Genomic DNA, 57,671 nt, shown 5'->3' with positions numbered 1-57,671 from the left:
GTTTAGAAAATAAAAAACCCCCGAAAGCTGAGCTCTGCGGGGGTTATTGTTCAGACACAACAATACCGTCCCGCTAGGGCATCCACCACCACCAAATTGTGTTTACTGTGATATTGTTGTTCATATAAGCCTCTAAAAAGTATAAAAAAACCCGCGACATTGCGCGGGTTGATAAATCGTAGATATAACGAAACACACCCGCTTAGTTCGAGTGCCACCACCAAATGTTTTTTTGAATTTGTTTGTTCATTTGTGAATATTTCGTTGTTTAATCTAAATTAGCTACAGTAAACCCTATTCTTGCTACAAGTGTCAAGGGCAAATATCAGAAAATAACCTAAGGTCGTATCAGTTAACTTGTGATATAATCAAAACGTTGATAATTCATAGAGATAGTTAATACATTTTGATTAAATATGACCTCCACAGCCATACTACTTTTTCCGATGGCCGCTTAGCTGTTGATGAATTGCTTGAGCGAGCAACGGAAAAAGGCGTTGATATTCTTGCAATTACCGATCATGACACGATAGATGCGATCCAGCCTGCCCGTGACTACATTAACCAAAATAATCTGACTTTAGAACTTATTAATGGCGTTGAAATTTCCACAAAATGGGAAAGCTTTGAGATCCATATCGTTGGATTAAATTTTGACCCTGAGCATGAAGCATTAACAAAGCTGCTGCACGAACAGCAGCAAAAGCGAGAAGCCAGAGCGAAAGAAATCGGCGATCGCTTAGCCAAAAAGGGCTATGAGCATGTCTACGAAGATGCCCTTGCACTTGCCCAAACTGCGCAGATCACCAGAGCGCATTTTGCTCAAGTGCTGGTTGAGCGGGGCGTGGCCAAAAACGTGCAAAGCGTTTTCAATAAATTTTTAGCACGTGGCAAGACTGGGTATGTGCCAAGTCAGTGGTGCGATATACAAACGGCCGTTGCTGCTATTCATGCAGCGGGTGGAGTAAGTGTGTTGGCGCATCCTGCCAGATATAAGATGTCGAATAAGTGGTTGAGAAAGTTAATTGCTGAATTTAAATCGGTTGGGGGAGCTGCAATGGAAGTTGCACAGCCGCAGCAAGCGCCTACTGAGCGCCAATTTTTGGGGCGACTAAGTCAAGAGTTTGAATTGTTAGCAAGCCAAGGGTCAGATTTCCACTTCCCAATGCCTTGGGTCGACCTTGGTCGTAACTTGTATTTACCTAAAGATTGTCAAGGAGTTTGGCGTCATTGGGGAGGCAAAGAGGAATAAGCTTATGAGTCAATTTTTTCATATTCACCCAGATAACCCGCAAACGCGTTTAATTCGCCAAGCGGCTGATATTATTGAGCAAGGTGGCGTGGTGGTGTTTCCAACCGACTCCGGCTATGCCATTGGTTGCAACCTCGGTAATAAGCAAGCTAAGGAGCGGATAGAGCGGATCCGCGGCATTGAAAAACACCATAACTTCACTCTTTTATGCCGCGATCTGTCGGAGCTTTCGACCTATGCCCGTGTCGATAATCAAATGTTTAGGATGATTAAGAATAATACGCCCGGTCCGTACACGTTTATTTTTAAAGGGACGAAAGAAGTTCCTCGTCGTTTGCTCAATGAGAAGAAAAAAACCATCGGGATCCGTGTGACTGATAACCCAATTACTTGCGCGTTGTTGGAAGCACTAGGTGAACCTTTGATGTCATGCTCTTTGATTTTGCCAGGAGAGCAGTTTACTGAGTCTGACCCCGATGATATCCGCATGCGTCTTGAGAAGCACGTAGACTTGATCATCCATGGTGGCTATTTAATTGAACAAGCAACCACTGTTATTGATATGTCTGAAGACACCATTGAAATTTTGCGTCGTGGCTGTGGTGATACGTCGCCTTTTGAATAACGCATGTTGAGATGACAGAAGCACTCCAACAGAAATTACCGCTAGCTTTTTTACACGGTGAAGCGGTAATTGAAAAGCCGGAAGATCTTTATATTCCTCCCGAAGCCCTAGAAGTTATCTTAGAGACCTTTGAAGGTCCGTTGGACTTACTGCTTTATCTTATTAAAAGACATAAATTAGATATTCTAGAATTACCGATTTTTAGTATTACTCAGCAGTATGTTCAGTACGTTGAAATGATGAAGGACATGCAGCTTGAACTTGCGGGTGAATACTTAGTGATGGCAGCTTTGCTGGCACAAATAAAATCAAGAATGCTACTACCAAAACACGAAGAGTTAGAGGAAGAGGAAGACCCCAGAGCAGAGCTGGTGAGACGCTTGCAGGAATACGAGCAATTTAAGCAAGCCGCTGAGAATTTAGATGAGATCCCTCGTGTTGAGCGTGATATCTTTGTCGCTCATGCGCTGGTAGACAGTAGTACCGACAATGAGCCAGAATTCCCAGACATTGAACTGAGGGAATTACTTTTGGCGCTGTCGGAAGTGATGGCTAGAGCCAAGACCTTTGAGCACCATCATATATCCGCAGAAGCACTTTCGACTCGAGAGCGTATGAGCTTTATATTGCAATTGCTACGAGAACAGGATAAGCCGGTAGAATTTGCGCGATTCTTTACCTTGGACGAAGGGCGCAGTGGTGTGGTGGTTACTTTTATTGCCATGCTCGAACTCATTAAGGAGCAATTGGTTGACTATATTCAGTCAGCAACCGCAGCGTCGATTTACCTGCATTTAAAAGGCTAGGGGATGGCTGCAGCCTCTGCTATACTCCGCATTTTTATCTTCAAGCATAAAATATGAAAAGACGCGTTAGCGATGAACAACTGGTTGAATTAGTTGAAGCAGCGATTTTCGTTTCAGATAAGCCGTTATCTAAAAAGCGCTTAAAAGAAACCGTGCTGGAAGATATCAGCGTGTCATCACCGCGTATTGATCAGGCACTGGAAACACTGGTAAATCATTATCAAACTCGCGGTGTAAGGCTGGTTGAGGTTGGTACCGGATACCGTTTTCAAGCTTGCCCGAGCTTGAGCCCTTGGTTAAGTAAACTGTGGCAGGAAAAAGCACCAAAATACTCACGTGCTACACTTGAGACTTTGGCATTGATTGCTTACCGACAACCAATCACTCGAGGCGAAATAGAGCAAGTTCGCGGGGTTACCGTGAGTTCTAATATTATCAAAAGCTTGATAGATCGCGAGTGGATAAAAGTGGTGGGTTACAAAGAGGTACCGGGTAAGCCTGCATTGTATGCAACGACAAAACAATTTTTAGATTACTTCTCATTATCTGGTCTTGGGGAATTACCTCGATTACCTGAACAACATAATGAGAAAATAGAACAGTTATTAAACGATCCTTCTGTGAGAGAACCATCTGAATGAGTGAAAAACTACAAAAAGTATTGGCAAGAGCTGGCGTTGGCTCAAGACGCGAAATGGAAAAGTATATTGAGTCTAACCGCGTAAGTGTAGATGGAAAAGTTGCCAAGCTAGGAGACCGAGTGGAAGAGACTTCGGTGATCCGTGTAGATGGACATATTGTTAAAATAGAGCAGCAAGAAGAGCGTATCTGTCGCGTACTTATGTATCATAAGTCTGAAGGTGAGCTGTGTACTCGTCGCGACCCTCAAGGTCGTCGCACTGTATTCGATAGGCTACCAAAGTTAGATGGTGACCGTTGGATAGCTATTGGGCGATTAGATATCAATACATCAGGCCTGTTGCTCTTTACCAATGATGGTGAGCTAGCTAATCGCTTGATGCATCCAAAATACGAAGTCGAACGTGAATATTCTGCTCGCGTATTTGGTGAAGTAACAAACCAAACGTTGCGTACATTAACCAAAGGCGTTGAGCTAGAAGACGGCCCTGCAAAATTCCTTAAGATTAAGCCTCTTGGTGGTGAAGGTCTGAATAAGTGGTTCAATGTAACGCTGACAGAAGGGCGCAATCGTGAAGTTAGGCGTCTTTGGCAGTCGCAAGATGTTGAAGTGTCGCGTTTGATCCGTATCCGTTATGGTAAATTGGAGCTTAACAAGCGTTTGCCACAAGGTGGATGGGAAGAATTAAAATTAGAAGATGTTAACTACTTACGTAAATCGGTAAGCATGAGAGCCGAGCAGCAAACTAAGTTGTCGGTCATGCCAGAAAAACGTAAAGACAAGCGCGCGAAAATTAATAAGATCCGCAAAGCAGTGAAAAAGCACAATCAAAGGGTTAAAACCCCAAGAAGAAAGTAATTTAAGCTTTTTATACCAATTAGCTTATGTAAGTGAGCTATTTTGAGGCGAGAAAATCTTGTCGATAACAAGGCAAAAATTTTGCTATTTAGTTGTTCTAAATGAGAAGTTTTTAACGTAGTTAGCGTCAGGTTTGCTCCTTCAAATTGATCAAGTATTAAGACTAATTGGTATTAAACACCAGCCTAGTGAGCTGGTGTTTTTGTATTTGATAAGGAGATGCAAATGAAAGAGATGTTTGCTGGTAGTTGTCTGTGTGGTCAGGTTAAATATCTTGTAGAGGGCAACGTGCAGGGCTTTTATCTATGTCATTGTGAATATTGTCAAAAAGACACAGGCTCTGCACATGCTGCGAATTTATTTTTTCAAAATGCAATGCTAACTTGGCTCGCGGGCGAAAAGTTGATAACGCGCTTTACTTTACCGAATACTAAGCACGTTAAAGCCTTTTGCGCTTGTTGTGGTTCTGCATTACCAAACCAGCAGCCTGTTGGTTTAGTGGTACCTGCCGGTAGCTTAGATGATGCACCGAGCCTTACGCCAACCGCACACCTATTTATCGCGAGCAAAGCAAAGTGGGATGAAAAATTAGAGCAAGTGCTGGCGTTTGAAACCTTGCCGAGAGATTAAATAATAAAGAAGGCTGCAATTGTGGATCTGCAGCCTTTAAAGTACTAGTTAGTAGGTTTGGGCATCTAAAGATTGGCCATTAACTCCGATTGAGTCATCAGACATCAAGTACAAGTATGTTGGCATTAATTCTTCAGGTGTTTTTAGTTTATCTTTATCTTCACCTGGGAATGCTGATGCACGCATACTTGTTTTTGTCGCACCAGGATTAATGCAGTTAATACGAATATTGGTTTTACCCACTTCTTCGGCCCAAGTTTGCATCATACCTTCGGTTGCGAATTTAGAAATTGCATATGCTCCCCAAAACTCGCGACCTTTGCGTCCTACACCCGATGAAGTAAAGACTATAGAAGCGTGAGGCGCTTTTCTCATTACTGGGAATAGCGATTTAGTGATCACCGCTTGGGCTGTTACGTTTACCTTCATTATGTTTTCAAAGGTTGAAACGCAAAAGTGTTCCATTGGACCTAAAGAGCCTAAAATAGACGCATTATTTAGCAAGCCATCAAGCTTCCCAAATTGCTGCTCGATGGTGGCAGCCAAGTCTCGGAAGTGTTGTTTGGTTGCACCACGTAAATCTAAAGGTACAATTGCAGGCTGTGGGTAACCGGCGTTAACAATTTCATCATAAACGGCTTCTAGTTTACTGGTGGTTTTGCCTAATAAAATAACCGTTGCACCATATTTGGCGTAATTAATTGCCGCAACACGGCCGATGCCGTCGCCAGCACCTGTTACTAGTATCGTTTTATTCGCAAGTGCGTTTTCAGGAGCTTGATAAGTCTGCATTCTGGACTCCAATTAAGATGTTTGGGCTATTTTATCACAATGCAGTAGCAAGTTAGCGAATTTATTGTAAATATGGCTGGCGAAATAACAAAGTTTGAGTTAAGTTTAACTGGTTGAGGCGAGAAAATCTTGTCGATAACAAGGCAAAAATTTTGCTATTTAGTTGTTCTAAATGAGAAGTTTTTAACGTAGTTAGCGTCAGGTTTGCTCCTTCAAATTGATCAAGTATTAAGACTAATTGGTATTAAACACCAGCCTAGTGAGCTGGTGTTTTTGTATTTGATAAGGAGATGCAAATGAAAGAGATGTTTGCTGGTAGTTGTCTGTGTGGTCAGGTTAAATATCTTGTAGAGGGCAACGTGCAGGGCTTTTATCTATGTCATTGTGAATATTGTCAAAAAGACACAGGCTCTGCACATGCTGCGAATTTATTTTTTCAAAATGCAATGCTAACTTGGCTCGCGGGCGAAAAGTTGATAACGCGCTTTACTTTACCGAATACTAAGCACGTTAAAGCCTTTTGCGCTTGTTGTGGTTCTGCATTACCAAACCAGCAGCCTGTTGGTTTAGTGGTACCTGCCGGTAGCTTAGATGATGCACCGAGCCTTACGCCAACCGCACACCTATTTATCGCGAGCAAAGCAAAGTGGGATGAAAAATTAGAGCAAGTGCTGGCGTTTGAAACCTTGCCGAGAGATTAAATAATAAAGAAGGCTGCAATTGTGGATCTGCAGCCTTTAAAGTACTAGTTAGTAGGTTTGGGCATCTAAAGATTGGCCATTAACTCCGATTGAGTCATCAGACATCAAGTACAAGTATGTTGGCATTAATTCTTCAGGTGTTTTTAGTTTATCTTTATCTTCACCTGGGAATGCTGATGCACGCATACTTGTTTTTGTCGCACCAGGATTAATGCAGTTAATACGAATATTGGTTTTACCCACTTCTTCGGCCCAAGTTTGCATCATACCTTCGGTTGCGAATTTAGAAATTGCATATGCTCCCCAAAACTCGCGACCTTTGCGTCCTACACCCGATGAAGTAAAGACTATAGAAGCGTGAGGCGCTTTTCTCATTACTGGGAATAGCGATTTAGTGATCACCGCTTGGGCTGTTACGTTTACCTTCATTATGTTTTCAAAGGTTGAAACGCAAAAGTGTTCCATTGGACCTAAAGAGCCTAAAATAGACGCATTATTTAGCAAGCCATCAAGCTTCCCAAATTGCTGCTCGATGGTGGCAGCCAAGTCTCGGAAGTGTTGTTTGGTTGCACCACGTAAATCTAAAGGTACAATTGCAGGCTGTGGGTAACCGGCGTTAACAATTTCATCATAAACGGCTTCTAGTTTACTGGTGGTTTTGCCTAATAAAATAACCGTTGCACCATATTTGGCGTAATTAATTGCCGCAACACGGCCGATGCCGTCGCCAGCACCTGTTACTAGTATCGTTTTATTCGCAAGTGCGTTTTCAGGAGCTTGATAAGTCTGCATTCTGGACTCCAATTAAGATGTTTGGGCTATTTTATCACAATGCAGTAGCAAGTTAGCGAATTTATTGTAAATATGGCTGGCGAAATAACAAAGTTTGAGTTAAGTTTAACTGGTCTAATGTCTTATTAAAAATGCTATTACATAGATTTAACGAGAATTATCACAATAATAATAAGATTATGTCGGAGCCTATAAAATGAAAAAAATGCTACTCTCACTCGCAGTATCAGCAGCACTCGCTGGCTGTGGAGGCGGTGAAACGTTAGAAGATGTAAAAAATGATACTACACCCGTTTCTCCAACGATTTCTGTTAAATTTGATCCATCCGGTGGTGTGATCTCAGTTCCAAACGATATCCTTTTATCCGGCACTCAAGACGGTACCTTAAATCTACCTGACGAAATGTTAGGAGTGAAAGATGGTGAAGGTAACCCTCTGGTAACGCGTGCAAGCTATGCAAACCCTAGTATTGTGATTGGCGCCTTAGATGGTTGGTCGACACAAATGCCTTACGTTATCGACATGACGACACCGAATGGTTTGACACTTGATGCGCAAAGCGTCATAACTCCGGGCTCTGTACGAATTTTTGAAGTTGCAATGGGTGGACCATTACAAACCGACGAAGATTGTGCTCAGGTGCCTTCAGGTATCGCTTGTAAGCCAATTGCTGAATTACAATTTGGCCCTGATGGTGATTTCGTTACCATGGCTAATAGCACAGGTAACGGTTTAGTTATTATCCCAGTTAAACCATTCAAACCTGAAACTACGTATATTACTGTTTTGACCAAAGGTCTTAAGGACTCAAAAGGTCAAAGTGTAGATGCTTCTTCGACTTACACGTTGTTGCGCCAAGACGCGCCATTGGTAACTGATGCTCAGAAATCGCTACAGGCTGTGATTCGTAGCTATGAAGGGGCGGTAACTGCAGTGGGTTCGGTGAGTAAAGAAGAGATTATATATACTGCAGCAATGACGACACAGTCGACTGGTCACGCATTGGCGGCGACTAAGCAATTGTTAGCCGCTAAATTACAAGGTGGTGCTAATCCTGTTGTCGCTGTACCTGCACAACCGGTGATCACCGTTGCAGATGCCCTTGTAGGAAAAGTGCCTGATGCTATTTTACCAGCTTTTAGAAGCGTGCGTTTATTGCAAGGTCAAATACAACTACCTCAATACTTATCACAACCAAAAAATAAAGATATCTCTGCGCTAGCTGATACCTATTGGCAAGCACGTTGCGACAGCGCGGTGGCTGTCGCTGGATATGCAGCGCAAGCTGGTGGTTTACCAGAGCCTACAGAACCAAATGATATCGCTTGTAATACACTTTCGGGTGGAAAGTTGAGAGATTTAGGCTTAGACGGTACTAAGTTCTTAACTAAGTACAATCCAATCCCTAAAGAGCAGTGGCTTGCTAATGTTCCTGTGCAAATCACAATGCCTGCGGATGAGTCTCAGCGCCCAGAGGGCGGCTGGCCTGTTGTTATCTTGCAACATGGTATCACGAGTAAAAAAGAAGACATGCTTGGCTTGACGTTGTCATTAACACAAGCTGGATTTGCCACAGTTGCGATTGATCACCCAATGCACGGTGCTCGCGGTTTAGATATCGATGGTGACGGCACAGATGATTTCAATGCCTCGACAGGCAGCGTGTTGTCCTACATGAACCTAACATCGTTGTTGGTTGCGCGTGATAACTTAAAGCAATCAGCAGCAGATTTAATGGGTTTACGTTTAGGCTTAAACTTCATCAATCTAGCATCTGGCGGTCAAGTTAACTTTAATACCCAGCAAGTTAGTTACTTAGGTCACTCACTGGGTTCGGTTGTAGGCCCAAGCTTCCTTGCTCAAACCAATGCGCCATTAAATCCAGCAATTGATGGTTTCTTTAAAGTTGAGTCAGCAGCACTTGCAAGTGGTGGCTCGGGCATTGCTAATTTCTTGATTGAGTCAAAATCATTTGGCCCGTTTGTTCAAGGCTCCGTGTTAAGCTCTGCAGGTAACCTAGCGTCGCAAGCGTTTAATGCCTATCTGCAAGAAGGCGCAATTACTGACTGTGGTACGTTTGCTGCGGATCAAAGCAAATATGTTTCTTGTGCATATGGAACGTTTAGAGCGAATTTAGAAGCGGCTGGAGACACCGCGACATTAGCACTGATTGATGGTACGGTGACGCAGTTTGGTTTTGCAGCACAGACCGCATTAGGTAGTGCCGATCCACTTAACTATGCAGCTTCCGTGAAAGCGCTACAAACGCCAGTATATATGAGCGTTGTTACGGGTGGTGTTGATGGCAATACAGCTGACTTGGTTATTCCTCCAACAACAGAACGTAGCTTCTTGTCAGGTAGCTTACCACTTGCTGGTTTCATGGGCTTAATGCCTGCAAGTGAAACGCAAATGAGTCAAGACGGAACACCTGGAAGTTATGTAGTGAAGTTCTCTCAGGGTCACCATAGTTCAATCTTGACGACAGGTTTTGATGAAAAAGCCGGTGGCACAGCAGCGGGACACGCAGCGGCGTCAATTGAAATGCAAACACAAGTTGCAAGCTTCTTGAAGTCAAAGGGTTTGGTTTTACAAGTATCTAACCCGGATGTTGTTGCAAACTAAGACATTTTTCGAGACTATAAAAGGCCGCAGCTAGCGGCCTTTTTTGTGTCCATTTTATATTGAAAAAATGGGCCCCTTTATGAGCTCAATGAGGAGAACGACTTGGCATTTTTGTTTGAATATGGGTTATTTCTAGCCAAGACAGTAACCATTATCTTTGGTATTGCAGTAGTCATTATTTTGATGGTGGGAGCAAGCTCAAAACCAAAATCGAAAAAGGGTGAAATTGAAGTTACCGATTTAAGCGATAGTCTGGCGCAATCTAAACAACAGTTTTTACAGCAAACGCTTGATAAAAAGGCGCTAAAATCCCTAAATAAGTCGCAATCAAAAGCGCAAAAAAATCAAGATAAAGAAGCAGTGAAAAACGTTTTTTATCTGGAATTTAATGGAAGTATGGACGCGCACGAAGTCACGGGTTTAAGAGAAGAGATCAACGCTATTTTAACGATTGCAGATAAAGAAAAGGATCAGGTTGTTGTGTCTGTAGAAAGTGGTGGTGGGGTTGTTCACGGTTATGGACTTGGTGCATCGCAACTTACGCGCATCAAGCAAGCGGGTATTCCTCTAACCGTCTGTGTGGACAAGGTTGCTGCAAGTGGCGGATATATGATGGCTTGTGTTGCAGATAAAATTATTGCAGCGCCATTTGCAATTATTGGTTCAATCGGCGTAATTGCGCAGATCCCCAACTTTAATCGTTTATTGAAAAAGAATAACGTTGATTTTGAAATGGTAACCGCGGGTGAGTATAAGCGTACACTCACGCTGTTTGGTGAAAATACGGATAAAGGCAGAGAAAAGTTTAAAGAGGAGATCGAAGAAACGCATGGTCTGTTCAAACACTTTGTTTCTGATAACCGTGTCGAACTCGATATTGAGAAAGTAGCCACTGGAGAACATTGGTTTGGTACACAAGCGCTAGAACTTAAACTAGTTGATGAAATATCTACTAGTGACGATTTACTCATGTCATTAAATGAAAGTCACCAACTCTATAAGGTGGCTTATAAGGCTAAAAAAGGCGTTGCTGAGAAGTTTGGACTCCAGTTGGGGCTTGCCATTGAACGTTTCTCCGTTAAAGCGTTAACAAAACTAAATCAATCTAAATATTAGTGATTGTTGTTCAGTTTATGTCAATAAGCTTTATTTCAAACTATTAACAATACTTTATAGACGGCGTTGTGTTCACAAAACGCATGACGCCGCGCTCTAATAGAGAGGTTGTTATGATTAAAGTTATTGTACTTTCTCTACTTACCTTGAGTCTGACTTTAGGTTTAAATCAGGCGAATGCTAAACCGGAGAAGTTACCGCCGGGCCTTGAGAAAAAGTTGAAGCAGGGCAAGCCACTTCCGCCAGGTTGGCAAAAAAAACTCCAAGTTGGAGAACGCTTAGATCCAGATATCTACGACCATGGTAAAGTCATTTATCGTGACAGAGATCGGGATTTGGTAACGATAAGCGTTGAAGGTAGAGTCATCAGGGTACTCGAAAATACCCTTGAAATTGTCGAAATTCTTAAAGGGATGAGATAAAAAGCATCAACTCTGTGCGGTGCAATTTCCCGTACAGAGTCCAAGTTTAGCAATTTAAGTGTTTGTTCCTCGCCAAAGCGTGTGTTAGTTGTAGCACTTAACTTAGCGCCTAATGATCTAGGTATTAAATAACGTCGTCATTCCTTGAGAGTTGTTGTTAGTCCATCTCGGTAAGCGGTAATTTCAAATTCCGTAAAGCGCTGTTTAAATTTATCTGATACAAATATGTTGTCGACTGCATATCGAGGTAACAGTTCTCGTGTTTCTCTTATAGGTTTGCTAAAAATGCTTAGCAGTGATAGCTGCCATTTCTTTAATATTGAATACTTGCCTTGAATGCCGAGTATTTCGCTCGCTAAGTTAACGATTTGCTTGTAAGTGAGTCGATTGTCATCACATGGTAGATGCCATGTCTGGCCATACGCATCAGAGGTATTGCCCAGTAACGCCATTGCTCTGCTAGCATCTGGCGTGTATATCAAGGTACGTAACGTATTATCGCTGATAAATACTTTCGCAGCATCTCCTGCTCTCAGCTTATCAAGAACCGTTGTATTGGTGATACTTTGCGTTTTACCCGGTCCATAAAACTCAGGCGCGCGGCAAATCATCGCATTGACTTGGCTTGTACTCATCGCATCGAGCAGCATATTCGCTATTAGTCCTCTAACTTTGCCTTTTTCGCCATATGGCAAAAAAGGTGTTTCTTCTGTGAGACGTTCATTGCTTTGCGGATACATATAAGTGTTATCAAAATACACTAATTTGGCATTATGTTTTGCACACGCATCGATGACATTTCGCATCATAATGGGAAATTGCTCAACCCACATGTTTGTGTCAATCGGCAGTCCTGTGGTTAAGTAAACAATTTCAGAGCCTGCTACTGCTTTTTGCGTTTGACTGCCGTCAAGTAGATTAGCGCTGAGTAATTCGTCCGTGTTGTTTATCTTTTTTGGTGTGCGGCTGACAAGACGAATGTTATCGGTAAAGTCTTTCTTTAAAGCTCGGGCGAGCTCACTACCAATTTGGCCGTTTGCTCCAAGTATTGTTTGCATAAAAAATTACCTTAATTTGTATCCGTTTTATGCAAGCATAAGGTTAAAGTAAACTTGAAGGTCAATACTTAATTTCTGTTATCTGCTATTGTTTGGGATAAGCACAGACTTTTTCATTTAAGGTAGCAGACTGAGTACAGTAGGAACTTGAGTTTATGAAAATTGGTGAATTATCAAAAAGAACAGGCTTGGCGACGTCGAAAATTCGATTCTATGAGGATATTGGCCTACTCAAATTAGTTAAGCGCGCTGCCAATGGTTATAGGACGTATCCCCCTGAAGCTGAAACTGTATTGCATTTAATTTCAAATGGTCAAAAGGCAGGCTTTAGTTTAGATGAGTTGAGTAAGTTACTTCCGAGTGATCTAAGTGACTGGAAACATGATCATTTACTTAATGCTTTACGTCAAAAACTTGTTGATATTGAACTGATGGAGAAAAAGCTTGCAGACAACAAACGACAATTAAACTCCATCCTTAATGATATAGAAGCCAAACCGGGTGACATGGCGTGTGCCGACAATGCCAAGCGAGTGATATCACAAATGGGGATGGGTAAAGGGAGGAGGTAGATGCAAAAAAATGCAGTAAACTTGCCAAAGCGGAGGTTGTTTTTTGAGCGAATTATTGATGACACTCACTATTATTTGCCCACTATTATTTGTACCTATGCTGGCAAATGGAGTAGAAAGAAGGACAGCCATTTCTAATGCTGCGTGTATAACAAAGCACGTTTAGTATTAGCAAATACCCAACCGGTGAGCTTCACATACCGAGATTACGCAGATGATAACTGCGATAAAGTGATGACACTGAGTAATGACGAATTCATACGGCGTCATTTGCAGCGTGTATTAATTACCGAAAGGATTTATGCGTATTCGACATTACGGTTTTTTAGCCAATGCATGTCGCAAGTGAAAGTTAGCTCTGATAAGGTCGCAGGCGTCATGCACATGCTGAACAAAGAGGACAAACACAGAAACCGTGACACTGATACCGCATTGGCCTTGTCAGCATTGTAAGGCAGGTATCTTGCGGCTAATTGACGTATTCAAGTTAGATGTAATAACGACCAAAGTAGAGCGAACGAGTTAGCAGCTCGATAGTTGCTTAAAATCAATTAGTTAACCTGCTTAATTGCTCAGGCTAGCGGCCTCTGTACGCTAAAAAATATAATTGCTTATTAAGGAAAATTTAGGTGTAATGAATACATAATAAGCGCTGAGCAATGCAGGGAAAGCTTACATAACACTAGCTAAACTGATTACACTAGCTAGGAAAGTGAGAGCCTCTAAAAAGCAAGCTATAGCATAAACAACACCAACTCTGACACATCGAGCGGGTAGCTGCTCAGTCCAACAAGCGATTATGCAACACAAACTGCGTGTCGCATAAATACTAAAATGTTAAACCTCATCGAGAGAATGGAGTCTAAATGAAATCAATTATATTGTTATGTTCAATTTTTATTAGTTTTGGTGCGCTGGCTACAGAGCTAGAAATGAAGCCAACAAAATCAGGATTATATGATGTTGGTGGATTTAAGCTTTATCTTGAGTGTTACGAAAATGACAAGCCACAATTAATACTTGAGCAGGGTTTTGGGCGTTCTGGTTCAGATGGTGTTTGGTTAGAAAACATAAAACGATTAAAAAACGATTTTAGTATTTGTTTATATGACAGAGCTGGATTGGGTAAAAGTGAAAAAGGTGTAATTCCTTTCACTGTTAATGATATAGCAAGTAGGCTCAGAAATTTGCTTCAAAATGCTAATATCAAAGCACCGTATTATTTTGCTGGTAGTTCATATGCTTCTTATATAGTCGCAGCATACAACAACCTTTATCCACAAGAAGTCATGGGAGCTGTACTTATTGATCCACCACCACTTGGATATTTTTATACAATGGGTACTAGATGGCCTAAAAACTTTAAAACAGATAATGAAAATTTAGAGCGTTTTTATAAATTTGAGCAAAGTGTTCATGATCCAATGTTTGAAAGAGTGCCTGAAAATGTAGACCATATGAAAAGCTATAAAATATTAGCTAACGCCTCAAATTACGGAAACAAACCAGTAATAGTTGTACGCTCAAAGCAAACAGGTAAACGATACGATCCGCCTTTTGTTCCCGATGAAATAGCAAATACCATGGATTCCTTATACGCTGGAGCAGAAGGCTACTTCAAAAATCTATCCACTAATAGCCGCGTTATCTATTCGGAATCAGAAAAACACCACCTGCATATCGCAGACCGCGATCTGGTAGTAAAAAGCATCAAAGAACTTGTTGGCAAATGAGGCTTAACAAGTTGCTAAAGTTCGTTCGTAAACTCACTGGGACAATTAACAGTTGGCTTGGCGCTTCGCGCAAGTTTAGCCAACAGTCAATTTCCCCTTAGCAAAGCGTTGGTATGACTCCCACTGTCAAGTTAAACGCACTGATCCCGCCTAACTTTTTAAGACATAACTATTTCAACTCGAATTAGAGCGAGTTAATACATAGGATGAAGCAAGTAATGTCGTCGGTTATTTTGCTGATATTCGTTGGTTATTACTATTTCTAGTAACAGAGCAGACCTTACTTAGTTCGTCGTGGCACCTGTCTTCAGTCTATGTTCGTGGTTCAATGCAGCGTTAGCCGCATTGCCATCCTAACGCCGTCGGTGGTTGTGCCACACCCGATGCTTGATCCCATGCATCAACTCTAATTCGTTTCTCATGCGGGTACTCTTGCCAATCTCAGTTTTGTATTCACAGGCGTAAGCACCACTTCTTTAGAGTAAATCATTGATAGTAAATCATTGATGACACCCACCGTTATTTGTATCTAAGCTGGTAAAGTGAGATTAAAACGTGCGGAAACACTTAAAGAATATGGACAAAAAAGCGTTCTTAGATAGGGTGACCTTTGGCTGAAATCATTGATGACACCCACCGTTATTTGTATCTAAGCTGGTAAAGTGAGATTAAAATGTGCGGAAACACTTAAAGAATATGGACAAAAAAGCGTTCTTAGATAGGGACAGAATCATTGATGACACCCACCGTTATTTGTATCTAAGCTGGTAAAGTGAGATTAAAATGTGCGGAAACACTTAAAGAATATGGACAAAAAAGCGTTCTTAGATAGGGACAGAATCATTGATGACACCCACCGTTATTTGTATCTAAGCTGGTAAAGTGAGATTAAAATGTGCGGAAACACTTAAAGAATATGGACAAAAAAGCGTTCTTAGATAGGGACAGAATCATTGATGACACCCACCGTTATTTGTATCTAAGCTGGTAAAGTGAGATTAAAATGTGCGGAAACACTTAAAGAATATGGACAAAAAAGCGTTCTTAGATAGGGACAGAATCATTGATGACACCCACCGTTATTTGTATCTAAGCTGGTAAAGTGAGATTAAAATGTGCGGAAACACTTAAAGAATATGGACAAAAAAGCGTTCTTAGATAGGGACAGAATCATTGATGACACCCACCGTTATTTGTATCTAAGCTGGTAAAGTGAGATTAAAATGTGCGGAAACACTTAAAGAATATGGACAAAAAAGCGTTCTTAGATAGGGACAGAATCATTGATGACACCCACCGTTATTTGTATCTAAGCTGGTAAAGTGAGATTAAAATGTGCGGAAACACTTAAAGAATATGGACAAAAAAGCGTTCTTAGATAGGGACAGAATCATTGATGACACCCACCGTTATTTGTATCTAAGCTGGTAAAGTGAGATTAAAATGTGCGGAAACACTTAAAGAATATGGACAAAAAAGCGTTCTTAGATAGGGACAGAATCATTGATGACACCCACCGTTATTTGTATCTAAGCTGGTAAAGTGAGATTAAAATGTGCGGAAACACTTAAAGAATATGGACAAAAAAGCGTTCTTAGATAGGGACAGAATCATTGATGACACCCACCGTTATTTGTATCTAAGCTGGTAAAGTGAGATTAAAATGTGCGGAAACACTTAAAGAATATGGACAAAAAAGCGTTCTTAGATAGGGACAGAATCATTGATGACACCCACCGTTATTTGTATCTAAGCTGGTAAAGTGAGATTAAAATGTGCGGAAACACTTAAAGAATATGGACAAAAAAGCGTTCTTAGATAGGGTGACCTTTGGCTGATAAGCGTATCGCTACACTAAAACTGGGTTATCGCGCACGACAAAGCGCTGTAAATACGGAAGTAAGAAATTCTAAAATTGAGAATGTGAGTTTTGCTAAGCCAACAAGCGCTCGCAGTTTGTCAGATTCGTCCGTCGTCGTTTTTGCAGTGTTTCACAGTAGGCGGTTATTGTTCGTTCTCGACCAACTGCACCGTGGAATACCCGAGAAAACTGCGTAGTGAGTTTTATCCAGTTCTCAGGCTCTATATTGAGTCGAGTAAGAATGGGTTGAGACTCAAAGATATAGCCTCGTTTGTCGGCGCGGATACATTGGCCTGTGAGTTCAACTAATTCAATATAGGATTTGAGTTCAAAAGGCAGTCCTTTTGGCATATGTTTTCGTGGGCTGCCAGCAAAGCGCAGTAGGCTTTTTGGTTGCTTGCCCAGCTTAGCATGGTCAATGCGTTTTTTGATGCTTGTGTGGTCTGATGTTTCAGGCGTTGCGGTAATTTGGGCTCTAATGGGGTTTAGATCTACGTAAGCGAGGCAGGCAGCCAGTGCAGCTTCATCCAGTAGTGCTTGGGATTTGAATCGTCCTTCCCAAAACCGACCTGTGCAATTATCTTCTTTATTTGCTCGGCGGGCGATATCTTCGTTAAGTACCCGCATAAACCAGCTAATATCGGCTAGTCTTTCTCTGTACTTGGTGACATGCTCATCGAGTATCAATTGCTCAGATTCATTGAGCGGTTCTCCCTCAACGAGCTTATGGGTTATCCAGTTGCCTTTAAACAGCTTGTGCCATCGTATCACAATCGCTTCATCCGACAGGCGCTTAGCCTTTTTATCATCAACATATAAAACAATGTGGGTGTGATTACTCATTACGGCATAAGCACAGACATCAATACAAAACACGGAACCTAACATCAGGAGCTTTTCTTCAACCCAATCACGGCGGTGCTCGTATGATTTTCCAGTAAATTTATCTTCACCGCACAGAAACGCACGCCTTACGCAACGGGAGATACAGTGGTAGTATTTGGTGTCGGTTAAACTGATTTGTCTTTTACGGGCAGTTGCCATAGTTTGGTTTCCTCAATCCTTTGAGTGCAGAATTAAAGCGTAGGCGGAATCTTAGGAAGGTGCAAATTAGTAGTGGGTGTCAGCGATTTGACTCAAAAAATCCACCGATATCTATAATCAACGAAGACCACATTCGGCCCTTAAAAACGCCCGATGAAGTTCATCGGGCGCTTTAATTTCAAAAAGTGTCAATCCACATGCTAAGACGGGTTAACTAAACTAACCGTGTGCTAGCCGAACAGTTCATCTTCTAGTGTTTTACCGTTAACTAACGATTTGTAACGCCAACCCTGTTCACGGCAAAGCTTGAGTACATCAATATCAACCTGTTGGCCGCTACGATACTCAATAAGCAGGGCGCCACTGGCATTTACTGTCACCTCTTCAACGCCTTGTAAGGTCCTAAAAAGCGCTATGTGACTACTGGTGCCAGACTCTTTAAGTTTTACAGTTAGCGTGGCAAGTTCCGCTTCTTGGATGCGGTCAACAGCGGTTAATTTACCATGCTGTAAATGTAATACCTGATCGCACAAATCATCGAGTTCTACTAAATCGTGTGAACTCAAAATAAAGGTCGTTTCAGATTGAAGCCTTTTTACTAGGTTTCTGATCTCACGAGCATTCACGGGATCTAATCCAGCCGTGGCTTCGTCAAGCAGTACAATTTCAGGCTGTGAAAGTAGCGTTTGGGCAATACAGATACGTTTTCGCATGCCATGAGATAACTCATGAGGTTTAGCGTGATAACAGTCTTTGAGGTCGACGAGCTCAAGCACTCTATGCGTTTCACTCTCGGCCGCTTTCGCATCTAAACCTTGAAGCTGTCCGTATAAACGTAGCTGATTACTGACAGAAAACCTTGGATCAAGCTGAGCATCCTGTGGAAGTGCGGCAAGGCGGCCAAAAAGTGCAGCGCTGCCAGGCTTATGGCCCAAAATTTTAACACTGCCAGCATCTGCATTTAGATACCCGCAAAGTGTACTAAAAAGGGTGGTTTTACCCGCACCATTGGGGCCGACAAGCGCAATAGGTGAACCTGCGTTTAGGGTGAAAGATACGTTATCTAGTGCGCGCTTTCGTCCATATTTTTTCACTAAATTATTAACTTCAATAATGCTAGTCATAGCGCGCGCCTTCTTAATAGTTCACAGCTAATTGCAATCAATACGAAGCTATGCAGCACCGGTGTGGCAAAGCGAGTGAGGTTGATATTCTGTGCAATGGTTTCTGAGCCTTGGAACCCAGGAAAAAGATAAAAAAGGTACTCTGCGTATGCGCTGTACTCAAGTGCAAAAGCGACTAAAGTGGCGAGCGTTAAGTAGGTCAAAATCGCGTAAATCATGCTCATTTTACTAGAGTTAGCAAAGTGATTAGCCACAGACATCAGGGCAATAAATGGCGCAGTAATAAGCGTTAGCTCTAGGACAATTAATGTCGCCCGAGTAAGCCCTGTGAGCCATAAGCTTGGGTCGCGCACCACCATTAATATCCAAGCGCCTACAGCAGAAATCGCTATGAGTAGCAAGGTATTGAATACCTGTCCAACAAAGCGACCAACAACAATTTCCGCGCGAGATGTGCGCAGGGTTAGAAATCTGAGTGTGCCGCGGCTTCTATCTTCTACAGTTTGATCTGCGCTTGAAAAGATCACAAAAAGAGGAAATAAAAAGATTGACCAAACTAAGTACAGTGCAAGCTCCATTTCAGGCCATTGGGCAATACGATGCATACCAACGACGCCAGAAAAACTCTGGATCATATTTTTGAAGTTGGGGTCGCTGACAATGGATACCGCTTCAGCAATGGCGTAGCGCAAAATGGCATACCAAACTAAAACAAATGCGGCGATGGCTATCCATCCGCGTTTCGTTGCAAACAAGCGTTGCAATTCAAAGATGGCAATTAGGCCAATTCTTTTTATATTCATAAGGATCCTTGCAAGTGACAACACAGACTTTCACTACTAGAGCGGTAGGCTGACTTTGATCTGAGCGTATATGATTGGCGGTAAAAAAGGAAGTTGCTGAACTGTAACAAAATTAAACCAATAAAAAACGGGCACGATTGAGTGTGCCCGTTTATTAGTCTAAATTTGCTAGCAATTACCAGCCACAATTACGGCCTTTATTTTGCTCATCTAGGTATTTTTGCAATGGTGCAAAGTAGTCAAGTACTGCTGTTGCATCCATTTCATCTTTACCTGTTAGCGTTTTAAGTGCTTGTTGCCAAGGTTTGCTGCTGCCCATTTCAAGCATGGCATTTAAACGCTCACCAGCTGCTTTCGAGTTGTAAACAGAACAGCGGTGAATGGCTTCTTTGCTGCCAGCAATTTCACAAAGTGATTTGTGGAATTGGAACTGCAAAATATGCGCTAAGAAGTAACGAGTGTAAGGGACATTACCAGGTACGTGGTATTTTGCACCTGGGTCAAAGTCATTTTCAGTACGTGAAATTGGTGCTTTAACACCTTGATATTTTTCTCTTAATTCCCACCACGCTTGGTTGTACTCTGCTGGAGAAATCTCACCAGAGAATACTTTCCAGCGCCATTGGTCGACAAGTAGACCAAATGGAATGAATGCAACTTTATCGAGTGCCATCTTCATCAATAGACCGATATCTTTTGACTCATCCGGTACGTTATCTAACAAACCAATTTGCTTTAAGTAGCCAGGTGTTACAGATAGCGCGATGGTGTCGCCGATAGCTTCATGGAAGCCATCGTTGGCACTTTCTTGGTAATACACAGGCTGCTGATTGTAAGCGCGTTGATAGAAGTTATGGCCTAGTTCATGGTGGATAACTGAGAATTCTTCACCTGTGCGTTGGATACACATTTTGATGCGTAGGTCGTCTTTGGCATCTAAATTCCAAGCTGATGCATGACATTGTACGTCGCGATCTTTTGGTTTAATAAATAAAGAACGTTCGTAGAAAGTCTCAGGTAATGGAGCAAAACCCATAGAGGTGAAGAACTTTTCTGCACCTTTTACCATTTTGATTTCGTCGTAATTGTGTTTAGCCAGTAGCGCCGTTACATCATAACCCGGATCTGCGTTTTCTGGCGCGACTAAGTCATAGATATTGCCCCAGCTTTGTGCCCACATATTGCCAAGCAAGTGTGCTGGAATAGGCTGGTCTTGAGGTACTTTATCTTCGCCATATTTCTCGCCAAGCTTGGCTCTAACATGACAGTGAAGCGAATCGTATAGCGGCTTTACTTGGTTCCAGGTACGGTCAAGTTCTTTTGCAAAGTCGTCCGCTGGCATGTCGTATTTACTGCGCCACATTGCGCCTGTGTCTGCGTAGCCAAGCTCATTAGCACCTTCGTTGGTAAGTACAACTTGCTTTTCATAGAGTGGACGCATCGGCTTTGACACTTCACGCCAACCTTGCCAGATGTCTAAAAGCTCTTCATAGTCGCGACTATTTGCCATCTTAGCCGTCATGTCACCAAGGCTTAGGCAAGTGCCATCATCTTTACAGTATTTGCCCTTTCCGTACATACCATCAAGCTCTGCAGTGAGCTTTGCAAGTTCCGCTGTTTTGTCAGCATCTTTTGGTGCAGGTAATGTCAGGTTTAGCTTCAATTTATCAAGCTTACGTCGGGTATCTTCGCTTAACGCCAAGCCATCAAATTGTGCTGCTTGGTTAGCAAGCTCCACGAGCGCAGCGGTGTATTCCTCATTCACGTCTGCAGCAAGTGAAGCCGTGTCGTGAGTAATAAAGTTCGCATAAATCCAAGCTGAGCGGCTAGAGCGGAAGTTAAGGTCAACCAGCTGCTCTGACGCCTTATCTAAAAATGCAACTGCATCGGCTTCTGATAACGCTTTATTTGTAGTTTCTGTGGATTTGCAGGCAGAGAGTGCAAAAGTACTGGCAACAATGAGTGCGCCAACACTTAACTTAAATCTTGGTTTCATAGGGTTCACTTGTTGTTTTAATTAATACACGAGCCGACTTAACGCTAGACGGCATTTTAGTATCTATAGCCAGCTACACTAATTGGGTTAATTGCTACAAATCAGCAAGTAAATTAATCCAATTAGTATTAGTCGTATGAACAACTAATCATAGTGAGCGCGGCTTTTTCGCGCAGCAAAGCATCATTTTTTGCTGTGGTGGCAAGAATAATAGCAGGACGACTTTAAAACGACAATTTTGCGATGGACAAACAATGAGATGCGAGTGCAGATAAAAGTTGAGTTAGTGTGATTATTAACCATAATTAAGGCAGTCAATTGTATCAAAAGGCCGTATTTGGAGCCTGCAAAAAGGAGTGCATATGACTTTAGTTTTATTGGTGATATTGGCAATTGTGGTGGTATTTTGTGTCCGTGATATCAGGGTTAAGTTGATCACAAAGCCGCTCTTTAATTATTTCAAAACGTCATTACCTGAACTCTCCCAAACCGAGCGAGAAGCGATGGAAGCAGGGAGTATTTGGTGGGATGGCGCGTTGTTTTCTGGTAAGCCGAATTGGCGAAAGTGGTTGAGTAATGATAAGCCAAAGCTAAGCGATGAAGAACAGGCATTTATAGATAACGAATTACATACGCTGCTAAAAATGCTTGATGAAGAAAAAATATCTGAGGCTCAAGACCTGCCTGAAGACGTTTGGCAATTTTTAAAAGAAAAGGGTTTTTTTGCTTTTATTATTCCAAAGGCTTTTGGTGGTCGCGAATTTAGTGCTCAGGCGAACTCCACCATCGTTGCAAAAATAGCCAGCCGTAGCTTGTCTACTGCTGTGACCGTGATGGTGCCAAATAGTTTAGGCCCTGCGGAGCTGCTGCTTCATTACGGCACCAATGAACAGCAGAATACTTGGCTGCCAAAGCTTGCCTCGGGTGAGGCGCTACCTTGTTTTGCATTGACCTCTCCAGAGGCGGGATCGGATGCTGGTAGCATTCAAGACTTTGCTATTGTGTGTGAGCGAGAATTTGAGGGAGAAAAGCAAATTGGACTTGCGGTAACTTGGCAAAAACGATACATCACGCTGGCGCCCGTCGCTGATGTATTAGGACTTGCGTTTAAGGTTTACGACCCGGATCAATTGCTTTCAAATAAAGTAGAGCTTGGGATCACTTGTGCACTTATTCCGACTACACATGAAGGCGTAAAAACAGGAGATCGACATAACCCGCTGGGGCAAGCCTTTATGAATGGTACAACCAGTGGTGAAGATGTTTTTATTCCAATGGCTTGGGTGATAGGCGAACAAGCGGGTATCGGCAAAGGGTGGCGCATGCTGGTGTCGTGTTTAAGTGCTGGGCGGGGGATATCTTTGCCAGCACTGAGCGCGGGAACCGCTCAATTAAGTGCCAGAACGACTTCGGCTTATGCCGGTGTCCGTCGTCAATTTGGTGTACCCATCTCTGCCTTTGAAGGAGTGCAAAGCGCGTTAGCCAGAATTTACGGCTATAGCTATCTAATTGAAGCGGTGAGACAAACCACTGCGTTGGCAATTGATTTAAAGCAAAGCCCTTCGGTAGTCACGGCGATTGCCAAGTATCACCTCACAGAGCATGCAAGAGTAGCATTGAATGATGCGATGGATATTCATGGCGGTAAAGCCATTCAAATGGGGGAAATGAATTATCTTGCTCACAATTACATGGGCATGCCGATTTCTATTACCGTTGAGGGCGCCAATATCTTAACTCGAAGCTTGATGATTTTTGGTCAAGGTGCGACGCGTTGCCATCCTTTCATACTGAAAGAAATGAGTATCGTACAGCAAGAAGATCAATTAATCGCTTTGAAAGAGTTTGATGAAGTGCTTTGCAAACACTTGCAGCATACCTCTGTGAATGGGCTCAAGGCGTTTTTTAATGGCTTCACACTAGCACGTTTCGAACGTGCGCCAGTTAGTGGTGATGTGGCGGCGTATTACCGACGTCTAACATGGTTGAGCCAAGCGCTCTCAGTGTATAGTGATATTGCTATGTTAAAGCTAGGCGGTTCACTAAAACGTAGAGAAATGCTCTCTGCAAAATTGGGAGATGTCCTGAGCTTTCTTTACATCGCCTCGTGTGTATTAAAAAAATACGAAGATGATGGCCGTCAACAAGGGGACTTACCGCTGGTAAAGTTTGCCTTAGATCACTGTCTTAACGAAGCAAGTAAGGCTATTTATGCATTTTGCGATAACTTTACCGCAGCACCTCTGGCATTTTTGTTAAAACGTTTGGCGTTTCCCGTTGGTAATTGGATCAAAGCGCCGAGCGATAAATTGGCGGTGCAGGTATGTAGCAATGTTTCTGATCACAACTCGACCCGTGAACGTATCTCCCATCTGTGCGCCGTGGTAAAACACTCTGCGATAGATACAGTTGAGCATGCTTATTTACTGGAAAAGGCGCATGCTCCACTAATGGCAAAATATCGCAAGTGGTGTAAACAAAATAGCGTGAAACTGGTGGGTAAGACATTGAATGAAAAACTCAGTATCGCAATGGACGACAACGTGATTGATGATAAGAGTTCTGAAACTATCTTTTGTATTGAAACGCTAGTTGCAAAAGCTGTTGCTGTTGATGCGAAAGCGCCCAACTAGTTTGTTGTGACAGAGGATATTGGCTAATTTGTTAAAAAAGCCCCGACAACGGGGCTTTCCTTTCTTATTCTTGAGTTAACGTGCAAAGGGGTCGGCTAGTACCTTGTCTACGTACCATTTGCCTTTTTTGCGCACCATACTGACACTACGCATGTCGTCTACTTGCTCACCGTGGAGCTGACCTGTAAAAATTAAATTAATTTTTGCGCTGTCGCCATACTGTTCGCGCAGACTTTGATTGGTCATATCAACTTCTATGGTGACTTCATCGTATTGCATATTCACTAAATTTCTGGCGAATTGCGACGCAGTACCGTAAGAGCGCATGATACGCGCGTGACGGGGAGTGGCGATTTTCATTGCCGCGTCTAGATCTTTTTTATTATAGAGTGCGTCAAAATACATTGTTGCGGCATATCCAGGAGTGTCCTTGTCACCACTGACATTATCCTCTGAGCCGCACGCTGAGAGTAAAATCATTGCGGCTAAGACAACGAAAGTTTGCTTAATAAGTGACTTTGTCATGCTAAAATACATCATATGCAGTCTAAAATTATTCACAATAAGTTAAGTTTGTCTGCTAACGGCCGATATGTAAAGTCAGTAAATGAAATAAATGTATTATGTGCTAAGGGTTTAAGATGTCTCGTTTAATATCACTAGCTTGGTTCGCTTTATTTTTAGTAGGGTGTGGATCGCAGCCTGAAATTAGTAAAGGGGTAACAAGCCAGTTGACGCAAAATGGCATAATACTTGGACACTTTTCTAAAGATGGAAAGTGGAGCGTAACATTAGACAGCCATGCTGAAATCCATATTTATGACAATGCCAATCAGTCTGTCATATTCTCAGTACCCAAAGACAAAATAAAAACACCAGTCAAAGAAGTTTTATTGTCAGATGATAAGGAAATGCTCATCGTGGCAGGTGAAAACCTTATCTCAATTTGGTCTGTTCCAAAGCAAAAGTTGATAACGAACGTACCTTTTGCAGGGGTGAGTCCACTTGCTTCAATCTCTGCTTTAGCGCTTTCCTATAACAACCAGCGTTTGCTTGTTGCGATGGATGATGGCTCACTCAATATGGCGGATCTATTCACGAAGTTAAACAATCGTTTTATGCCACATACTCGGCCGATAGAGCATTTGGCGTTTGATAATAGTGGCGACTATTTTGTTACAGGCGCGCAAGATGGGTTGGTTGCCCTTTGGCAATTTGCCTCACCAGAACCTTTATATGAGCATCAATTTAGTCATCGTGTTACCAGTTTAACAGTGAGTCATGATGGCAAGCACTTATTCGTCTCAGATGGGTTGAATGCGCAACATGTACTAGACTTTGAGTCTGGAAAACAGCTCAGTGAGCTAAAGTATATGGCCCGTTTTAAGATGTTTAGAAAGGCTAAGTTTATTTCTGACTCAGGCTTACTCGCGACATCATCGTCAAAATCTCACCTCTCCATCTGGCGCTATGAGAGCGGGGAAGAATTAGGCACTTGGTCTATTCATACTGAAAGTGAGGGAGCAACGGTAGTCGATATGTATGTCCCAAACCCAGACACCTTAGTAACGCTAAATAGCGACGGTATGCTTGAGACGTGGGCGGTTAATGTACTTGCTAAAAAGTAAGGGAGTGAAATCACTCCCTTAAAACCTCAGATTAATTGCAGTTTGACAAGCAAAACTTGAAATTAGGCGCGTTGGAAGTCGTAAACGCTACCAAGATTGAGTAGTTGGGTGAGTTCATCTAGTGCAGCATAGGACTCTTGCAGTAGGCTCGGATCAGCTAAATCCTGCTCCGTGACTTTATCGCGATAATGTTTATTGACCCACGCGCTTAGTTGAATAAATTTGTCTTCGCTCATCATCACTTCTGGATTTACCGCTTTTAGCTCAGCTTCATTGAGTGCTACACGTAATCGCAAACATGCAGGCCCACCACCATTTTGCATGCTTTGGCGTAAGTCAAAAAAGCGTACTTGCGAAATCGGATTTTTTGCACCGAGCATATATTCGATATACGCGGCAACGTTATCATTCTTCGCACATTCCTCCGGTGCAACCAGCATCATCTCGCCTGATGGCAAGGTGATTAATTGAGAATTAAATAGGTAACTTTTTACTGCGTCTTCAACACTCACTGCATGCGTCGGAACTTCTACAATATGCAAAGGCTTTTCGCCGATATACGCTTGTCTAATTTTAGTTAGACTGGAGGTTTGATCAATAAAGGCTTGATCATGGCAAAACAGTACATTCTCATTGCCCACCGCAATGACGTCATTATGGAACACGCCTTGATCAATCACATTTGGATTTTGCTGGATAAAAATTGCTTGCTTATCATCTAATTGATGTAGCCTTGCAATCGCTTGACTTGCTTCTAATGTTTGCCGAGCAGGATATTTAGTAGGACCCTTTATATCGCTGTTAAAGCCACTTGAACCGTACACAAATAATTGTAGACCTTTACTGCCATGGCTATCGGCGAGGCGAGTGTGGTTCGCAGCACCTTCATCGCCAAAAAAAGGCTGCTCAGGCAAATGCTGGTGATGTGCAAAATATTGCGCATTGGCGAACATAGCACGAAGTAAATTCGTGGTGGTTTCTGGTTCTATTGAACGGTGGAATTTGCAGTTTAAATTGGCACTTGTGAAATGAACTTTGCCATCGCTAGAATCAACAGAAGGCGACACAGTCGCCGCATTTGCCGTCCACATTGCAGAGGCAGAGTAACAAGCTCGAAGCAATATAGGATCGTGTTTATATGCTTTTTCAAGTACTTGTGCATCAGTTCCCGAAAAGCCAACGCGACGCAGTGGGGCTAAACTCGGGCGTGCGTGAGGTGCGAATATTCCTTGTTTTAGGCCGATATCATGCATTGCTTTCATCTTTTCAAGACCTTGCAATGCCGCTTCTTTTGGATTAGAGACGCTGGTAGCGTTAGAAAGTGACGCGACATTACCATAAGATAATCCGGCATAATTATGTGTTGGCCCTACTAAGCCGTCGAAATTGACTTCATAAGTCATGAGTGCGGTTCCTGTTGCGAATAGTTATAGATAACTAGTATGAGGCGGTTTCGCTGGTTTTTAAAGTGACCTAGGTCAAATTAGGCGTTTGTACTTATTTAGCTTTAGCACGCAGTCATTGCAAACAAATTAATAGGAAATTGGAATTAACCTATTACAACGCAATTCCTCACTTTTACTAAATTCGACTGCATCCTAGCGAGTCTCCTGATCACAATGGTGAACAGTGGAAAAAACAATTGCTGCAGCCTTAGTTAAACCGACTTTCATTGCAAATTTATCCCTCGTTGCCCACAATAGGGTTAAATTCCTTTTTATATCAAGGCAAACCATGGAAGTTGAACATCAGGAAATTGCCAATTTTTTAGTAGCTTACCCGCCGTTTTCGGATTTGCCTCAAGAGGCACTACATAAACTCGCAAGCCAAGTCGAAGTAGGTTACTACCGAGAGGGCAGCGGTATTTTGGAATATGGAGAGCAGATCACTTACCTGTATGTGATCCGATCTGGTGCTGTCGAGCTTTATCGGCGCTCAGGTGAGTTATACAATCGTATTTCCACAGGTGGGATCTTTGGCCAGCGTGGGTTATTGATGAATCGTAAAGTTCGTTTTGGCGCTCAAAGCCTTGAAGATACACTGGTGTATTGTATTCCCGTTGGCATTTTTGATGAGTATTGCGACGTTTATGAAGCGTTTGCTGATTATTTTGAAGCTGACGATAATGCTAGACTAAAAATCACGGTTTCTGAGCAAGCCGACAGCAATGATTTGACCACGGCCAAAGTGCGTAAACTATTGCTACGTGATGTGGTGTACGTTGAACGCAACGCCACGGTACAGCAGGCAGCTCAAGTGATGGCAAAAGAGCATGTGTCATCACTACTTATCTATGACCCCGAGAAACCTGTTGTCGAAGATCCAGATGAAGATGATGGTCAGGTGGTTGGCCTTATCAGTGACAGAGATCTTCGCACAAAAGTAGTCGCAGAGGGGCTGAACTATCAAACTCCAGTCTCTGAGATTATGTCGACCGATCTTATTATCGTTGACTCCAATGCCTATGTCTTCGAAGCCATGATGCTGATGCTAAGAGACAATGTGCATCATTTGCCCGTTGTTCATAAGCGTAAACCGATAGGTGTGGTCGCGCTATCCGATATTTTGCGCTATGAGTCTCAAAGCAGCCTGTTGTTTGTTAGAGGGCTAATGGACCAGCAAAGTGTTGAAGACTTGAGTAGTTACGCCAAACAGCTTCCTGCAATTTTTACTCGCATGGTGAATGAGGATGCCAACTCACACATGATTGGTTCTGCGATGTCGATTATAGGCAAAACGTTCAAACATAAGTTACTCGAACTCGCAGAAGCAAAATTAGGCCCGCCACCAATCCCTTACTGTTTTATTGCCCTTGGTTCAATGGCTCGGGATGAACAATTAATTGTGACCGATCAGGATAATGCACTGATCTTGGATGACAGTTATCGATCCGCTGAGCATGGCGCTTACTTCGAAAAGCTGGCGAAGTTTGTGTGTGATGGTCTAGCCAATTGCGGCTACAAATATTGCGATGGTGGGATCATGGCAAGCAATCCTGCTTGGCGCTTAACTTATAGTCAATGGTTAGCACAATTTGAAGACTGGATAGAAAATCCCAGTCCTGAGGCTTTGCTTAATAGTTCGATTTTCTTTGATCTGGAAGGCGTATGGGGTGAAACAAAATGGGCTGAGAAACTTACCGCTTTTATCAGTAAAAAGGCCAAAAATACCCCAAAATTTTTGGCTGCGATGGCACATAATGCGCTAAGAAGGACACCGCCTTTAGGATTTTTTAATGGTTTTGTCCTTGAGCAAGACGGCGAGCACAGGCGTTCGATGAACATTAAACGCCGTGGCACAGCACCGCTTTCAGATTTGGTTCGAGTGCATGCCCTTGGCGTTGGCTCTAAAAAACAAAACTCCTTCGAGCGATTAGAAGATATTGATGAGGCAAATATACTGCCAAAGGGCAAGGTGCTAGATCTGCAAGCTGCGCTTGAATACATCGCCATCATGCGTATTCGTCACCAAGCATGGCAAATTGAGCAGGGCGAAAAGCCCGATAACAGCTTGCCTCCAGAGACACTCTCTGATTTTGAACAGCGTAATCTTAAAGAAGCTTTTGGCGTGTTAGACAAAGCACAGAGCTTTTTAAAGTTTCGCTATCAAAACAAATCCATGATGAAGTAGCGGCGTAACATGCAAGGCGAGATTATGTCATGGCCAAATCGCTTTCAGCATTTGGCAAAAACGTCGCAAGACCCAAGAATTCAAGCATTTTATCAGCAAGGAGTGGTAGATCCTTACCAGCAATTGAGTCAGTGTGAGTTTGTTGCCCTTGATTTTGAAACTACAGGGCTCGACCCAAACATCGATGACATTGTGAGCGTTGGCGTCGTGCCATTTGACTTACGACGGATCCGCTTGGCTCAAGCCAAGCATTGGCTAGTGAAGCCAACCAGTCCGCTGGCTGAGGAGTCAGTGGTATTGCACCGGATCACACACTCACAAGTCGAAAGCGCGCCAGATCTGCAAGATATTCTTGAAGAGGTGTTTGCTTCGTTGCATGGTAAAGTCATTGTGGTGCACTATCAGTTTGTCGAGAAGTCATTTTTCAATTCTGCGCTAAAAGCAAGATTGGGTGAGGGTATTGAGTTTCCAGTGATTGATACGATGGAAATTGAAAAGTCAGCGATAAACAACGCCAGAAGCTGGCTTGATAAGCTCAAACGTAAACCTATTCCTTCGGTACGCTTAGCTGACTGCAGAAAGCGCTATGGGCTTCCCTATTATCAGCCACATCATGCCTTGTCCGACGCATTAGCAACGGCGGAGTTATTTCAAGCTCAAGCTCAATATTGTTTAGACCCTTCAGACATGGTGAAACGCTGGTGGAGCTAAACCCAAATAACAAAAAAATCGGAGCAAATATTGCTCCGATTTTTTAATTGCGTAAGTTAAGTTGATTAACTTTTAGGCTCAGTTCGAAGCCCGAGGATTAAACTTACACACATCAGTAGTAGTACAAAAGTAAACGGTAAACCTGTTGAAATAGCACCCGCTTGTAGTGCTTCGATTGCTTCTTTACCGCCGATCCAAAGTAGCGCTGCCGCAATTGCACCCTCAATACTTGCCCAGAATATACGTTGCGGTACTGGGGCATCTATCTTACCTCCAGCGGTAATACTATCGATAACCAAAGAACCTGAGTCCGACGAGGTAATGAAGAAAACCAGTACAAGTACAATCGCCGTGAACGAGAGTAAATCGCTCATAGGTAGGTTTTCAAACATTTGGAACATCGCCAGTGGCACTTCAGTCAAGCCATCAGTACCTAGAGCGCCAATGCCATTTTTTACCTGATCGATAGCAAGGCCACCGTAGATTGACATCCAGATCACGGTTACCAATGTCGGGATTAATAATACTGCGGTAATAAACTCGCGGATGGTGCGACCCTCAGAAACACGTGCGATAAACATACCGACAAACGGTGACCAAGAAATCCACCATGCCCAATAAAATACGGTCCAACCTTGGAACCATGCTTCATCTTCACGACCATGCGGATTACTCAGTGGAATGATATTTTCAACGTAGGCCATTAAAGTCGTCGGAATATTACCCATGGCAATCGCAAAACCTGCAATACCAACGAATACTAGTAACACAAATGCAATTAACATATTAACGTTACTAAGTAGCTTTACACCGCCATCAATACCGCGAACAACCGAAATAATCGCAAGGGCAGTAACACCCACAATCACGGCAATTTCTAGACCGAGACCTGCTTCTATGCCAAATACATGTTGGATCCCAGCACCGGCTTGCTGTGCGCCCAGACCGAGTGATGTCGCAAGGCCAAACAAGGTAGCAAGAACGGCGAGAATATCGATGATATGGCCTGGCCAACCCCAAGCTCTGTCCCCTAAAATAGGATAAAAGATTGAGCGGATCGACAGTGGTAAGCCTTTATTGTAGGCAAAGAATGCTAAAGAAAGCGCGACGACGGCGTAAATGCCCCAAGGATGCAAACCCCAATGGTACATGGTCGCGCCCATCGCAAGTTCTGCTGCCTCAGGAGTGTTTGCTGCAACATTTAACGGTGTTTTGTACCAGCCTGTGTAGTAGGCGACAGGCTCCGCTACACCCCAAAACATCAGACCAATACCCATACCTGCTGCAAATAGCATCGCCAGCCAAGACGCCCGAGTGTAGCTTGGTTTGGCGTTTTCACCACCTAAACGAATTTTACCGTAAGGCGATAAAACGAGCACCAAACAAAATAGGACAAAGAAATTACCAGACCACATAAATAGGGCATCAAAGTTACCTATGATATCCCACTTTATGCCGTCTAAAGTGGTTTTAGCTGTGTTTGCATCAACTAATAATACGGCGACTAAAAACGCCAGTATTAATCCTGCACTTACACCAAATACAGGGTTATGTACGTCAAACCCCCACTTTTGAACATTGTCTTGTCCAACGGTGTAGTCTGTATTATCGATGCTGTACTTATCGTGGTGATTGCCCATGATATCCTCTTGTTGTTCTCATCGTGATACGACACCAAGCTGATATACTGAATTAATCGCTAGACAATGGTTGATAACAATTCGACATAAACTAACTATGCAACAAAGCAAAATGTAATCTGGCTATTAATGCTAATCATTAGCGGCTTAGAATGACTTTATCAGCCATAAAAAATGCTAGCCATAAGCCATAAAAACTACTTAGTCTAGTTTAGATTATTTAGCGTATTCATTCGTTTTATGCGTTTCAACCATATCAGCCGAATGACTATCTAAATATATGATGGGTTTATGTTAGTTACAGCGACAGTATACTGCCTCAATACTTGTAATTAAGATAAACCAACCGAACCGTTATGCTACTAAGCTATGGTATCAATATATTGTGTCAACTTGATATTCAGTCGATGCTTCAAAGCAGCAACTCTTTAGTTTTAAGCTGTACTGGCAGGTGAATATTCAATGCCAACCAAAACTATCTCTACTAGTTTAGGGGGTGAGATTGAAAAGTAAATGGCTACTGAATTTTTTATTTAAAAATCATCACATTCATCAACTAGACATGGAGAGTGGTGTAGAGTAAAGAGTTTTCCTTCGATGCATGTGAAAAAAAACCCCTCTTGCGAGGGGTTTTGGGTAACTCAGCGCCTTTGGCACTGGGAATGAGGTCGGTACATTTGTAAGTTAGGGTGTGTCTTACGACGCCTCAAACTGCATTTCAGGGATCTCACCGTCGACGATAAGCTTGCCTGCAGTTTTGCTGATTATTTCATCAACACTAACACCCGGTGCGCGTTCTAGCAAATGGAATGCGCCGTCTTTTACTTCTAACACAGCTAAATCTGTTACGATTTTCTTTACACAATTTACGCCGGTTAGCGGCAATGTGCATGATTCAAGCAATTTAGAATCGCCGTGTTTGCTAGCATGGGTCATGGTCACTATGATGTTGCGTGCACCAGCAACTAAGTCCATTGCACCACCCATGCCTTTGATTAATTTTTTCGGGATCATCCAAGACGCGATATTGCCTTGTTGATCAACTTCAAATGCACCTAGTACCGTCAAGTCTACATGACCACCACGGATCATGGCAAAGCTTTCCGCACTATTAAAAATTGCTGCACCTGTCGCTGCTGTCACGGTTTCTTTACCCGCGTTGATCATATCGGCATCAACTTGGTCTTCGGTTGGGTAGGGACCCATACCTAACAAGCCATTTTCCGATTGCAGCATCACTTCGATGCCTTTTGGCACGTAGTTAGCCACTAAGGTTGGTATACCTATGCCTAAGTTAACGTAGTAACCGTCTTCAAGCTCTTGCGCCACGCGCATCGCAATTTGTTCACGATTTAAACCCATGATTGCCTCCTATTTGCGCGTTGTGACACGTTCAATACGTTTTTCAAAGTCACCTTTGATCACGCGATTGACATAAATACCTGGGGTGTGGATTTGACTCGGCTCAAGCTCACCCGGTTCCACAATTTCTTCAACTTCCGCTACGGTGATTTTTCCGGCTGTCGCAGCCATTGGGTTAAAGTTCATTGCTGTGTGGCGGAACACCAAGTTGCCATAGCGATCTGCTTTCCAAGCCTTAACAATGGCAAATTCACCAGTAATTGATTCTTCCAAAATATATGGTCGGCCATCAAATTCTTTTACTTCTTTACCTTCAGCAACGGGCGTACCGTACCCTGTTGCCGTGTAAAAAGCTGGGATCCCAGCACCACCAGCGCGCATCTTCTCTGCAAGCGTACCTTGTGGTGTTAATTCAACGTCAATAATGCCATCGAGAAGTTGTTGTTCAAACAGCGCATTTTCACCAACGTAAGAGGCGATGATCTTCTTAATTTGACGATCTTTGAGCAAAATACCTAAACCAAAGTCGTCGACCCCACAGTTGTTTGAAACCACGGTAAGTTCTTTTGTTTGCAGGCGCTTAATTTCTGCAATTAAGCCTTCTGGAATACCACACAAACCAAAGCCACCTGCGATGATGGTATCGCCGTCTTTAAGACCCGCCATCGCTTCGCTGTAGCTTGATACGACTTTATCGAAACCGGCCATAAGCCCACTCCTAATAATGTTATTGTTTTAAGATTGACAAGTTTGTTTGAGTGCTAACGACACTTTACTGCTTGGTGTCTTGCCTAGCGCATCACAAATTGTCCATCCTGCTTTTGCTAGCCTTTCTAAATCAATTCCACACTCAATGCCAAGCCCTTGCAGTAAGTAAACTACATCCTCAGTGGCAACATTTCCTGACGCGCCTTTGGCGTAAGGGCAACCACCGAGACCTGCAACGGCGCTATCGACAGTTGCGATCCCCATTTGCAGGGCCGTGTGAATATTCGTTAATGCTTGTCCGTAGGTATCATGGAAATGCACCGCAAGCTTGTCAGCAGGGATATGTTGCAGTAACAATGTGAGCAGTTGCTGGACTTTTTTAGGTGTACCAACACCTATGGTGTCGCCTAGGCTGATTTCATAACAACCAAGTGACAACAATTGTTTACATACCGCTAAAACTTGCTCTGGTTGTACTTCACCTTGATATGGGCAACCAACCACGCAGCTAACATAACCTCTTACTTTTATGTTGTTTTTTTGTGCAAGTTCAACAACGGGACGAAAGCGTTCAATACTTTGTTCAATCGTGCAGTTGATGTTTTTTTGCGTAAATGCCTCACTGGCGGCAGTAAAAATGGCAAATTCGTCGACTTGATTTTCTAGCGCAAGTTCTGCGCCTTTAAGGTTTGGCGTTAGGGCGCTTATTTCAACGCCTTTACTACGCTCAAAGCCTTGAATAACCGCTGCGGAATCGGTCATTTGTGGCACCCATTTGGGGGATACAAACGCGCCTGCTTCTATGTGCTTGAGACCTGCGTCTTTTAATGCGTTAACCAGCGAGATTTTAGCTTCTGTGGCAACACTGAGCTCATTTTGTAAGCCGTCACGTGCGCCGACTTCTACAATTTTGACCTTAGCCGGATACTGAGACATTAGTCTTGCTCCTCAACAATCGCCAGCATATCGCCATGACTGACGAGCTCGCCTTCTGCAAAGCAGTATGAAGTTAGCGTGCCATCAAATGGTGCATTGAGCGTATATTCCATCTTCATAGCTTCGATTATCACCACGGCATCGCCTTTATTAACTTGGGTACCGACGGCTAACAAATGCTTAACCACGGTGCCGTTCAATGGCGCTGCCAGCGGTGCGGCTTCGTGCTCATGATCGCTAATGTAATGCTTTGACTTAAGTTCAACGGTATGTTGATACGGGCCATACATAATAGTGATCGCGGCTTCGGTCACAATGGCACTGGCGCGTAATCGTGCACCATCAATTACCGCTGTTAACTGGTGTCCATTTAATTCACATTCAACTTGGTGGATTTGCTCGTTAAACGAAACCTTCCAACCACCTTGAGATTGATAAGCCGAGGCGATGTGATCTGCAAATGGTAAATCCACCTTCGCGGTTTGGTTAAGCCTAAAGCCTAAGTTTCCCCACACCGTGTTTTTACATGGTTGTTGGTGGCTAAGGTAGGCCGCACTTGCTAATAACACCATTTTATCCAGCGGCGTATTCGATTGAGTTAATACGTCAGTTTGTGTGTCGATAAAGTGGGTATCAGGCGCACCAGCTGTGAAAGTAGGGTGGCCTGCTAAGTGATGCAAAAATGCAATGTTGGATTTCAAGCCACACAAGTGCACTTGTTCTAAACTGGATTTTAACTTTAATAAGGCTTGTTCACGATTTTTGCCATGAACAATAAGCTTGGCGATCATAGGATCGTAAAATGGACTGATCTCATCACCTTGCTGTACGCCTGTGTCAATTCTTACGCCATCTTTGGCTTCAGGAAAGCTAAGGTGTGAAAGTACACCAGAAAACGGCATAAAGTTTTCTTCAGGGTCTTCTGCGTAAATGCGCGCTTCAAAACTATGACCAGATAACGAAACCTGCTCCTGAGTCAGCGGTAGCTGTTCACCCGCAGCAACCATCAGTTGCCACTCGACTAAGTCGAGATCAGTTACCATTTCTGTCACTGGGTGCTCTACTTGCAGGCGAGTATTCATTTCCATAAAGAAGAACTCATCGCCACATAATAAGAACTCTACTGTACCTGCGCCGCGATAGTTAATCGCTTGCGCACAGCGTACTGCCGCTTCACCCATAGCTTTGCGCATCGCATCACTCAAACCTGGGGCGGGCGCTTCTTCAATCACTTTTTGGTGACGACGCTGTAGTGAACAGTCTCTATCACCGAGGTAAACACAGTTACCGTGACTATCGGCAAAAACTTGTACTTCAACGTGACGAGGCTTATCAACAAAACGCTCAAGCAGCACTAAGTCATTGCCAAAACTCGCTGCAGCTTCACGTTTAGCGCCATGTAGTGCCGATAAAAACTCGCTGCTTTCTCGTACCACGCGCATCCCTTTACCACCACCGCCGTAAGCGGCTTTAATAAGTACCGGAAAGCCGATTTTTTCAGCTTCTGCCTGTAAGAAATCATCGTCTTGTTTGTCGCCATAATACCCTGGGACCAAAGGCACATTAGCGTCATGCATGATTTCCTTGGCACGGGTCTTAGACCCCATCGCTTCAATAGAGCTTGCCAACGGACCAATAAACGCAATGTTTGCTGCTTCACACGCTTTGGCAAATACTTCATTTTCAGATAAAAAACCATAACCTGGGTGGATACAATCGACGCCCGCCGCTTTGGCGACTTCAAGAATTCGGTCTGCAACCAAATAAGACTCTTTAGATGGTGCCGGACCGATATGATAGGCTTCGTCAGCTGTTTTCATATGCATCGCATTGGCATCTGCATCAGAATAAACTGCCACTGTGGTTAGGCCCAATTTCTTTGCGGTGCGCATCACGCGGCAGGCAATTTCACCACGGTTCGCGACTAGAATTTTAGTTAGCATGTTGACTCCTATTCGCTTGCGGCGGTTTGCCAGCGTGGTGCTCGTTTATCGAAAAAGGCGCTAAGCCCTTCTTGGCCTTCGTCACTTACTCTAATTTCAGCGATACGTTTTGCGGTATGGGCGATCAACGCTTCATTTATCTCTTTACCAGCAACTTCGCTGATCAGTGCTTTGGCACTTTTCACAGCAGCAGGGCCATTGTTAAGCAAGGTATCGAGAAAATTCGCTTCGCTTTTTGCTAAATCATCGCTCAATTCGTGAATTAAACCCATTTCTAGCGCCTTTTCACCATCAAATACTTCGGCTGTTAAAAAATAGCGTCGCGCTTGGCGCTCCCCAATGGCTTTAATGACATAAGGACTAATCACAGCCGGAATAAGACCAAGCTTGACTTCACTTAAACAAAATTTGGAGTTGTGCTCTGCAATGGCGATATCACAACAGGCGATTAACCCAAGTGCACCGCCAAACGCAGCACCTTGCACCAAACACAGGGTTGGGTGAGGGCAAGTGGCCAGCACTTGCATTAATTTAGCAAGCTCTAAAGAATCAGCGACGTTTTCGTTATAGTCGTTGTCTGCCATGGATTTCATCCACGCCAGATCAGCCCCCGCTGAAAAGTGTTTACCTTCGGTTTTTAATACCAGCGCTCTGACATCGAGGCCGCTGGCATATTCGATATTCTTAATGAGTTCGGCAATCACCTCCGCATTGAAGGCATTATGTTTTTCTGGGCGACTTAGCTCTAAAATCGCCACTTTGCTTTTTGTTATATTTAAAGTGACAGGCATAAGTGCTCCTTACATTCTGAAGACGCCAAATTTAGATTCTTTTTGCGGTGCGTTACTCGCAGCTTCCAAGGCAAGACCAAGTACTGTGCGCGTATCCGCAGGGTCGATAACGCCATCGTCCCAAAGCCTTGCGCTAGCATAGTATGGGTGTCCTTGCTTTTCGTACTGCTCGATAATTGGCTTTTTAAATTCGCTCACTTCGGCATCGCTCATGCTAAGGCCTTTACGCGCTAAACCATCTTGTTTAACCTGTGTTAATACGCCTGCAGCTTGTTCACCACCCATTACGGAGATCCGTGCGTTTGGCCACATCCACATCATGGTTGGCTCGTACGCTCTACCACACATGCCATAGTTACCAGCACCATATGAGCCGCCAATCAATACTGTAAACTTAGGCACATCAGCACAGGAAACGGCTGTTACCATTTTTGCACCGTGCTTAGCGATACCTTCCGCTTCGTATTTTTGGCCAACCATAAATCCAGTAATATTCTGCAAAAATAGCAGCGGAATATTGCGCTGTGCACAGAGCTGAATAAAGTGTGCGCCTTTTTGTGCGGATTCAGAAAAGAGAATACCGTTGTTTGCTACGATCCCCACAGGGTGACCATAAATTTCAGCAAAACCAGTCACGAGTGTTTCGCCGAAGTAGCGTTTAAATTCATCAAACTGAGAATCGTCCACGATACGGGCAATGACTTCGCGTACATCGAACGGTTTTTTCAGATCCGTACCGACAATGCCATACACCTCACTGATGTCATAACGTGGTGGTTTGGCATCCTGCAGGAACGGGCGAGTGGGGCGCTGATGATTAAGGCGTGACACGCACTGTCTTGCGATAGAAAGCGCATGCTCGTCATTTTCTGCATAGTGATCGGCTACACCAGAGACTTTACAGTGAACATCTGCGCCGCCTAAGTCTTCTGCACTCACTTCTTCACCCGTGGCCGCTTTAACAAGAGGTGGCCCTGCCAAGAAAATGGTGCCTTGTTCTTTGACGATAATACTTTCATCGGCCATCGCTGGTACATATGCGCCACCGGCGGTGCATAACCCCATAACCACTGCGATTTGTGGGATCCCCTTTGCAGACATACGGGCTTGGTTGTAGAAAATTCGACCAAAATGTAGTTTGTCTGGAAATACTTCATCTTGCTCGGGCAGGTTCGCACCGCCAGAATCCACTAAATAAATACAAGGAAGATGGCAGCGCTCCGCAATTTCTTGCGCTCTTAGGTGTTTTTTTACGGTAATAGGGAAATAGGTACCCCCTTTTACAGTCGCATCATTTGCCACAATCATGCATTCAACGCCTTTGACGCGTCCGATCCCGGCGACCACACCAGCACAAGGAATATCTTGCTCGTAAACGCCAAACGCGGCGAATTGGCCAATTTCTAAAAACGGCGAGCCCTCATCTAGCAAGGTTTCAATTCGGTCACGTACAAATAATTTACCGCGACTTTGGTGACGGGCAATAAGCGCTTCACCACCACCTTGGCTCAGTGTTGCGACTTTATCTTTAAGATCAGCAACCAGCGATGCCATCGCATCGCTGTTTGCCTTGAACTGGGGCTCATGCGGATTAACCGCAGAATTTAGTACCGTCATGTAGCACTCCTAGCGACTTTCGTTGAATAGCTCACGTCCGATAAGCATACGGCGGATCTCAGACGTACCTGCGCCAATTTCATACAGCTTGGCATCGCGAAGTAGTCGACCTGTAGGATATTCATTGATATAACCGTTTCCGCCTAGAAGCTGAATGGCATCAAGTGCAAGCTTGGTTGCAAGTTCTGCGGCATATAGAATTGCACCAGCTGCATCTTTACGAGTGGTTTCACCACGGTCACAGGCTTTTGCCACGGTATAAACGTATGAACGTGCTGCGTTCATTTGCGTGTACATGTCAGCAACTTTGCCTTGCACCAGCTGGAATTCACCGATGGATTGGTTAAATTGTTTACGCTCGTGAATATAAGGTACTACCACATCCATACAAGCCTGCATAATACCAAGCGGGCCGCCTGCCAAGACCACACGCTCGTAGTCTAGGCCACTCATGAGTACCTTAACGCCTTCGTTGTATTCGCCAAGGATGTTTTCTGCAGGTACTTCGCAGTTTTCGAATACCAGCTCACAAGTGTTTGAACCACGCATTCCAAGTTTGTCTAACTTTTGTGCCGTTGAAAAACCAGGGAAGCTTTTTTCGACGATAAAGGCCGTGATCCCACGAGGGCCAGCATTGGTATCCGTTTTTGCGTAAATCACAAAAACGTCGGCATCTGGACCATTGGTGATCCACATTTTATTACCGTTTAGGATGAACTTGTCACCTTGCTTTTCAGCACGTAGTTTCATTGAAACCACGTCAGAGCCAGCATTGGGCTCACTCATCGCTAGCGCACCAATGTGTTCACCGCTGATAAGTTTTGGTAGATATTTTTCTTTTTGGGCTTGGTTGCCGTTACGGTTAATTTGGTTCACACATAGGTTTGAATGTGCGCCGTAGCTTAAGCCAATTGATGCACTCGCACGGCTTATCTCTTCCATTGCGATAACGTGTTCAAGATAACCCATGTTTGAGCCGCCAAATTCTTCAGCGACGGTGATCCCAAGTAGGCCCATTTCGCCAAACTTTGGCCACATTTCGTTTGGAAATGCATTTTCTTGATCTGTTTTTTCAGCCAGTGGGGCAATTTCACTGGTTGCAAAGCTATTTACATGATCACGGATCATGTCTGCTGTTTCGCCTAGTCCAAAGTTTAATTCTTTATATAAAGATACTGTGCTCATCGGTATTCATCCTGTTGTGAGAGTTTATTTTTCGAGCTCGTGTAGGGTGTCGCGACAACGGCGCTCAGCCGTCACCAGTTCCATTAAGACAACTTTAATGTCGTCCATTTGTTGGCTTAAGTCGGCTTTTTTCTCTTCAATGAGTTGCAACATAGTTTTAAGTTGCTTTTCGCTCGATTTGTCGGCGTCGTAAAGCTCAAATAATCGGCCAGTTTCAGCAAGTGTAAAACCAAGGCGTTTGCCGCGAAGGATCAGTTTTAATCGAACTTTGTCACGTTTTGAGTAAATACGCGTTTGTCCTTGGCGCCTAGGAGAAAGGAGTCCTTGGTCTTCGTAAAAACGAATACTGCGAGTAGTAATATCAAATTCTTTAGCTAACTCGCTGATTGAATAGGTAGGTTCATTAATTTCTTGCATTTTTATTTACACTTACAACGTCACTGATTAGACCAATATAAGTGAAGTTTACGTAAAGGTAAAGTAAGAATAGCAGATCCTTCTTTAGTCTTATAAAAGGAATAATCTGTCCGTTCGAATTGTCATCAAATCTTCATTACAGCCAGAGAAAATAAGCCTTGGAAACAAATTTGTGCAAGATAGCTTTACACTTTCACTGATCTCGTTTGGCTTGATTTTAGATTTACGTTGGCGTAAACGTAAATATTATGTATGCTCGAATACAGAGTTAATTTTTAACAAGCCTAAGATTGGCTTGTAAACAGGAGTTTTGCAATGAGTAACGAAGCTGTTGTCATCGTCGCTGCTAAGCGTACACCAATGGGTGGCTTTATGGGAAGCCTGTCTGACGCAACCGCGACAGACTTAGGTGCGACTGCAATTAAAGCAGTAATGAATGAAACAGGTCTTAGTGACGCGAGTATAGACGAAGTTATTATGGGTTGCGTACTACCCGCAGGTCTCGGTCAAGCGCCAGCGCGTCAAGCGATGCTACATGCAGGGTTAGCACGTTCAACTGGTGCGACAACAATCAATAAAGTGTGTGGCTCGGGTCTAAAAGCGGCGATGTTCGCGCATGATCTCATCCGCTCAGGTAGCATTAATTCTGCTATCGCTGGCGGCATGGAAAGCATGACTAACTCACCTTACTTTATTCCAAAAGCCCGTGGCGGAATGCGTATGGGTCATGGCGAAATCAAAGACCATATGATGGCTGATGGCTTAGAGGATGCTTATGATAATAAAGCGATGGGTTGTTTCGCACAAGCTACCGCTGATGAGTATGGCATAACCCGTGAGCACATGGATGAATTTGCACTTGGCTCTCTAAGTAAAGCAAACGCCGCAATCGAAAATGGCAGTTTTGGCAATGAGATTGCTCCTCATGTAATGAGTACACGTAAGGGGGATGTTGAGGTAAATACCGACGAGCAACCTGGTAATGCCCGTCCAGACAAAATTCCATCACTTCGCCCAGCATTTAAAAAAGATGGCACTATCACTGCTGCCAACTCTTCGTCTATTTCAGACGGTGCAGCCGCGCTGATTTTAATGAGTGAATCAGAAGCGAAAAAGCACGGTTTGACGCCACTTTGTAAGATTGTTGCCCATGCAACTCACTCACAAGCGCCTGCTGAATTTACCGTGGCACCAGTCGGTGCGATGAATAAGCTGCTTGAAAAAGCAGGTTGGTCGACAGCAGACGTTGACCTTTGGGAAATCAACGAAGCGTTTGCCATGGTGACTATGTTAGCTATCAACGAAATGCAGTTAGATAGCAACAAAGTCAACGTCAACGGTGGTGCTTGTGCACTAGGTCACCCAATCGGTGCAAGCGGTGCACGTATCTTAGTTACACTTATCCATGCACTAAAAAACCGCGGCTTATCAAAAGGCGTAGCGTCACTATGTATCGGTGGTGGTGAAGCCGTAGCGCTCGCGGTAGAAGTGTAAGTTACTGCAATTTATTTCGTTCAAGGGGCGCTGCGTTTTCCATAATTCTAATCATTCACGCAGCGCATAAACTCGTTTTATGGGGAGGAGTGCTTCATGCACCAAGTACCTTTATACATCAACGGTGAATTTTCACAGTCTCAGTCTGACAAATGGTTAGACGTTGTTAATCCGGCTAATCAAGAAGTATTAGCAAAAGTGCCTTGTGCTACTAACGAAGAAGTACAAGCTGCAATTCATTCAGCTCAAGAAGCATTTAAAACATGGCGTAATGTTCCGGTAACTGAGCGTGCGCGTATTATGATGCGTTATGCAGCGCTTCTTAAAGAGCATCAAGAAGAAATCGCAACCATCATTTGCCATGAACTTGGTAAAACTTTTGAAGATGCGAAAGGTGATGTATGGCGTGGTATTGAAGTGGTTGAGCAAGCATGTAATGCCCCTTCAATGATGATGGGCGAGACGGTAGAAAACGTTGCCCGAAATATCGACACTTATTCATATACCCAACCGCTAGGCGTTTGTGCGGGTATTACGCCATTTAACTTCCCAGCGATGATCCCGCTGTGGATGTTCCCAATGGCAATTGTATGCGGTAACACCTTTGTACTTAAGCCATCAGAGCAAGATCCACTAACGCCAATGCGCTTGGTTGAATTGTTTGAAGAAGCTGGTGCGCCAAAAGGCGTACTACAGGTAGTACACGGTAGTAAAGATCAGGTCGACCAAATCCTTGAAGCGCCGGAAATTCGCGCGATTTCTTTCGTAGGTTCTTGTGGTGTTGGTCAGTACATTTACAGCAAAGGTACGCAAAACCTCAAACGCGTTCAAGCATGTGTTGGTGCGAAAAACCACATGGTTATCATGCCTGATGCGAAAAAAGAACAAGTGATCAATAACCTGGTTGGCTCTTCGGTTGGCGCGGGTGGTCAGCGCTGTATGGGGATCTCAGTTGCCGTGTTTGTTGGGCAATCACAACAGTGGGTAGAGGAACTAAAAGACGCAATGGCGAAGGTTCGTCCTGGCGTTTGGGATGATCCTGAAGCTGCTTATGGTCCGCAAACGACTCCACAGGCTAAAGCGCGCATTCTATCGCTGATTGACAGTGGTAAGCAACAAGGCGCAACGTGTTTGCTAGACGGTTCTGATTTTACAGTTGAGGGTTATGAAAATGGTAATTGGGTAGGTCCAACCCTGTTTTCAAATGTCACAACTGAAATGGATATCTACAAAGAAGAAATCTTTGGCCCAGTCCTTTGCTGTGTATTTGTCGATAGTTTAGATGAAGCAATTACGCTTATTAATAACAACCCATACGGTAACGGTACCTCATTATTCACTGCAAGCGGTGGCGCAGCACGTAAGTTCCAGCGTGAAATCGAAGTGGGTCAGGTAGGCATTAATATTCCTATTCCTGTGCCATTGCCGTTCTTCTCATTTACTGGTTGGAAGAACTCATTCTACGGCGACCAACACACCTATGGTAAGCAAGGCGTGCGTTTCTATACAGAAACCAAAACGATTACCTCACGTTGGTTTGACGATGAGGCTGTCAGTGGTCCAAATATGAGTATCAACCTTAGATAACTCATATTGCATAGCGTGCTCTGCAGGGGGAGCACGCTATTTTTTACCAAAACGATAAGAATTACCGACACACATTCAGGGTGTCAGAACAGCAAGAGAGGTCTAGCGTGGACTTTAACCTAAACGAAGATCAACAAGCATTTGCCGATATGGCGCACCAATTTGCAATGAGCGAGCTTGCTCCACATGCAGCAAAATGGGATCAAGAGCACATTTTTCCAAAAGACGTAATTCAAAAAGCAGGTGAGCTTGGTTTTTGCGGTCTATATACGCCTGAAGAGGCAGGAGGTCTGGGTTTATCTCGCCTTGACTCAAGTATTATTTTTGAACAACTTTCAATGGGTTGTACAGCGACAACCGCCATGTTGACTATCCATAACATGGCAACGTGGATGATAGCGAGCTTTGCAACGGAAGAAACCAAAGCAAAATATATGGATCAGTTAGTAACAGGTGAGCTACTGGCTTCTTACTGTCTAACAGAGCCTGGTTCTGGCTCTGATGCTGCATCGCTGAAAACAAAAGCAATAAAAGAAGGCGACGAGTACGTTTTGTCTGGCTCTAAGATGTTTATCTCAGGCGCGGGTGAAACTGACGTATTGGTGGTAATGGCAAGAACCGGTGAAGCAGGTCCAAAAGGTATTTCAGCCTTTGTTGTCCCTGCCGATGCTGATGGCGTTATTTATGGCAAAGCAGAAGAAAAAATGGGTTGGAACGCTCAACCTACGCGCCTTATCACGCTTGAAAATGTCCGTATCCCAGCTGCCAACCTACTAGGCCAAGAAGGCGAAGGCTTCAAATTTGCGATGCAAGGCCTTGACGGTGGTCGTATTAATATTGCAACTTGCTCGATTGGTACAGCCCAGCAAGCGCTTAATACCGCCAAGCAGTATATGCAAGAGCGTTCTCAGTTTGGTAAACCGTTAGCGGCGTTCCAAGCACTGCAATTTAAAATTGCAGATATGAATACAGAACTTGTGGCTGCGCGCCAAATGGTTCGACTTGCGGCATTTAAATTGGATAGCAACGACCCAGAAAAGACCACTTATTGCGCAATGGCGAAGCGTTTTGCCACTGATGTAGGCACTAAGGTATGTGATGATGCACTGCAAATTCATGGTGGTTACGGGTATATCAAAGAATATCCACTTGAACGTCATTTACGTGACGTACGTGTTCATCAAATCCTTGAAGGTACAAACGAAATCATGCGTGTAATTATTGCACGTCGGATCTTAGCTGAAGGCGCCCCAAGCGTCCTATAAGGAGAGTATCATGACTGCACAATTAAAACTCGAAAAACAAGGCCATACCGCCGTTGTTACTATGTCAAATCCACCGGCGAATACGTGGACAAAAGACACACTTACTGCACTTAAAAATCTAGTAATTGAATTGAACGCAGATAAAGAAATCTATTCTTTAGTGATCACTGGCGAAGGTGAAAAGTTCTTTTCAGCAGGAGCAGATCTAAACGTATTTGCCGACGGTGACAAAGGAGTCGCTGCGGATATGTCTCGAGTATTTGGCGAAGCGTTTGAAACACTTAGCGACTTTAGAGGCGTATCAATTGCTGCTATCAATGGTTTTGCAATGGGCGGCGGTTTAGAAGTAGCACTAGCATGCGATATCCGTATCGCCGAAGCTCAAGCACAAATGGCACTCCCTGAGGCGAAAGTCGGGCTGTTACCTTGTGCTGGCGGCACACAAAACTTGTCGTGGCTTGTAGGTGAAGGCTGGGCAAAACGTATGATTTTATGCGGTGAACGCTTAAAAGCCGATAAAGCGCAGCAAATTGGCTTAGTGGAAGAAGTGGTCGAGCAGGGTAAAGCACTGGAAGCAGCGCTTGAACTTGCTAAGAAAGTCGAAGACCAAAGCCCTGTTGCGGTGACGGCTTGTAAGGCCCTCATTCAAAAAGGCCGCTCTGGCACAATCAATAGCGCACTGCCACTTGAACGCGAACTCTTCGTAACACTATTCGATACCCAGGATCAAAAAGAAGGCGTAAACGCGTTTTTAGAGAAGCGTAAAGCGAATTGGGTAAATGGCTAATGATTGAATTTGAGCTAATAAATCACGAAGAGGCGCCGGTTATATTCGAACAGGCAACATGCCATAACGGGATGAAAATAGCGCTGGCGACATTAAATGCACCAAAAGCGTTAAATGCCTTAAATCTTGATATGATCCGTTTGCTCGCGCCGCAACTAGACGCTTGGGCAAACGACCCGCAAATAGCAATGGTTATGCTAAAAGGTGCTGGAGAGAAGGCGTTTTGTGCCGGCGGCGATGTCGTGAGTTTATATCGCGAAATGTCGTCTGATACGAGTAACGCATTAATCGAAACCTTTTTCAGTGAAGAGTACCGGTTAGATTATCAAATCCATAACTATGATAAGCCAATCCTACTATGGGGTAATGGCATCATCATGGGTGGCGGACTGGGCTTAACGGCTGGCGCAAGCCATAAAGTGATGACAGAAACGTCGCGCATCGCGATGCCGGAAATCACCATTGGCTTATACCCTGATGTTGGTGGGAGCTATTTCCTCAATAAGATGCCAAAAGGCGTTGGACTATTTTTGGGTCTCACCGCAGCAAACATTAACGCTGCGGATGCCAAACTGGTTGGGCTCGCCGATCATTTTATGGACTCAGAAAAACTGAGCTTACTGTTACAAAACCTAGTTGAAGTGAACTGGGGCAAAACCAATGTATTAAATCATGAAAAGCTTACTCAGTTGCTGTTGTCACTAGATGAAGCGTCTCATGCGCCGCCAAAAAGCGAAATTAAACCGCTTATCAAAGTGTTTGAAGCGCTTGATGAGAAACATGAGTTGTCAGACCAGGTTGAGTTTATTTTGGCGTTGGATAGCACTGATAACAAATGGCTAAGCAAGGCACAGGCAGCATTAAAGCATGGTTCACCATTAAGTGCAGCATTAGTTAAAGCGCAGCTCACTAGAAGTGTAGGCAAAACACTAAGAGACTGTTTTAAGCAGGAATTGGGAATGTCGGTAACGGCTGGCGAGTTTGGTGAGTTTCAAGAAGGTGTACGTGCGTTGCTTATCGATAAAGATGGCAAGCCAAATTGGCGATTTAAATCTGTCGCCGAGGTTACAAACGACGCGGTAGAACGCTTTTTTGCACCTCGCTGGGATGAAAACGATCACCCATTGCGTGACTTATAAGGAGTGACTTAAATGGCACAAGTAGGATTTATCGGCTTAGGTAATATGGGTGGTCCAATGGCCATTAACCTATTAAAGGCTGGCCACCAAGTATGTGTATTCGATTTAAACCCTGAGGCCGTCGCGACGCTTGAAGCAAGTGGCGCGACGAAAGCGACGGTTGTGAGCGATGTATGTCGCGAAGCCGATTATGTGATCAGTATGCTGCCGGCAGGCAAACATGTTCGAGCAGTGTATACAGGCGATGACGGATTAATTAATTACCTTAGTAAAAATACACAAGTAATTGATTGCTCGACCATTGATGCTGAATCAGCTCAGTTTGTTGGCAACAAGTTGGCAGAATCGGGCATTTCATTTGTCGATGCGCCAGTGTCTGGCGGTGTGGCAGGTGCTGCGGCCGGTACCTTAACTTTTATTGTCGGCGGTAATAAAGCGGACTTTGAACGTGCGCATGTGGTACTTACCAATATGGGTAAGAATATCTTCCATGCTGGAGATATTGGTGCGGGACAAGTCGCTAAGATATGTAACAATATGCTGTTATCTATACTTATGGCGGGCACAAGTGAAGCGCTGCAAATGGGTGTAGATCATGGCTTAGATCCTAAAGTATTGAGCGAAATTATGCTAAATAGCTCTGGTCGTAACTGGACGCTAGAGCTATACAACCCATGTCCTGATGTACTAGAAAATGTGCCTTCTTCGAACGGTTATAAGCCGGGCTTTATGGTTGATTTAATGGCTAAAGATCTTGGCCTTGCGATGCAATCTGCGCAGCAAACGAATTCTGCGACACCCATGGGGGCGCTGGCGAAGAATTTGTATAACTTGATACAAAATCAAGGTAAAGGCAGTGAAGACTTTAGTGCGATTTTTAAGCTTTATTCAGAGAAATAGGACACTATGGATATTAACAATAAAACAGTTGTGATCACTGGTGGTGCGCAAGGCTTGGGTCTTGCCATGGCGACTGAAATGGCAAAGCATGGGGCAAAACTTGCCCTGATAGATATGCAAGAAGACGTTTTAGCAGAAGCGAAGCACGAACTTGCTCAATTCGGTACACAAGTTAACACGTATGTCGCTAATGTTAGTCAAGAATCAGACGTCGAAAATGTGTTTAATACCATCGTAAATGACTTCGGCGATATTTCGGTATTAATTAATAATGCGGGTATTTTGCGTGACGGTTTGCTACTTAAAGCAAAAGACGGGCAAGTCATCGATAAAATGTCGCTTTCGCAATTTCAATCCGTTATTGATGTCAATCTTACAGGTGTTTTCCTGTGCGGCCGTGAAGCCGCCGTCAAAATGGTAGAAGCGGGTAACGGTGGCGTGATCATTAATATGTCTAGCGTTGCGCGCGCTGGTAATATGGGACAAACCAATTATTCAGCGGCAAAGTCTGGTGTCGTTGCGATGACTACCAGTTGGGCTAAAGAATTAGGTCGTTTTGGTATTCGCGTGGGCGCAATTGCACCAGGTGTGATCCGTACAAAAATGACCGATGCAATGAAGCCTGAAGCCAAAGAGCGCCTAGTGAAAATGAAGCCGGTTGGGCGTTTGGGTGAAGCGCAAGAAATTGCTCATACAGCAAAATATATCATTGAAAATGATTTCTTTACGGGACGTGTCGTTGAGATTGACGGCGGCATTCGCTTGTAATGAAAAAATAGGCTTGGTTTTACAACGTGTAGTCCAAGTTCCTACTTGAGTGTGTGAAGCGGCAATGCAAATTGCCGCTTTTTTATTTAAAAGACACTAAATGCTTGAGGAGAAGTGCTTGAAGTTATCTGGGATACATCACGTCGCTGTTATTTGTTCTGACTACCAAAGATCAAAAGTGTTCTATACCGAAGTACTTGGGTTGCATGTACTCCGTGAGAACTATCGAAAAGATAGAGCGTCCTATAAATTAGATCTTGCGCTGCCTGATGGGAGCCAGATTGAGTTGTTTTCGTTTCCAAATCCTCCAAAACGACCATCACATCCAGAGGCGCAAGGACTGAGACATTTAGCATTTAGCGTATCAGATATTGATGCTTATATTGCACACCTTGTGCAGAATCAAGTTGCTGTAGAGCCTGTTCGAATAGATGAATATACAGGCAAACGCTTTACCTTTTTCAGCGATCCTGATGGTTTGCCGCTGGAGCTTTATGAGCAATGTTAAGATGATAACTAACCTGATGTAATGGTCTCCTCCCACACTCGGCATCGGTTTGCCATGATTGAATTGCAAACAATCAAAATGGGAGAAGACCAAATGCAGATTACAACAATCAGTATCGACATCGCAAAAAATATTTTTCATTTTATTGGATGTAACCTATCCAATAAGATTGTAGTAAAGAAAGCTATTAAACGTCGTCAACTACTGACTTATTTGGCACAAATGCCAAATTGTAAATTAGTCATGGAAGCGTGTGGAACCTCTAATTATTGGGGTCGTGAAATTAGCCAATTAGGTTTTCAAGTTGAGCTCATACCACCACAACACGTGAAGCCATTTTTGACGGGGAATAAAAATGATTACAACGATGCGTATGCAATTTTAATTGCATCACAGCAGGCACATATTCGCTCAGTTCCAGTGAAAACATTAGAGCAGCAAGATAGTCAAACAATCCATAAAGTGAGAGAGCTTGCAATTGGTCAACGAACAGCACTGAGTAATCAAATTCGAGGTTTGCTACTTGAGTACGGCATTGCCATTACTAAAGGTATCGAAAATGTTCGCAAAGAAGTGGCTGCTTTGTTAGGTGAGGAGCGAGTATTGACCGCGAGCTTTAAACAAGTGCTTAGCCAACTCTATAAACTCCTACAAGTGCTTGATGAAAGTATTGAAACGTACAATCAACAGATAAAAGAGCAAGTTAAAAACAATGAGATATGCGTCAATTTACAGAGTATTCCGGGCATAGGGCCAATAGTTGCAAGTAGTTACTTTAACGAAGTGGGGAATGGTAGTGGTTATACAAAAGGGCGAGATGTTTCAGCCTCATTAGGTCTCGTGCCCAAGCAACGTAGTACGGGTGGAAAATCAGTTTTGCTCGGGATAAGTAAGCGTGGTAATCGATATTTGAGATGTTTACTTATTCAAGGGGCGAAATCGGTTGTATCGAGAGCAAAGTATAAAACAGACCAACTGAGTCTTTGGATAAATCGACTTGTACAAACGCGAGGGCATAATAAAGCCTGTGTCGCTTATGCCAATAAAATGGCTAGAGTGGCCTGGGCAATTACAGTATCAAAAGAGGCATATCAAGCAAGATAAGTAGATTTCTTTCACCGAATTGCGAAAGTGACTGAAGTAGATGACATAACAGGTCAAACCGGCATATTGAAAACCTGTCGAGCTCAGGGGTAGCTAAATACCGATAACCTGATTAGGGCAATATGCGCGATTTACATCTAGGTCAGAGTTTCAAATAAAACTCATTAACAGACCGTATATATGACAGCAATCCTGTCCCTGTTATTTACTAAAGAAACCTTGCAATAAGGGAGGAGACCATATATGAACTCGGGATAAGAAGTTAGTTAATTCACTAAAATACCTAAGTTCAAAAGTGTAATATCACTCTAGCCAGAAGTTATTTCTTAATACAAGGCAAATTTGTGCGTCAATAGCTAGCCTATTGCAAGCAAATTTAACGCACTAGTAAGGGATAACAGCTGCTAGAGAACAAGTTGTTATACCGAGTTCAGGTTAACTACTCTAAAAGGGCTAAATTATGTATGAGATGTTAGTGGCGATGGAAATTCATAACAGCGAGCAATATGCCAAATATCGTGAAGCGATGAAGCCAATCTTAAGACAATATGGTGGTGGATTTAGTAACGATTTTCATATTGCAGAAACCTTGCTAACAGAGGGACAGTGCCAAGCTAATCGACTTTTTACCATATACTTTCCTGATCAAGCTTCAATGGAGTCCTTCTTCAGTGATGCTGAATATGTAGAGGTAAAAGCGCGATACTTTGAAGATAGTGTCAGTGGGTTTGATATTTTGGCGAGCTACACTAGGTAATTATCAAATAGGAGCAAAATTGGGTAAAGTTTATTCTATGTGGGTCGATAACGTTTAGTAACTCCGCGGTAAATTGAATTTGTAACAAGGATATAGGTTATGAATATAAAGCCACAATTTCACACCAACCATGGCAGTGTTGGTGCTCCATCTTCGTCGAAAGAAATGCAAGACGCACTCAAAGCGATCGCAAAAGATAGACCTGATGAAGAGGTATCCCAACTTACAGATGTGAATAGTGAGTTCACAATTGATTTTTCCTACACCGAGTCACCTGTCTCATATGATAGAGACTTTATGCGTAATTTTGAATTCAGAATGTTAGGCATGAAAAGTTACGGTATTCATCGAGAGCACATAGGGACGGATGAAAATGGCCGTATCTATAAGGATACTTACGGTGACTTTGAAGGCCGAGAAAAAATTGATGAATTTTTAGCGATCTTTGACCGTTTGAATGAAGAGCAACAGATTAAATTTGCACACATCAAGCCCACGGAATCGCTTCTAGACGTGGCTAACAGATTAACTGATGAAGAGCTCGGTCAGCTCACCGATTTTATCGTTCAGTCACTTAGTGTGAACAGCTTTGGTCAAAGGGGTGAAGACTACTCAGAAAAGTTGATTGATAAACTGAGTAGTATGTCTGATGACTTATTAAAAGATACCGTAAAAACCATGTCAAGCTTAATGGAGCAGGCTGAAAATAAAGTTTTTTCAGATCCGGCGTTGCCAGCTTATCTATTGGATGAAGACGGTAGAGCAGACATGGACTTAACTGTGCGAGAGGCAGATCTTTTCGACCAATTTAATGCGTATGGTGACATGAACAACCAGTTATTAAATGACTATGCAAAATTTATCATTGATAACAAATTCTCAGACGGTGATCTTTTAGATCTGAATGCGCATTTAGCACATTCTGATTTTGATACAAGTCGTGGCATGCTAGATATGGCAACCTTGGTTAAGGCGAATGACCGAACTACTTTTATAGAAATGTTAAACGAAGTAGATACGCGGGAGCCGAATAACCTGTTCGCAAGATTGAGCAAACTCAGTTACGAAAATGAGAACACCGAATACTTTAGAACTGACAATCGAGAATACGTTAAATTTAAAGGTGCACCAGCTGACGATAACGAAAAAAGTAGGTTATACAATCAGCTGATAAAAGCCTATGAAAATCAGGGGCTCGGTTGGATGAATGATGTCATGGAGCAGTCAGAAGGTATGCCAGTGCGCGCTGAGCTCAATATGTGGCTATCTATTTTAGAAGATGTGGAAGAAAACCCCGATGCGTTTAAGCGCTCAGACTCTGTCGAAACTTGGATGGAGGGCAATTTAGCTGGAATTGTAAATGACTACTATCAAGGCATAAAAGAAAAGGTATTTGCGCATAATGAGGAGCTAGATAACTTTCTCAATATGTCTATGCTTGAAAGAATTGAACTCGATACAATTGAGCTTGACGAACAAACTCCTATAGCTGAATAGAGAAAGATCTATTACATCCCAAATATTGTTCTACACTTAATTAAGAACGAAACAAGCTAGTTAATTCAAAGGCTTGTTTCGAGGTGAGTCTTGACTATATAACGCAGCAACTTTGTTAAGGGAGAGTTTAATGCGCGGCGTGATATTTAGAGGTTTAGAAGAATTAGTCGTAGAAGCGATTGGCATGCAAGCTTGGGATGAGTTACTCGAAGCACATGCACCTGAGGGAAGAGTTTATGTTTCCCCTACATCCTACCCAGATGCAGAATTATTTGCGTTAGCACAAGGCGTCGCTGACAAATTGAATAAGCCATTGACAGATGTATTAGCCATTTTCGGACAGTCATTATTTGGATTTTTGGCAGAAAAACACAAAGGTATCTCATCGAAATTTGCGTCGTTTGAAGAGTTGGTTTTATCTATCGATAGTGTGATACACATGGAGGTAAAAAAGCTTTACGACGAACCTAACCTCCCCTCAATTTCGGCGATAGTGAAAGATGACAAAACTATCGTATTAGAGTATTGCTCGAATCGTAAATTGTGTTTTTGTGCGGAAGGACTACTTTATGGTGCCGCACAGTTTTACAGTCGCAAACTAACAATTGAACATCCACAGTGCATGCACAGCGGCGCTGAACATTGCGTACTCATTCTTCATTTGGATTAATTCGATGTCTGAATATAACGATTATAAAAAGGCGTATCTAAGAGAGCGTCGTGCACGTGATGAAGTTGAGTCATTACTTGAAGAGAAAACGCGTGCGTTATATTTGGCTAATCAAACACTTGAACGTCAATTAGAACAGCTTAAGAATCAACAAGCCGTACTAATAAACAACGAACGTATGGCAACGTTAGGAACACTATCAGCAGGCGTTGCGCATGAATTAAATAATCCGTTGGCATATGTGGCGGGTAACCTTGAGTCACTTAATTATTATATCTCGCCAATCTTGCAGTTGCTTGAGACAGTAAAATTACTTGAGCAAAATGAATTGAAAGGAGAACAATTGGAAGCTCGCCTTATTAATATATATTTAAGGCAACGTGTTGACGAGATTACGAATGATTTGCCGGATCTCGTTTATGATACGCTGCACGGCTGCGAGCGAATTAAAACCATAGTAAACGATTTAATGAATTTCTCCCGCTCCAATAATGATAGTTTCGGTAGGGCGTCTCTAAAGTCTATTGTTGAAGACACGCTTCGCTTACTCCATGGTCAACTTAAGGGATACGAGCTGACCGTCGCGGTCGAAGATGTGCCAACTATCTATTGCAAGGAGGGAGCGCTAAAACAAGCGATCATCAATCTTTTGGTGAATGCTAAATATGCGGTAGACATGAGCCATAAGTCGCATAAATCAATAGAAGTGTTACTCGCACCGGGTAACGATCAAGATATTATCTTAAGCGTTAGCGACAACGGAATTGGAATAGATGCTGATGTGCTTCCTAGATTGTTCGATCCTTTCTTTACGACTAAGCCTGTCGGCGAAGGTACGGGCATGGGACTTGCCGTTACTCATGCCATTGTAAAAGAGCACAAAGGAAAAATTGATGTGCAGAGTCAAGAAGGTGTAGGTAGTCAGTTTACTATTTCCTTTCCTCTGGAGCAGTGAGAAGCTTGCACCGGTCCCAATCTTAAAATGCATTAATCTACACAATCCGATGGATACTTGTCGCGTTGTCAGGCTAACTAGGCATATGTAGCACCGACTATGATTCAGACTAATAATTTGCTAGGGATGTTGTAATTTCACTATAAAGCTAGCCGTTTCGTTAAAGGTCGCAACACGCATTCCCCTTTGACAAATAATATCTCTGTCGATGTGGCTAGAATAGAAAAAGAAACTTTCTCGAAACTTACAGCTCAGTAATTAATCATATAAACTCAAAATTCCTTTGTTCGTATTGCCGTTATGACTGCAAAAGCTTAGTATCAGGTAACTTCGCAAGCGTTTGAGTGCTTGGTGTATAAGAATCAAAACAGATTTGCTGAATAATTTGTTATGAAACGCACCGCGTAAATAACGATAAAGTAAAATGCTATTCGGTAATCTAAAAAGAATAAAAGGGTGATCAATGAGTGAAGAACAAAACCAACCGCAGCAAGAGACGTTAACACCAGAACAACAACAGCAACGATCAATACAATGGCAGCGTAGCTGTGTGCAAGCTGCACAAAAACATCTCGCGGATAAAGGGGTGTTACCGCAGAGTATTATTGAAAAAGAATGTCGTTATATTGAGCCATTGGTTGCGCTTTGGAAAATCAAAGGTCAAAACGGCAAAAAGTATTGGGTGATCACAGGTAATCTACCGACGGATCATATTGAGGGATCAGCAGCTGCTACAGCACGTGAAGCATTGCGCTATTTTTCATTCCATTGGCAGATGAAAGCGGAAGAAATTATGTCTGCAAAGCCAGTAGAAAAAACACAAGCCCAGTTTGCTAATCTACTAGTAAACCGAGCTCACGGTCTATATGACCTTTTCGCTAAAGATGAACTTTGGGCTAATGAAGCATCGTAAATGGTTCCATCTTGAGTGATTGGATAGGGCATTTCAAGCGCTGTCTTGGAATGCCAGCTTCCATAAATACGTGCCCATGCGTGGAAAACCCCGATTGTAAAAATTCGGGCACTTCATCCAAAATGCATTGGATAAAAACATCTTCAAAGCCTTTATCTTTTGCCAAGTCAACAAGCCCCCCAATCAACGACGCGTAGGCATCTCGATTTCGATGAGATTTGAATATGGCAATGCGGCTTAATAACCCATCTTCGCACAGTCGCCCTGTGCCAACTGGCCCATCGAGTTCGTCAATAATGATTAAGTGCTCAGCAGTGATATCCTGCTGATCAAACTCAACTTCTTTAGGAATGTGAAGTTCATACACAAACACGCGCTCGCGTATCGCTTTGAGCTCCAATTTTTTGGTTTGCCAAGTTACTCTACTGATCCTATAACTCATACTGCCCCCATCTACAGATTGCACCTGCATTCCCTGTTTAGCGACAAGCTAGAGCTTGCGAAAACCTCGAAGATCAAGGGTTTCGCGGCATATTGTTGTTTTTGTGAACGCGGCTATCTTGTTCTAACAGGCTCTACTCCCAGCCCTCATCGAAGTCAGTATCGGCTGGATCACTGTCTTCAACGAAGTAGGTCCCATCATTAATCAGTTTAGTTAACGTTTGTTTAAATTCCAAACTATTTAATGCAGGAATTATTGCATTAAACTCAAACACAACATGATCGCTTAGCTGTTTTACGGCATCTAAACAATGATGGTCTAATTCATAGTTTTCACCATTAACACTGAACAAAATATGATCGTCACAGATTTGGTAAATAGCACGTACTCCTCCAGCGCGATAAACCAACGGGTTATCTTTGGCGATCTCGAGAAGCTCCTGAGGATCAATTATGGGGTCTAATGGCGCGAGGTCCATCTCATGTTTTGGTTCGCTGAGTGTTTTTCCAAGCCATTGACTGTATAGTGCCTTATCTTCAAGTAAAGCATTGAGCAGAGACTTTATCTGTTGTTGGTCGCTGCAGGTAACTTCGCCAATAGACGCTCTGAGTTGCAATTCTGGATCGCTAAAACGGCGTTTGCCAGCTTCCATATCAATTACGTGATCAGCAAAGCTTGAAAGCAAGTCTTTTTGATCAGGTGCTCTAAAGCCAACTGAGTAGTTTAAAGCATCCTCAACTGCGTAACCTTCGTGAGGACAAGCTGGTGGAATATATAAGATATCACCCGGTTCAAGGACTGCATCAATGACTGCGTCGAATTGCCCTACTTGTAATAGACTCTTGTTGCGCGCAAATTGCTTTAGGCTGTTGTCCCGTTCGCCAACTCGCCAGTGACGTTTACCTTGTCCTTGAATTATAAAAACATCATATTGGTCTAAGTGCGGACCAACGCCACCACCAGGCGTCGAAAAGCTAATCATCAAGTCGTCTATGCGCCAATTTGGTATAAATCGAAATGCTTCTATTAGCTCTGCGGCTTGTGGGTGCCAGTGATCAACAGCTTGGACCAATAGAGTACTGTTGCTATCAGTGAGTAAATCAAATTGTTCAAAAGGGCCGTGATGGGCTTCCCAGTTATCATTGTGATTAGTAACAATTCGAGACTCTATGCAGTCTTCAGTTGCAAGGCCGGCAAGTTCTTCAGGCTCAATTGGGTCTTCAAAATCTTGGAATCCTTGCTTGATGAGTAGTGGCTTCTTCTGCCAATACTGGGCAAGAAATTGTTCGAAGGTAAGGTCATTAATTTGCAGTTGATACATTGGGAAATTCCAGTAATAAAAAAGCGAAAGAGTGGACTCTTTCGCTTATTCTATACCAAGTAGTAAAAAACTAGTGTCGCTTTATACTTAGTTTAGTTCGTCAATGAACGCTTCAGCACGACCAATATAGTTTGCTGGCGTCATTTCTTTCATCTGTGCTTTTACTTCATTAGGCAAGTCTAAGTTATCGATGAAGTCAGCCATGATTTCTTTGTTTACGCGTTTACCACGAGTAAGATCTTTTAGCTTTTCATATGGCTTTTCGATACCGTACTTACGCATTACCGTTTGGATTGGCTCTGCTAGTAGTTCCCAGTTATCATCAAGCTCAGCAAGTAAACGCTCAGCATTAACTTCTAACTTGCTGACACCTTTAAGCGTTGCTTGATACGCGATAAGCGCATAACCCATACCAACACCTAAGTTACGTAAAACTGTTGAGTCAGTTAGGTCACGTTGCCAGCGCGAAACAGGTAGCTTTTGTGCAAGATGCGCAAAGATAGCGTTAGCAATGCCAAGGTTACCTTCAGAGTTTTCAAAGTCGATAGGGTTAACTTTATGAGGCATTGTTGAAGAACCAATCTCACCAGCAATGGTTTTTTGCTTGAAGTGGTTTAGCGCGATATAACCCCAAACGTCACGGTCAAAGTCAATTAAGATAGTATTGAAGCGTGCAATCGCATCGAATAGCTCAGCGATATAGTCATGCGGTTCGATTTGCGTTGTGAACGGATTCCAAGTTAAACCAAGACTTGATACAAAGCGTTCACTGTGTGCATGCCAATCGTAATCTGGGTAAGCGCTGAGGTGAGCATTATAGTTACCAACGGCACCATTGATTTTACCAAGCATTTGTACGTTAGCGATTTGCTGACGTTGACGTTGCAGACGAACATACACGTTTGCAAACTC

Annotated in this window: 51 protein-coding genes and 1 pseudogene (1 of these 52 cut by a window edge); 31 read left to right on the top strand and 21 right to left on the bottom strand. The window is 43.3% G+C overall.

What is annotated here, in order from left to right:
- The first annotated feature begins 406 nt into the window (after nt 1-406).
- The 6 genes from rnm to PPIS_RS06425 all read left to right on the top strand — a co-directional run bounded on the left by rnm (nt 407) and on the right by PPIS_RS06425 (nt 4,811).
- The gene (gene rnm / locus PPIS_RS06455; RefSeq protein WP_010378575.1) at nt 407-1,252 is read left to right on the top strand and encodes an RNase RNM; all 846 of its coding nucleotides are present in this window, start codon (nt 407-409) and stop codon (nt 1,250-1,252) included.
- Nucleotides 1,253-1,256: 4 nt separating this feature from the next.
- Nucleotides 1,257-1,877 carry an L-threonylcarbamoyladenylate synthase gene (locus tag PPIS_RS06450; protein ID WP_010378577.1) on the top strand — a complete coding sequence of 207 codons (621 nt, stop codon included), beginning with the start codon at nt 1,257-1,259 and terminating at the stop codon, nt 1,875-1,877.
- An 11-nt stretch (nt 1,878-1,888) separates the two neighbouring features.
- On the top strand, nt 1,889-2,683 hold the full coding sequence (locus PPIS_RS06445; protein ID WP_010378579.1) for a segregation and condensation protein A: 795 nt from the start codon (nt 1,889-1,891) through the stop codon (nt 2,681-2,683).
- Nucleotides 2,684-2,736: 53 nt separating this feature from the next.
- On the top strand, nt 2,737-3,324 hold the full coding sequence (gene scpB / locus PPIS_RS06440; protein WP_010378581.1) for an SMC-Scp complex subunit ScpB: 588 nt from the start codon (nt 2,737-2,739) through the stop codon (nt 3,322-3,324).
- Complete coding sequence (rluB, locus tag PPIS_RS06435) at nt 3,321-4,181, top strand: 23S rRNA pseudouridine(2605) synthase RluB (protein WP_010378582.1); 861 nt, start codon at nt 3,321-3,323, stop codon at nt 4,179-4,181. Before scpB ends, rluB begins: the two co-directional genes overlap by 4 nt.
- A 225-nt stretch (nt 4,182-4,406) precedes the next feature.
- A complete protein-coding gene (locus tag PPIS_RS06425) occupies nt 4,407-4,811 on the top strand; it encodes a GFA family protein (protein ID WP_010378583.1) in 405 nt (134 codons plus the stop codon).
- A 48-nt stretch (nt 4,812-4,859) separates the two neighbouring features.
- Here the strand turns inward: PPIS_RS06425 and PPIS_RS06420 are convergent, their stop codons facing one another.
- Nucleotides 4,860-5,603 (bottom strand): YciK family oxidoreductase, encoded by a 744-nt coding sequence (locus PPIS_RS06420; protein ID WP_010378584.1) that lies wholly within the window; start codon nt 5,601-5,603, stop codon nt 4,860-4,862.
- Between the two features lie 296 nt (nt 5,604-5,899).
- On the opposite strand from PPIS_RS06420, the gene PPIS_RS06415 reads away from it, so the two are divergent.
- Nucleotides 5,900-6,304, top strand: coding sequence for a GFA family protein (locus tag PPIS_RS06415; RefSeq protein ID WP_010378583.1), 405 nt, complete (start codon nt 5,900-5,902; stop codon nt 6,302-6,304).
- 48 nt (nt 6,305-6,352) lie between these two features.
- Here the strand turns inward: PPIS_RS06415 and PPIS_RS06410 are convergent, their stop codons facing one another.
- Nucleotides 6,353-7,096 (bottom strand): YciK family oxidoreductase, encoded by a 744-nt coding sequence (locus PPIS_RS06410; RefSeq protein WP_010378584.1) that lies wholly within the window; start codon nt 7,094-7,096, stop codon nt 6,353-6,355.
- A 196-nt stretch (nt 7,097-7,292) separates the two neighbouring features.
- Here PPIS_RS06410 and PPIS_RS06405 point away from each other — a divergent pair, with 196 nt between their 5' ends.
- The 3 genes from PPIS_RS06405 (at nt 7,293) to PPIS_RS06395 (ending at nt 11,260) form a co-directional block, all read left to right on the top strand.
- Complete coding sequence (locus tag PPIS_RS06405; protein WP_010378586.1) at nt 7,293-9,722, top strand: VolA/Pla-1 family phospholipase; 2,430 nt, start codon at nt 7,293-7,295, stop codon at nt 9,720-9,722.
- 102 nt (nt 9,723-9,824) lie between these two features.
- On the top strand, nt 9,825-10,838 hold the full coding sequence (gene sohB, locus PPIS_RS06400; RefSeq protein ID WP_010378587.1) for a protease SohB: 1,014 nt from the start codon (nt 9,825-9,827) through the stop codon (nt 10,836-10,838).
- A gap of 113 nt (nt 10,839-10,951) precedes the next feature.
- Entirely contained in the window at nt 10,952-11,260 is a 309-nt protein-coding gene (locus PPIS_RS06395; RefSeq protein WP_010378588.1) for a hypothetical protein, read from the top strand.
- A 137-nt stretch (nt 11,261-11,397) separates the two neighbouring features.
- On the opposite strand, the gene PPIS_RS06390 is transcribed toward PPIS_RS06395, so the two are convergent.
- On the bottom strand, nt 11,398-12,318 hold the full coding sequence (locus PPIS_RS06390; protein ID WP_010378589.1) for an NAD-dependent epimerase/dehydratase family protein: 921 nt from the start codon (nt 12,316-12,318) through the stop codon (nt 11,398-11,400).
- Nucleotides 12,319-12,473: 155 nt separating this feature from the next.
- Here PPIS_RS06390 and PPIS_RS06385 point away from each other — a divergent pair, with 155 nt between their 5' ends.
- The 3 genes and pseudogenes from PPIS_RS06385 (at nt 12,474) to PPIS_RS06375 (ending at nt 14,623) form a co-directional block, all read left to right on the top strand.
- The gene (locus tag PPIS_RS06385) at nt 12,474-12,890 is read left to right on the top strand and encodes a MerR family transcriptional regulator (protein ID WP_010378590.1); all 417 of its coding nucleotides are present in this window, start codon (nt 12,474-12,476) and stop codon (nt 12,888-12,890) included.
- 186 nt (nt 12,891-13,076) lie between these two features.
- Nucleotides 13,077-13,416, top strand: a pseudogene (locus tag PPIS_RS25790) (transposase); the annotation flags it as partial.
- Nucleotides 13,417-13,756: 340 nt separating this feature from the next.
- The gene (locus PPIS_RS06375; protein WP_010378593.1) at nt 13,757-14,623 is read left to right on the top strand and encodes an alpha/beta fold hydrolase; all 867 of its coding nucleotides are present in this window, start codon (nt 13,757-13,759) and stop codon (nt 14,621-14,623) included.
- Between the two features lie 1,933 nt (nt 14,624-16,556).
- On the opposite strand, the gene PPIS_RS06370 is transcribed toward PPIS_RS06375, so the two are convergent.
- The 4 genes from PPIS_RS06370 to PPIS_RS06355 all read right to left on the bottom strand — a co-directional run bounded on the left by PPIS_RS06370 (nt 16,557) and on the right by PPIS_RS06355 (nt 21,451).
- Nucleotides 16,557-17,528: a hypothetical protein gene (locus PPIS_RS06370; RefSeq protein ID WP_010378595.1), complete on the bottom strand. Its 972-nt coding sequence runs from the start codon at nt 17,526-17,528 to the stop codon at nt 16,557-16,559.
- A gap of 230 nt (nt 17,529-17,758) precedes the next feature.
- A complete protein-coding gene (locus tag PPIS_RS06365) occupies nt 17,759-18,652 on the bottom strand; it encodes an ABC transporter ATP-binding protein (RefSeq protein ID WP_010378597.1) in 894 nt (297 codons plus the stop codon).
- Entirely contained in the window at nt 18,649-19,455 is an 807-nt protein-coding gene (locus PPIS_RS06360; protein WP_010378598.1) for an ABC transporter permease, read from the bottom strand. The genes PPIS_RS06365 and PPIS_RS06360 overlap by 4 nt, the downstream gene beginning before the upstream one ends.
- Nucleotides 19,456-19,630: 175 nt before the next feature.
- Nucleotides 19,631-21,451 (bottom strand): M2 family metallopeptidase, encoded by a 1,821-nt coding sequence (locus PPIS_RS06355; RefSeq protein WP_010378600.1) that lies wholly within the window; start codon nt 21,449-21,451, stop codon nt 19,631-19,633.
- A gap of 362 nt (nt 21,452-21,813) precedes the next feature.
- Here PPIS_RS06355 and PPIS_RS06350 point away from each other — a divergent pair, with 362 nt between their 5' ends.
- The gene (locus tag PPIS_RS06350) at nt 21,814-24,084 is read left to right on the top strand and encodes an acyl-CoA dehydrogenase (RefSeq protein WP_010378603.1); all 2,271 of its coding nucleotides are present in this window, start codon (nt 21,814-21,816) and stop codon (nt 24,082-24,084) included.
- A 75-nt stretch (nt 24,085-24,159) separates the two neighbouring features.
- Here PPIS_RS06350 and PPIS_RS06345 read toward each other — a convergent pair whose 3' ends face one another.
- Nucleotides 24,160-24,609: a hypothetical protein gene (locus PPIS_RS06345; protein WP_010378604.1), complete on the bottom strand. Its 450-nt coding sequence runs from the start codon at nt 24,607-24,609 to the stop codon at nt 24,160-24,162.
- A 116-nt stretch (nt 24,610-24,725) separates the two neighbouring features.
- Here PPIS_RS06345 and PPIS_RS06340 point away from each other — a divergent pair, with 116 nt between their 5' ends.
- Complete coding sequence (locus PPIS_RS06340) at nt 24,726-25,712, top strand: WD40 repeat domain-containing protein (RefSeq protein WP_010378605.1); 987 nt, start codon at nt 24,726-24,728, stop codon at nt 25,710-25,712.
- 62 nt (nt 25,713-25,774) lie between these two features.
- On the opposite strand, the gene astB is transcribed toward PPIS_RS06340, so the two are convergent.
- Nucleotides 25,775-27,115, bottom strand: a complete 1,341-nt coding sequence (astB, locus tag PPIS_RS06335; protein WP_010378606.1) for an N-succinylarginine dihydrolase — start codon at nt 27,113-27,115, stop codon at nt 25,775-25,777.
- Between the two features lie 331 nt (nt 27,116-27,446).
- Between astB and PPIS_RS06330 the strand changes: the two genes are divergently transcribed.
- Nucleotides 27,447-29,342: a DUF294 nucleotidyltransferase-like domain-containing protein gene (locus tag PPIS_RS06330; RefSeq protein WP_010378608.1), complete on the top strand. Its 1,896-nt coding sequence runs from the start codon at nt 27,447-27,449 to the stop codon at nt 29,340-29,342.
- A 9-nt stretch (nt 29,343-29,351) separates the two neighbouring features.
- Nucleotides 29,352-30,053, top strand: coding sequence for a 3'-5' exonuclease (locus PPIS_RS06325; RefSeq protein WP_010378609.1), 702 nt, complete (start codon nt 29,352-29,354; stop codon nt 30,051-30,053).
- A gap of 65 nt (nt 30,054-30,118) precedes the next feature.
- Here PPIS_RS06325 and PPIS_RS06320 read toward each other — a convergent pair whose 3' ends face one another.
- From PPIS_RS06320 to PPIS_RS06280, 9 genes are all read right to left on the bottom strand, one after another.
- Complete coding sequence (locus tag PPIS_RS06320) at nt 30,119-31,693, bottom strand: BCCT family transporter (RefSeq protein ID WP_010378610.1); 1,575 nt, start codon at nt 31,691-31,693, stop codon at nt 30,119-30,121.
- A gap of 696 nt (nt 31,694-32,389) precedes the next feature.
- Nucleotides 32,390-33,055, bottom strand: coding sequence for a CoA transferase subunit B (locus PPIS_RS06315; protein WP_010378611.1), 666 nt, complete (start codon nt 33,053-33,055; stop codon nt 32,390-32,392).
- A gap of 9 nt (nt 33,056-33,064) precedes the next feature.
- On the bottom strand, nt 33,065-33,763 hold the full coding sequence (locus PPIS_RS06310; RefSeq protein ID WP_010378612.1) for a CoA transferase subunit A: 699 nt from the start codon (nt 33,761-33,763) through the stop codon (nt 33,065-33,067).
- A 27-nt stretch (nt 33,764-33,790) separates the two neighbouring features.
- A complete protein-coding gene (locus tag PPIS_RS06305) occupies nt 33,791-34,699 on the bottom strand; it encodes a hydroxymethylglutaryl-CoA lyase (protein WP_010378614.1) in 909 nt (302 codons plus the stop codon).
- Entirely contained in the window at nt 34,699-36,642 is a 1,944-nt protein-coding gene (locus PPIS_RS06300; protein ID WP_010378616.1) for an acetyl-CoA carboxylase biotin carboxylase subunit, read from the bottom strand. The genes PPIS_RS06305 and PPIS_RS06300 overlap by 1 nt, the downstream gene beginning before the upstream one ends.
- Before the next feature lie 8 nt (nt 36,643-36,650).
- Nucleotides 36,651-37,433 (bottom strand): enoyl-CoA hydratase-related protein, encoded by a 783-nt coding sequence (locus PPIS_RS06295; protein WP_010378618.1) that lies wholly within the window; start codon nt 37,431-37,433, stop codon nt 36,651-36,653.
- Between the two features lie 9 nt (nt 37,434-37,442).
- Entirely contained in the window at nt 37,443-39,050 is a 1,608-nt protein-coding gene (locus tag PPIS_RS06290) for a carboxyl transferase domain-containing protein (RefSeq protein WP_010378620.1), read from the bottom strand.
- 9 nt (nt 39,051-39,059) lie between these two features.
- Entirely contained in the window at nt 39,060-40,235 is a 1,176-nt protein-coding gene (locus PPIS_RS06285; RefSeq protein WP_010378622.1) for an isovaleryl-CoA dehydrogenase, read from the bottom strand.
- A gap of 24 nt (nt 40,236-40,259) precedes the next feature.
- Nucleotides 40,260-40,652 carry a MerR family transcriptional regulator gene (locus PPIS_RS06280; RefSeq protein WP_010378624.1) on the bottom strand — a complete coding sequence of 131 codons (393 nt, stop codon included), beginning with the start codon at nt 40,650-40,652 and terminating at the stop codon, nt 40,260-40,262.
- Nucleotides 40,653-40,967: 315 nt separating this feature from the next.
- On the opposite strand from PPIS_RS06280, the gene PPIS_RS06275 reads away from it, so the two are divergent.
- The 14 genes from PPIS_RS06275 (at nt 40,968) to PPIS_RS06210 (ending at nt 54,996) form a co-directional block, all read left to right on the top strand.
- A complete protein-coding gene (locus PPIS_RS06275) occupies nt 40,968-42,146 on the top strand; it encodes a thiolase family protein (RefSeq protein WP_010378626.1) in 1,179 nt (392 codons plus the stop codon).
- A 96-nt stretch (nt 42,147-42,242) separates the two neighbouring features.
- Nucleotides 42,243-43,733 (top strand): CoA-acylating methylmalonate-semialdehyde dehydrogenase, encoded by a 1,491-nt coding sequence (locus PPIS_RS06270; RefSeq protein WP_010378628.1) that lies wholly within the window; start codon nt 42,243-42,245, stop codon nt 43,731-43,733.
- Between the two features lie 107 nt (nt 43,734-43,840).
- A complete protein-coding gene (locus tag PPIS_RS06265; protein WP_010378631.1) occupies nt 43,841-44,998 on the top strand; it encodes an acyl-CoA dehydrogenase family protein in 1,158 nt (385 codons plus the stop codon).
- Nucleotides 44,999-45,008: 10 nt separating this feature from the next.
- Entirely contained in the window at nt 45,009-45,785 is a 777-nt protein-coding gene (locus PPIS_RS06260; RefSeq protein WP_010378634.1) for an enoyl-CoA hydratase, read from the top strand.
- Nucleotides 45,785-46,924, top strand: coding sequence for an enoyl-CoA hydratase/isomerase family protein (locus PPIS_RS06255; RefSeq protein WP_010378636.1), 1,140 nt, complete (start codon nt 45,785-45,787; stop codon nt 46,922-46,924). Before PPIS_RS06260 ends, PPIS_RS06255 begins: the two co-directional genes overlap by 1 nt.
- A gap of 12 nt (nt 46,925-46,936) precedes the next feature.
- Entirely contained in the window at nt 46,937-47,824 is an 888-nt protein-coding gene (gene mmsB / locus PPIS_RS06250) for a 3-hydroxyisobutyrate dehydrogenase (protein ID WP_010378638.1), read from the top strand.
- 6 nt (nt 47,825-47,830) lie between these two features.
- Nucleotides 47,831-48,592 carry an SDR family oxidoreductase gene (locus PPIS_RS06245; protein ID WP_010378639.1) on the top strand — a complete coding sequence of 254 codons (762 nt, stop codon included), beginning with the start codon at nt 47,831-47,833 and terminating at the stop codon, nt 48,590-48,592.
- A 118-nt stretch (nt 48,593-48,710) separates the two neighbouring features.
- Nucleotides 48,711-49,100 carry an SMU1112c/YaeR family gloxylase I-like metalloprotein gene (gene gloA2, locus PPIS_RS06240; protein ID WP_010378641.1) on the top strand — a complete coding sequence of 130 codons (390 nt, stop codon included), beginning with the start codon at nt 48,711-48,713 and terminating at the stop codon, nt 49,098-49,100.
- A gap of 93 nt (nt 49,101-49,193) precedes the next feature.
- Nucleotides 49,194-50,204 (top strand): IS110 family RNA-guided transposase, encoded by a 1,011-nt coding sequence (locus tag PPIS_RS06235; protein ID WP_039956069.1) that lies wholly within the window; start codon nt 49,194-49,196, stop codon nt 50,202-50,204.
- Nucleotides 50,205-50,664: 460 nt separating this feature from the next.
- A complete protein-coding gene (locus tag PPIS_RS06230; protein WP_010379271.1) occupies nt 50,665-50,961 on the top strand; it encodes a DUF1330 domain-containing protein in 297 nt (98 codons plus the stop codon).
- Nucleotides 50,962-51,060: 99 nt separating this feature from the next.
- Nucleotides 51,061-52,458, top strand: a complete 1,398-nt coding sequence (locus PPIS_RS06225; protein WP_010379273.1) for a hypothetical protein — start codon at nt 51,061-51,063, stop codon at nt 52,456-52,458.
- 130 nt (nt 52,459-52,588) lie between these two features.
- Nucleotides 52,589-53,128: a heme NO-binding domain-containing protein gene (locus PPIS_RS06220; protein WP_010379274.1), complete on the top strand. Its 540-nt coding sequence runs from the start codon at nt 52,589-52,591 to the stop codon at nt 53,126-53,128.
- A gap of 4 nt (nt 53,129-53,132) precedes the next feature.
- Nucleotides 53,133-54,083, top strand: a complete 951-nt coding sequence (locus PPIS_RS06215) for a sensor histidine kinase (protein ID WP_010379276.1) — start codon at nt 53,133-53,135, stop codon at nt 54,081-54,083.
- 463 nt (nt 54,084-54,546) lie between these two features.
- On the top strand, nt 54,547-54,996 hold the full coding sequence (locus PPIS_RS06210; RefSeq protein WP_010379277.1) for a DUF4826 family protein: 450 nt from the start codon (nt 54,547-54,549) through the stop codon (nt 54,994-54,996).
- Here PPIS_RS06210 and PPIS_RS06205 read toward each other — a convergent pair.
- From PPIS_RS06205 to purB, 3 genes are all read right to left on the bottom strand, one after another.
- The gene (locus PPIS_RS06205; RefSeq protein WP_017219473.1) at nt 54,980-55,438 is read right to left on the bottom strand and encodes a GNAT family N-acetyltransferase; all 459 of its coding nucleotides are present in this window, start codon (nt 55,436-55,438) and stop codon (nt 54,980-54,982) included. The two genes, PPIS_RS06210 and PPIS_RS06205, sit on opposite strands and share 17 nt — an antisense overlap.
- Before the next feature lie 133 nt (nt 55,439-55,571).
- Nucleotides 55,572-56,759, bottom strand: coding sequence for a ribosomal protein uL16 3-hydroxylase (locus tag PPIS_RS06200; protein WP_010379280.1), 1,188 nt, complete (start codon nt 56,757-56,759; stop codon nt 55,572-55,574).
- An 87-nt stretch (nt 56,760-56,846) separates the two neighbouring features.
- A protein-coding gene (gene purB, locus PPIS_RS06195; protein WP_010379282.1) for an adenylosuccinate lyase crosses the window boundary here: on the bottom strand, nt 56,847-57,671 show its 3' portion. Its footprint extends 546 nt past the window's final position; only the last 825 of its 1,371 coding nucleotides appear in the window; its start codon lies off the right edge, out of view — the gene reads right to left on this strand; its stop codon occupies nt 56,847-56,849.

The sequence above is a fragment of the Pseudoalteromonas piscicida genome (assembly GCF_000238315.3).
GTDB classification, from domain to species: Bacteria; Pseudomonadota; Gammaproteobacteria; order Enterobacterales; family Alteromonadaceae; genus Pseudoalteromonas; species Pseudoalteromonas piscicida.
Note: the sequence above shows the minus strand (reverse complement) of the source record. Positions and strands in the feature narration are given on the sequence as shown.

Excerpts from the sequence above, each read along its gene's own strand:
- PPIS_RS06230 (WP_010379271.1), top strand. The coding sequence starts at position 50,665 with ATGTATGAGATGTTAGTGGCGATGGAAATTCATAACAGCGAGCAATAT.
- PPIS_RS06375 (WP_010378593.1), top strand. The coding sequence starts at position 13,757 with ATGAAATCAATTATATTGTTATGTTCAATTTTTATTAGTTTTGGTGCG.
- PPIS_RS06385 (WP_010378590.1), top strand. The coding sequence starts at position 12,474 with ATGAAAATTGGTGAATTATCAAAAAGAACAGGCTTGGCGACGTCGAAA.
- astB (WP_010378606.1), bottom strand. The coding sequence starts at position 27,115 with ATGACTTATGAAGTCAATTTCGACGGCTTAGTAGGGCCAACACATAAT.
- PPIS_RS06245 (WP_010378639.1), top strand. The coding sequence starts at position 47,831 with ATGGATATTAACAATAAAACAGTTGTGATCACTGGTGGTGCGCAAGGC.
- PPIS_RS06305 (WP_010378614.1), bottom strand. The coding sequence starts at position 34,699 with ATGTCTCAGTATCCGGCTAAGGTCAAAATTGTAGAAGTCGGCGCACGT.
- PPIS_RS06360 (WP_010378598.1), bottom strand. The coding sequence starts at position 19,455 with ATGAATATAAAAAGAATTGGCCTAATTGCCATCTTTGAATTGCAACGC.
- PPIS_RS06275 (WP_010378626.1), top strand. The coding sequence starts at position 40,968 with ATGAGTAACGAAGCTGTTGTCATCGTCGCTGCTAAGCGTACACCAATG.
- PPIS_RS06390 (WP_010378589.1), bottom strand. The coding sequence starts at position 12,318 with ATGCAAACAATACTTGGAGCAAACGGCCAAATTGGTAGTGAGCTCGCC.
- PPIS_RS06215 (WP_010379276.1), top strand. The coding sequence starts at position 53,133 with ATGTCTGAATATAACGATTATAAAAAGGCGTATCTAAGAGAGCGTCGT.
- PPIS_RS06320 (WP_010378610.1), bottom strand. The coding sequence starts at position 31,693 with ATGGGCAATCACCACGATAAGTACAGCATCGATAATACAGACTACACC.
- PPIS_RS06295 (WP_010378618.1), bottom strand. The coding sequence starts at position 37,433 with ATGCCTGTCACTTTAAATATAACAAAAAGCAAAGTGGCGATTTTAGAG.
- PPIS_RS06285 (WP_010378622.1), bottom strand. The coding sequence starts at position 40,235 with ATGAGCACAGTATCTTTATATAAAGAATTAAACTTTGGACTAGGCGAA.
- PPIS_RS06395 (WP_010378588.1), top strand. The coding sequence starts at position 10,952 with ATGATTAAAGTTATTGTACTTTCTCTACTTACCTTGAGTCTGACTTTA.
- PPIS_RS06340 (WP_010378605.1), top strand. The coding sequence starts at position 24,726 with ATGTCTCGTTTAATATCACTAGCTTGGTTCGCTTTATTTTTAGTAGGG.
- PPIS_RS06260 (WP_010378634.1), top strand. The coding sequence starts at position 45,009 with ATGACTGCACAATTAAAACTCGAAAAACAAGGCCATACCGCCGTTGTT.
- PPIS_RS06450 (WP_010378577.1), top strand. The coding sequence starts at position 1,257 with ATGAGTCAATTTTTTCATATTCACCCAGATAACCCGCAAACGCGTTTA.
- PPIS_RS06355 (WP_010378600.1), bottom strand. The coding sequence starts at position 21,451 with ATGAAACCAAGATTTAAGTTAAGTGTTGGCGCACTCATTGTTGCCAGT.
- PPIS_RS06210 (WP_010379277.1), top strand. The coding sequence starts at position 54,547 with ATGAGTGAAGAACAAAACCAACCGCAGCAAGAGACGTTAACACCAGAA.
- PPIS_RS06330 (WP_010378608.1), top strand. The coding sequence starts at position 27,447 with ATGGAAGTTGAACATCAGGAAATTGCCAATTTTTTAGTAGCTTACCCG.
- PPIS_RS06205 (WP_017219473.1), bottom strand. The coding sequence starts at position 55,438 with ATGAGTTATAGGATCAGTAGAGTAACTTGGCAAACCAAAAAATTGGAG.
- PPIS_RS06350 (WP_010378603.1), top strand. The coding sequence starts at position 21,814 with ATGACTTTAGTTTTATTGGTGATATTGGCAATTGTGGTGGTATTTTGT.
- rluB (WP_010378582.1), top strand. The coding sequence starts at position 3,321 with ATGAGTGAAAAACTACAAAAAGTATTGGCAAGAGCTGGCGTTGGCTCA.
- PPIS_RS06425 (WP_010378583.1), top strand. The coding sequence starts at position 4,407 with ATGAAAGAGATGTTTGCTGGTAGTTGTCTGTGTGGTCAGGTTAAATAT.
- PPIS_RS06290 (WP_010378620.1), bottom strand. The coding sequence starts at position 39,050 with ATGACGGTACTAAATTCTGCGGTTAATCCGCATGAGCCCCAGTTCAAG.
- scpB (WP_010378581.1), top strand. The coding sequence starts at position 2,737 with ATGAAAAGACGCGTTAGCGATGAACAACTGGTTGAATTAGTTGAAGCA.
- PPIS_RS06235 (WP_039956069.1), top strand. The coding sequence starts at position 49,194 with ATGCAGATTACAACAATCAGTATCGACATCGCAAAAAATATTTTTCAT.
- PPIS_RS06225 (WP_010379273.1), top strand. The coding sequence starts at position 51,061 with ATGAATATAAAGCCACAATTTCACACCAACCATGGCAGTGTTGGTGCT.
- PPIS_RS06410 (WP_010378584.1), bottom strand. The coding sequence starts at position 7,096 with ATGCAGACTTATCAAGCTCCTGAAAACGCACTTGCGAATAAAACGATA.
- PPIS_RS06220 (WP_010379274.1), top strand. The coding sequence starts at position 52,589 with ATGCGCGGCGTGATATTTAGAGGTTTAGAAGAATTAGTCGTAGAAGCG.
- PPIS_RS06255 (WP_010378636.1), top strand. The coding sequence starts at position 45,785 with ATGATTGAATTTGAGCTAATAAATCACGAAGAGGCGCCGGTTATATTC.
- PPIS_RS06310 (WP_010378612.1), bottom strand. The coding sequence starts at position 33,763 with ATGGCCGGTTTCGATAAAGTCGTATCAAGCTACAGCGAAGCGATGGCG.
- PPIS_RS06315 (WP_010378611.1), bottom strand. The coding sequence starts at position 33,055 with ATGGGTTTAAATCGTGAACAAATTGCGATGCGCGTGGCGCAAGAGCTT.
- mmsB (WP_010378638.1), top strand. The coding sequence starts at position 46,937 with ATGGCACAAGTAGGATTTATCGGCTTAGGTAATATGGGTGGTCCAATG.
- PPIS_RS06405 (WP_010378586.1), top strand. The coding sequence starts at position 7,293 with ATGAAAAAAATGCTACTCTCACTCGCAGTATCAGCAGCACTCGCTGGC.
- PPIS_RS06370 (WP_010378595.1), bottom strand. The coding sequence starts at position 17,528 with ATGGCAACTGCCCGTAAAAGACAAATCAGTTTAACCGACACCAAATAC.
- PPIS_RS06325 (WP_010378609.1), top strand. The coding sequence starts at position 29,352 with ATGCAAGGCGAGATTATGTCATGGCCAAATCGCTTTCAGCATTTGGCA.
- PPIS_RS06270 (WP_010378628.1), top strand. The coding sequence starts at position 42,243 with ATGCACCAAGTACCTTTATACATCAACGGTGAATTTTCACAGTCTCAG.
- PPIS_RS06445 (WP_010378579.1), top strand. The coding sequence starts at position 1,889 with ATGACAGAAGCACTCCAACAGAAATTACCGCTAGCTTTTTTACACGGT.
- PPIS_RS06280 (WP_010378624.1), bottom strand. The coding sequence starts at position 40,652 with ATGCAAGAAATTAATGAACCTACCTATTCAATCAGCGAGTTAGCTAAA.
- PPIS_RS06415 (WP_010378583.1), top strand. The coding sequence starts at position 5,900 with ATGAAAGAGATGTTTGCTGGTAGTTGTCTGTGTGGTCAGGTTAAATAT.
- PPIS_RS06420 (WP_010378584.1), bottom strand. The coding sequence starts at position 5,603 with ATGCAGACTTATCAAGCTCCTGAAAACGCACTTGCGAATAAAACGATA.
- PPIS_RS06345 (WP_010378604.1), bottom strand. The coding sequence starts at position 24,609 with ATGACAAAGTCACTTATTAAGCAAACTTTCGTTGTCTTAGCCGCAATG.
- PPIS_RS06365 (WP_010378597.1), bottom strand. The coding sequence starts at position 18,652 with ATGACTAGCATTATTGAAGTTAATAATTTAGTGAAAAAATATGGACGA.
- PPIS_RS06300 (WP_010378616.1), bottom strand. The coding sequence starts at position 36,642 with ATGCTAACTAAAATTCTAGTCGCGAACCGTGGTGAAATTGCCTGCCGC.
- PPIS_RS06200 (WP_010379280.1), bottom strand. The coding sequence starts at position 56,759 with ATGTATCAACTGCAAATTAATGACCTTACCTTCGAACAATTTCTTGCC.